Annotated in this window: 49 protein-coding genes (1 of these 49 only partly in view); 22 read left to right on the top strand and 27 right to left on the bottom strand. The window is 63.3% G+C overall.

Annotation, left to right across the window (positions count from 1 at the left end):
* On the top strand, window positions 1–1,262 hold the 3' portion of the coding sequence (gabD, locus tag IAE36_RS17135) for an NADP-dependent succinate-semialdehyde dehydrogenase (RefSeq protein WP_201163852.1). Its footprint begins 181 nt before the window's first position; only the last 1,262 of its 1,443 coding nucleotides appear in the window; the start codon falls outside the window, past its left edge; the stop codon is at window positions 1,260–1,262.
* A 182-nt stretch (window positions 1,263–1,444) separates the two neighbouring features.
* The gene (gabT, locus tag IAE36_RS17130; RefSeq protein WP_028635384.1) at window positions 1,445–2,722 is read left to right on the top strand and encodes a 4-aminobutyrate--2-oxoglutarate transaminase; all 1,278 of its coding nucleotides are present in this window, start codon (window positions 1,445–1,447) and stop codon (window positions 2,720–2,722) included.
* A 258-nt stretch (window positions 2,723–2,980) separates the two neighbouring features.
* Here gabT and IAE36_RS17125 read toward each other — a convergent pair whose 3' ends face one another.
* Window positions 2,981–3,967, bottom strand: a complete 987-nt coding sequence (locus tag IAE36_RS17125) for a GGDEF domain-containing protein (protein ID WP_201213624.1) — start codon at window positions 3,965–3,967, stop codon at window positions 2,981–2,983.
* Window positions 3,968–4,098: 131 nt separating this feature from the next.
* Window positions 4,099–5,283 carry a delta-9 fatty acid desaturase DesA gene (gene desA / locus IAE36_RS17120; RefSeq protein ID WP_028635382.1) on the bottom strand — a complete coding sequence of 395 codons (1,185 nt, stop codon included), beginning with the start codon at window positions 5,281–5,283 and terminating at the stop codon, window positions 4,099–4,101.
* A 184-nt stretch (window positions 5,284–5,467) separates the two neighbouring features.
* On the opposite strand from desA, the gene dibA reads away from it, so the two are divergent.
* Window positions 5,468–7,363 (top strand): phosphodiesterase DibA, encoded by a 1,896-nt coding sequence (gene dibA, locus IAE36_RS17115; protein ID WP_201213622.1) that lies wholly within the window; start codon window positions 5,468–5,470, stop codon window positions 7,361–7,363.
* A 26-nt stretch (window positions 7,364–7,389) separates the two neighbouring features.
* On the opposite strand, the gene IAE36_RS17110 is transcribed toward dibA, so the two are convergent.
* The 9 genes from IAE36_RS17110 to tcyJ all read right to left on the bottom strand — a co-directional run bounded on the left by IAE36_RS17110 (window position 7,390) and on the right by tcyJ (window position 16,251).
* Window positions 7,390–8,034 (bottom strand): methionine ABC transporter permease, encoded by a 645-nt coding sequence (locus tag IAE36_RS17110; protein WP_028635380.1) that lies wholly within the window; start codon window positions 8,032–8,034, stop codon window positions 7,390–7,392.
* Entirely contained in the window at window positions 8,024–9,133 is a 1,110-nt protein-coding gene (locus IAE36_RS17105; protein WP_201213620.1) for a methionine ABC transporter ATP-binding protein, read from the bottom strand. Before IAE36_RS17105 ends, IAE36_RS17110 begins: the two co-directional genes overlap by 11 nt.
* A 1-nt stretch (window position 9,134) precedes the next feature.
* Window positions 9,135–9,935, bottom strand: coding sequence for a MetQ/NlpA family ABC transporter substrate-binding protein (locus IAE36_RS17100; RefSeq protein ID WP_201213618.1), 801 nt, complete (start codon window positions 9,933–9,935; stop codon window positions 9,135–9,137).
* Window positions 9,928–11,319: an LLM class flavin-dependent oxidoreductase gene (locus tag IAE36_RS17095; protein ID WP_201213616.1), complete on the bottom strand. Its 1,392-nt coding sequence runs from the start codon at window positions 11,317–11,319 to the stop codon at window positions 9,928–9,930. Before IAE36_RS17095 ends, IAE36_RS17100 begins: the two co-directional genes overlap by 8 nt.
* On the bottom strand, window positions 11,319–12,500 hold the full coding sequence (locus IAE36_RS17090) for an SfnB family sulfur acquisition oxidoreductase (RefSeq protein WP_201213614.1): 1,182 nt from the start codon (window positions 12,498–12,500) through the stop codon (window positions 11,319–11,321). The genes IAE36_RS17095 and IAE36_RS17090 overlap by 1 nt, the downstream gene beginning before the upstream one ends.
* A 51-nt stretch (window positions 12,501–12,551) precedes the next feature.
* Window positions 12,552–13,793 (bottom strand): SfnB family sulfur acquisition oxidoreductase, encoded by a 1,242-nt coding sequence (locus tag IAE36_RS17085; RefSeq protein WP_201213612.1) that lies wholly within the window; start codon window positions 13,791–13,793, stop codon window positions 12,552–12,554.
* A gap of 237 nt (window positions 13,794–14,030) precedes the next feature.
* Complete coding sequence (gene tcyN / locus IAE36_RS17080) at window positions 14,031–14,789, bottom strand: L-cystine ABC transporter ATP-binding protein TcyN (protein WP_201213611.1); 759 nt, start codon at window positions 14,787–14,789, stop codon at window positions 14,031–14,033.
* Between the two features lie 2 nt (window positions 14,790–14,791).
* Window positions 14,792–15,460: a cystine ABC transporter permease gene (tcyL, locus tag IAE36_RS17075; RefSeq protein WP_028635373.1), complete on the bottom strand. Its 669-nt coding sequence runs from the start codon at window positions 15,458–15,460 to the stop codon at window positions 14,792–14,794.
* Window positions 15,457–16,251 carry a cystine ABC transporter substrate-binding protein gene (gene tcyJ, locus IAE36_RS17070; protein ID WP_201213609.1) on the bottom strand — a complete coding sequence of 265 codons (795 nt, stop codon included), beginning with the start codon at window positions 16,249–16,251 and terminating at the stop codon, window positions 15,457–15,459. Before tcyJ ends, tcyL begins: the two co-directional genes overlap by 4 nt.
* Window positions 16,252–16,511: 260 nt before the next feature.
* Here tcyJ and epsC point away from each other — a divergent pair, with 260 nt between their 5' ends.
* Both epsC and betT read left to right on the top strand, forming a co-directional pair.
* Window positions 16,512–17,444 carry a serine O-acetyltransferase EpsC gene (epsC, locus tag IAE36_RS17065; protein WP_028635371.1) on the top strand — a complete coding sequence of 311 codons (933 nt, stop codon included), beginning with the start codon at window positions 16,512–16,514 and terminating at the stop codon, window positions 17,442–17,444.
* Window positions 17,445–17,720: 276 nt separating this feature from the next.
* Window positions 17,721–19,682, top strand: a complete 1,962-nt coding sequence (betT, locus tag IAE36_RS17060; RefSeq protein ID WP_177331205.1) for a choline transporter BetT — start codon at window positions 17,721–17,723, stop codon at window positions 19,680–19,682.
* A gap of 60 nt (window positions 19,683–19,742) precedes the next feature.
* On the opposite strand, the gene tauD is transcribed toward betT, so the two are convergent.
* From tauD to tauA, 4 genes are read right to left on the bottom strand one after another with little or no spacing between them, the layout of a single operon-like run.
* The gene (gene tauD, locus IAE36_RS17055) at window positions 19,743–20,576 is read right to left on the bottom strand and encodes a taurine dioxygenase (RefSeq protein ID WP_201213607.1); all 834 of its coding nucleotides are present in this window, start codon (window positions 20,574–20,576) and stop codon (window positions 19,743–19,745) included.
* A 37-nt stretch (window positions 20,577–20,613) separates the two neighbouring features.
* Window positions 20,614–21,453 (bottom strand): taurine ABC transporter permease TauC, encoded by an 840-nt coding sequence (tauC, locus tag IAE36_RS17050; protein ID WP_201213605.1) that lies wholly within the window; start codon window positions 21,451–21,453, stop codon window positions 20,614–20,616.
* Window positions 21,450–22,238 carry a taurine ABC transporter ATP-binding subunit gene (gene tauB, locus IAE36_RS17045; protein WP_201213603.1) on the bottom strand — a complete coding sequence of 263 codons (789 nt, stop codon included), beginning with the start codon at window positions 22,236–22,238 and terminating at the stop codon, window positions 21,450–21,452. Before tauB ends, tauC begins: the two co-directional genes overlap by 4 nt.
* 26 nt (window positions 22,239–22,264) lie before the next feature.
* Window positions 22,265–23,236, bottom strand: coding sequence for a taurine ABC transporter substrate-binding protein (gene tauA, locus IAE36_RS17040; RefSeq protein ID WP_201213601.1), 972 nt, complete (start codon window positions 23,234–23,236; stop codon window positions 22,265–22,267).
* Between the two features lie 424 nt (window positions 23,237–23,660).
* Between tauA and IAE36_RS17035 the strand changes: the two genes are divergently transcribed.
* The 8 genes from IAE36_RS17035 to IAE36_RS17000 all read left to right on the top strand — a co-directional run bounded on the left by IAE36_RS17035 (window position 23,661) and on the right by IAE36_RS17000 (window position 30,719).
* Entirely contained in the window at window positions 23,661–24,995 is a 1,335-nt protein-coding gene (locus tag IAE36_RS17035; RefSeq protein WP_201213599.1) for an OprD family porin, read from the top strand.
* Window positions 24,996–25,160: 165 nt separating this feature from the next.
* On the top strand, window positions 25,161–25,799 hold the full coding sequence (locus IAE36_RS17030) for a peroxiredoxin (protein ID WP_028635364.1): 639 nt from the start codon (window positions 25,161–25,163) through the stop codon (window positions 25,797–25,799).
* A 207-nt stretch (window positions 25,800–26,006) separates the two neighbouring features.
* Window positions 26,007–26,600 (top strand): NADPH-dependent FMN reductase, encoded by a 594-nt coding sequence (gene ssuE, locus IAE36_RS17025; RefSeq protein WP_201213597.1) that lies wholly within the window; start codon window positions 26,007–26,009, stop codon window positions 26,598–26,600.
* 82 nt (window positions 26,601–26,682) lie between these two features.
* Window positions 26,683–27,648: a sulfonate ABC transporter substrate-binding protein gene (locus tag IAE36_RS17020; RefSeq protein ID WP_201213595.1), complete on the top strand. Its 966-nt coding sequence runs from the start codon at window positions 26,683–26,685 to the stop codon at window positions 27,646–27,648.
* A gap of 59 nt (window positions 27,649–27,707) precedes the next feature.
* Window positions 27,708–28,856 (top strand): FMNH2-dependent alkanesulfonate monooxygenase, encoded by a 1,149-nt coding sequence (ssuD, locus tag IAE36_RS17015; RefSeq protein WP_028635361.1) that lies wholly within the window; start codon window positions 27,708–27,710, stop codon window positions 28,854–28,856.
* Window positions 28,857–28,865: 9 nt separating this feature from the next.
* The gene (gene ssuC / locus IAE36_RS17010; protein ID WP_201163836.1) at window positions 28,866–29,663 is read left to right on the top strand and encodes an aliphatic sulfonate ABC transporter permease SsuC; all 798 of its coding nucleotides are present in this window, start codon (window positions 28,866–28,868) and stop codon (window positions 29,661–29,663) included.
* A complete protein-coding gene (gene ssuB, locus IAE36_RS17005) occupies window positions 29,660–30,472 on the top strand; it encodes an aliphatic sulfonates ABC transporter ATP-binding protein (RefSeq protein ID WP_028635359.1) in 813 nt (270 codons plus the stop codon). Before ssuC ends, ssuB begins: the two co-directional genes overlap by 4 nt.
* 31 nt (window positions 30,473–30,503) lie before the next feature.
* Window positions 30,504–30,719 (top strand): TOBE domain-containing protein, encoded by a 216-nt coding sequence (locus tag IAE36_RS17000; protein WP_003255829.1) that lies wholly within the window; start codon window positions 30,504–30,506, stop codon window positions 30,717–30,719.
* A 48-nt stretch (window positions 30,720–30,767) separates the two neighbouring features.
* On the opposite strand, the gene IAE36_RS16995 is transcribed toward IAE36_RS17000, so the two are convergent.
* The 5 genes from IAE36_RS16995 to IAE36_RS16975 all read right to left on the bottom strand — a co-directional run bounded on the left by IAE36_RS16995 (window position 30,768) and on the right by IAE36_RS16975 (window position 41,413).
* On the bottom strand, window positions 30,768–36,251 hold the full coding sequence (locus IAE36_RS16995; RefSeq protein ID WP_201213593.1) for a hypothetical protein: 5,484 nt from the start codon (window positions 36,249–36,251) through the stop codon (window positions 30,768–30,770).
* Window positions 36,252–36,332: 81 nt separating this feature from the next.
* Window positions 36,333–36,968 carry a TetR/AcrR family transcriptional regulator gene (locus IAE36_RS16990; RefSeq protein ID WP_201213591.1) on the bottom strand — a complete coding sequence of 212 codons (636 nt, stop codon included), beginning with the start codon at window positions 36,966–36,968 and terminating at the stop codon, window positions 36,333–36,335.
* The gene (gshA, locus tag IAE36_RS16985; protein ID WP_201163832.1) at window positions 36,968–38,545 is read right to left on the bottom strand and encodes a glutamate--cysteine ligase; all 1,578 of its coding nucleotides are present in this window, start codon (window positions 38,543–38,545) and stop codon (window positions 36,968–36,970) included. The genes IAE36_RS16990 and gshA overlap by 1 nt, the downstream gene beginning before the upstream one ends.
* Window positions 38,546–38,699: 154 nt before the next feature.
* Window positions 38,700–39,083: a PaaI family thioesterase gene (locus IAE36_RS16980; RefSeq protein WP_060482956.1), complete on the bottom strand. Its 384-nt coding sequence runs from the start codon at window positions 39,081–39,083 to the stop codon at window positions 38,700–38,702.
* A complete protein-coding gene (locus IAE36_RS16975) occupies window positions 39,083–41,413 on the bottom strand; it encodes a Tex family protein (RefSeq protein ID WP_201213590.1) in 2,331 nt (776 codons plus the stop codon). Before IAE36_RS16975 ends, IAE36_RS16980 begins: the two co-directional genes overlap by 1 nt.
* A 215-nt stretch (window positions 41,414–41,628) precedes the next feature.
* Between IAE36_RS16975 and ompR the strand changes: the two genes are divergently transcribed.
* Window positions 41,629–42,369: an osmolarity response regulator transcription factor OmpR gene (gene ompR / locus IAE36_RS16970; RefSeq protein WP_028635354.1), complete on the top strand. Its 741-nt coding sequence runs from the start codon at window positions 41,629–41,631 to the stop codon at window positions 42,367–42,369.
* A gap of 13 nt (window positions 42,370–42,382) precedes the next feature.
* A complete protein-coding gene (locus IAE36_RS16965; RefSeq protein ID WP_060482954.1) occupies window positions 42,383–43,696 on the top strand; it encodes an ATP-binding protein in 1,314 nt (437 codons plus the stop codon).
* Between the two features lie 278 nt (window positions 43,697–43,974).
* On the opposite strand, the gene rimK is transcribed toward IAE36_RS16965, so the two are convergent.
* Window positions 43,975–44,880 (bottom strand): 30S ribosomal protein S6--L-glutamate ligase, encoded by a 906-nt coding sequence (rimK, locus tag IAE36_RS16960; RefSeq protein ID WP_012316721.1) that lies wholly within the window; start codon window positions 44,878–44,880, stop codon window positions 43,975–43,977.
* Complete coding sequence (gene rimB / locus IAE36_RS16955; protein WP_028635352.1) at window positions 44,877–45,359, bottom strand: retropepsin-like aspartic endopeptidase RimB; 483 nt, start codon at window positions 45,357–45,359, stop codon at window positions 44,877–44,879. The genes rimK and rimB overlap by 4 nt, the downstream gene beginning before the upstream one ends.
* 109 nt (window positions 45,360–45,468) lie before the next feature.
* On the opposite strand from rimB, the gene IAE36_RS16950 reads away from it, so the two are divergent.
* Complete coding sequence (locus tag IAE36_RS16950; protein ID WP_201213588.1) at window positions 45,469–45,870, top strand: RNA-binding S4 domain-containing protein; 402 nt, start codon at window positions 45,469–45,471, stop codon at window positions 45,868–45,870.
* 27 nt (window positions 45,871–45,897) lie between these two features.
* Here IAE36_RS16950 and IAE36_RS16945 read toward each other — a convergent pair whose 3' ends face one another.
* Entirely contained in the window at window positions 45,898–46,692 is a 795-nt protein-coding gene (locus IAE36_RS16945) for a phosphatase PAP2 family protein (RefSeq protein WP_028635350.1), read from the bottom strand.
* 109 nt (window positions 46,693–46,801) lie between these two features.
* On the opposite strand from IAE36_RS16945, the gene hslO reads away from it, so the two are divergent.
* The 3 genes from hslO (at window position 46,802) to IAE36_RS16930 (ending at window position 49,965) form a co-directional block, all read left to right on the top strand.
* Window positions 46,802–47,701: an Hsp33 family molecular chaperone HslO gene (hslO, locus tag IAE36_RS16940; RefSeq protein ID WP_201213586.1), complete on the top strand. Its 900-nt coding sequence runs from the start codon at window positions 46,802–46,804 to the stop codon at window positions 47,699–47,701.
* A 179-nt stretch (window positions 47,702–47,880) separates the two neighbouring features.
* Window positions 47,881–49,422, top strand: a complete 1,542-nt coding sequence (locus tag IAE36_RS16935) for a phosphoenolpyruvate carboxykinase (RefSeq protein ID WP_201213584.1) — start codon at window positions 47,881–47,883, stop codon at window positions 49,420–49,422.
* A gap of 108 nt (window positions 49,423–49,530) precedes the next feature.
* On the top strand, window positions 49,531–49,965 hold the full coding sequence (locus tag IAE36_RS16930; RefSeq protein WP_201213583.1) for an acyl-CoA thioesterase: 435 nt from the start codon (window positions 49,531–49,533) through the stop codon (window positions 49,963–49,965).
* Between the two features lie 54 nt (window positions 49,966–50,019).
* Here IAE36_RS16930 and IAE36_RS16925 read toward each other — a convergent pair whose 3' ends face one another.
* From IAE36_RS16925 to fdhD, 3 genes are all read right to left on the bottom strand, one after another.
* Window positions 50,020–50,511, bottom strand: a complete 492-nt coding sequence (locus tag IAE36_RS16925) for a glycine zipper domain-containing protein (RefSeq protein WP_028635346.1) — start codon at window positions 50,509–50,511, stop codon at window positions 50,020–50,022.
* A gap of 202 nt (window positions 50,512–50,713) precedes the next feature.
* Window positions 50,714–53,059 carry an FdhF/YdeP family oxidoreductase gene (locus IAE36_RS16920; RefSeq protein ID WP_201213582.1) on the bottom strand — a complete coding sequence of 782 codons (2,346 nt, stop codon included), beginning with the start codon at window positions 53,057–53,059 and terminating at the stop codon, window positions 50,714–50,716.
* 5 nt (window positions 53,060–53,064) lie between these two features.
* Entirely contained in the window at window positions 53,065–53,895 is an 831-nt protein-coding gene (gene fdhD / locus IAE36_RS16915; RefSeq protein WP_201213581.1) for a formate dehydrogenase accessory sulfurtransferase FdhD, read from the bottom strand.
* 190 nt (window positions 53,896–54,085) lie between these two features.
* Between fdhD and lysM the strand changes: the two genes are divergently transcribed.
* Window positions 54,086–54,526: a peptidoglycan-binding protein LysM gene (gene lysM, locus IAE36_RS16910; protein ID WP_201213580.1), complete on the top strand. Its 441-nt coding sequence runs from the start codon at window positions 54,086–54,088 to the stop codon at window positions 54,524–54,526.
* A gap of 99 nt (window positions 54,527–54,625) precedes the next feature.
* Here the strand turns inward: lysM and yrfG are convergent, their stop codons facing one another.
* Window positions 54,626–55,288 carry a GMP/IMP nucleotidase gene (yrfG, locus tag IAE36_RS16905; RefSeq protein WP_060482804.1) on the bottom strand — a complete coding sequence of 221 codons (663 nt, stop codon included), beginning with the start codon at window positions 55,286–55,288 and terminating at the stop codon, window positions 54,626–54,628.
* 64 nt (window positions 55,289–55,352) lie between these two features.
* Here yrfG and nudE point away from each other — a divergent pair, with 64 nt between their 5' ends.
* Window positions 55,353–55,919, top strand: coding sequence for an ADP compounds hydrolase NudE (nudE, locus tag IAE36_RS16900; RefSeq protein ID WP_028635341.1), 567 nt, complete (start codon window positions 55,353–55,355; stop codon window positions 55,917–55,919).
* Window positions 55,916–56,734: a 3'(2'),5'-bisphosphate nucleotidase CysQ gene (gene cysQ / locus IAE36_RS16895; RefSeq protein ID WP_201213579.1), complete on the top strand. Its 819-nt coding sequence runs from the start codon at window positions 55,916–55,918 to the stop codon at window positions 56,732–56,734. The genes nudE and cysQ overlap by 4 nt, the downstream gene beginning before the upstream one ends.
* Window positions 56,735–56,820 lie beyond the last annotated feature (86 nt).

Here is a 56,820-nt window from a genome sequence, read left to right as displayed (position 1 = left end):
TGCCGGCCTGGCGTGCACTGACCGCCAAGGAGCGCTCGGCCAAGCTGCGTCGCTGGTTCGAACTGATGATCGAGAACCAGGACGACCTGGCTCGCCTGATGACCACCGAGCAAGGCAAACCCCTGGCCGAAGCCAAGGGCGAAATTGCCTACGCCGCATCGTTCATCGAATGGTTCGCCGAAGAAGCCAAGCGCGTCTATGGCGACACCATCCCGGGCCACCAGCCAGACAAGCGCCTGATCGTCATCAAGCAGCCAATCGGCGTTACCGCCGCCATCACCCCGTGGAACTTCCCGGCTGCCATGATCACCCGTAAAGCCGGCCCGGCCCTGGCTGCTGGCTGCACCATGGTGCTCAAGCCTGCCTCGCAGACCCCTTACTCGGCACTGGCCCTAGTCGAGCTGGCCAACCGTGCCGGCATCCCGGCTGGCGTGCTCAGCGTCGTTACCGGCAGCGCCGGTGAAGTGGGCGGCGAACTGACCGGCAACTCCCTGGTGCGCAAGCTCTCCTTCACCGGCTCGACCGAAATCGGTCGCCAGTTGATGGAAGAGTGCGCCAAGGACATCAAGAAGGTTTCCCTGGAGCTGGGTGGCAACGCCCCGTTCATCGTGTTCGACGACGCCGACCTGGACAAGGCGGTCGAGGGCGCGATCATCTCCAAGTACCGCAACAACGGCCAGACCTGCGTCTGCGCAAACCGCATCTATGTGCAGGACGGCGTGTACGACGCGTTCGCCCAGAAGCTGGCCGCAGCAGTTGCCAAGCTGAAGATCGGTAACGGCCTGGAAGAAGGCACCACCACCGGCCCGCTGATCGATGGCAAGGCCGTGGCCAAGGTTCAGGAACACATCGAAGACGCCGTAGGCAAAGGCGCCAAGGTGCTGTCCGGTGGCAAGCTGATCGAAGGCAACTTCTTCGAGCCGACCATCCTGGTGGATGTGCCGAAAAACGCGGCCGTGGCCAAGGAAGAAACCTTCGGCCCGCTGGCCCCGCTGTTCCGCTTCAAGGACGAGGCCGAAGTCATCGCCATGTCCAACGACACCGAGTTCGGCCTGGCGTCGTACTTCTATGCCCGTGACATGAGCCGTGTGTTCCGTGTCGCAGAAGCGCTGGAGTACGGCATGGTGGGTATCAACACCGGCCTGATCTCGAACGAAGTGGCGCCATTCGGCGGCATCAAGGCTTCGGGCCTGGGCCGCGAAGGCTCCAAGTACGGTATCGAGGACTACCTCGAAATCAAGTACCTGTGCATCAGCATCTGATCGCACGCTAAGGCTTTACCTCTGCCAGCGGGGCGCGAGAGCGACGTCTCGCTGGCCTTTTTTACAGCGCAGTACCTGGTGGCCAGGGCGTTCGCGGCGGTCGATCAACGAATACTGACCGTGGGCACTCCCAGCCACCCCCGAATAAAAGCGCCATTCCAGACCGGCGCAATGAGGGCATTATGAGCAAGACCAACGAATCCTTGATGCAACGTCGTGTCGCCGCAGTTCCGCGTGGTGTCGGCCAGATTCACCCGATCTTCGTTGAATCGGCAAAGAACTCCACCGTTATCGACGTTGAAGGCCGCGAACTGATCGACTTCGCGGGCGGCATCGCCGTACTGAACACCGGCCACCTGCACCCCAAAGTGGTTGCGGCCGTGCAAGAGCAGCTGACCAAGGTCAGCCACACCTGCTTCCAGGTGCTGGCGTACGAGCCCTACGTGGAGCTGTGCGAGAAGATCAACAAGCTGGTACCGGGCGACTTCGACAAGAAGACCCTGCTGGTTTCCACCGGCTCCGAGGCCGTTGAAAACGCCGTCAAGATTGCCCGTGCAGCCACCGGCCGTGCTGGCGTCATCGCCTTCACCGGCGGTTACCACGGCCGTACCATGATGACCCTGGGCCTGACCGGCAAGGTCGTACCGTACTCTGCGGGCATGGGCCTGATGCCAGGGGGCGTGTTCCGTGCGCTGTTCCCGAGCGAACTGCACGGTGTCAGCGTTGACGACGCCATTGCCTCGGTCGAGCGCATCTTCAAGAACGATGCCGAGCCACGCGATATCGCGGCCATCATCCTTGAGCCAGTACAAGGCGAAGGCGGCTTCCTGCCAGCGCCTAAAGAGCTGATGAAGCGCCTGCGTGCCTTGTGCGACCAGCACGGCATTCTGCTGATCGCTGACGAAGTGCAGACTGGCGCTGGCCGTACCGGTACCTTCTTCGCCATGGAGCAAATGGGCGTTGCGCCTGACCTGACCACCTTCGCCAAATCCATCGCTGGCGGCTTCCCGCTGGCAGGTGTGTGCGGCAAGGCCGAGTACATGGATGCAATCGCCCCCGGTGGCCTGGGTGGCACCTACGCCGGCTCGCCGATCGCCTGTGCCGCTGCACTGGCCGTTATCGACGTGTTCGAAGAAGAAAAACTGCTGGACCGCAGCAAAGCCGTTGGCGAGCGCCTCACTGCCGGCCTGCGTGAAATCCAGCAAAAGCACCCGATCATCGGTGACGTACGTGGCCTGGGTTCGATGATTGCTGTGGAAGTGTTCGAGAAGGGTACCCACACCCCGAACGCCGCTGCCGTTGCCCAGGTTGTGGCCAAGGCCCGTGACAAGGGCCTGATCCTGCTGTCGTGCGGCACCTACGGCAACGTCCTGCGTATCCTGGTTCCGCTGACCGCCGAAGACGCACTGCTGGACAAAGGCCTGGCCATCATCGAAGAGTGCTTCGCCGAACTGGCGTGATCTTACGCTGATAGTGGGGCCGCTCGGCGGCCCCTCGCCGGCGAGCCGCTCCTGTGGAACTGCATATAACCTGTTGAGTTAGCAGTCACCTGTGGGAGCGGCTTCAGCCGCGAACACCGGCGAAGCCGGTGCCCTGCACCGCGCTGTCTGCTTCGCGGGTAAACCCGCTCCCACAGTGATTGGGCCAGCTCTCACATTTTGTGCAAGACAGTCCCCTGCGCAGGGACGGCTATGCTGCCTAAGCTATTCAAGCGACTCCTACCCGTGGACGATCTGGTTCTTGCCCTGGCGCTTGGCCTGGTACATCGCGGCATCTGCCCGTGCGTACAGGCTGTCGAGCGTGTCGTCTTCGGCAGTCAAACCGGTCAGGCCCTGGCTGATGGTGACGCCGTACGGGCGCTCTGACTGGCCAAAATTCAGCCGCTGTATCTCCCGCTGAAGCCGTTCGGCAATCTGCTCCGCCACCTTGGCCGTACAGCCAGGGAACACCGCCGCAAATTCCTCGCCACCAATCCGCCCGAACAGGTCGCCCCTGCGCAGCACCGCCTTGCCGCTGTCGGCGATGCGTTGCAGCACCTGGTCTCCTTCCTGGTGGCCATAGCTGTCGTTGATCGCCTTGAAGTCGTCGATATCCAGCAACAGGAAGGTCAGCGGCGCCTCGTCTTCACGGGCCTTGTCGAAGGCCTGTTTGGCGCACTCGAAGAAGTGCCGGCGGTTGCTGCTTTGGGTGAGTACGTCGGTGGTGGCCAGCCGCTGCAGTTCGCCCTCCAGGCGCTTCTTTTCGGTGATATCCTCGGCGATACCCACGATGATCACCCGGTCACTGTCGCGCTGCTGGTTGACGTAGCACTTGTCGCTGAGCCAGCGCACCTCACCTTCGGCATTCAGAATGCGGTACTCCCGGTCTTCCACCGAGCCTTTGAGCAACACCTGGGCAAGGCTGCGTTCGGCGAACTCCAGGTCGTCAGGGTAGATGCTGTCCCGCCATTCATTGAAGTCGGCCATTACCAGGCTAACCGGGCGGCCAAAGATGCGCTCGTAGGCAGGGCTGACGTACAGCACCTGGCGGGTCTCCCAGTCGAATGCCCACAACACTGCGTTCACGCTGTTGAGCAGCGTACTGAACAGCTGCTCGCGCTCGCTCAGGCGCGCGACTTCGCCTTGGGCGTGGAGCAGAGCCAGCAATGTCTTGGCGGCGTCAGGGGGAGGGGTACCGGGCAGAATCGTGTGTATGTTCTTGGCCATGGGCACGCAGCGCGTCTCGACGGGTAAAGGTGCGGCCACCTTCCGGCCGATGTGGGCAGTTCGAGTCGAAACAGGCGGGCGAAGTTCCTGAACGGCACGCCCCAAAAAGGGGCGCGCCGATCAACGGAACATCAGGCGGCAGTAGGCCGCAGGGAGTAGGTCTTCAGTTGCGCGGCGAACTCGCGCAGGGCATGGATGCCGCTGGTTTCCGCTTCGTGCACCCAGTCTTTCATGGCTGCCAGCATGTCATGGCCATTGGCGCTGGTGCGGGCCCATATCTGCTGAAGTGCCAGGCGCTTTTCATAGATGGTCTTGAGCGCCTGGCTGTGGGCCAGCATGGACTCGATACGCACGTGATGGCGGTCTTCCAACAAGCTGGTTTCCCGCGACAGCAGGCGTTTGGCACGGCGGAAGTGGTGGCTGACGGACGCATCCACGCGCGCCAGTTCCTGCTTCACCAGGGGGCCGATGACCAGCTTGCGATACTGGGCCATGATCTGGAAGCGGTTGTTGAGGATGGCCATGGCAGTGTCCATGTCCAGGCTGGCTTTGCCCGCCACCCGGTGGGCGATGGGTGCCACCCGCTGGACCTTGGCCAGGCGCAGCAGGCAGAACAGGCGAATCCACGCCCAACCCATATCGAACTCCCACCGCCGCACCGACAGCTTGGCCGAGTTGGGGTAGGTGTGGTGGTTGTTGTGCAGCTCTTCGCCGCCAATCACGATGCCCCACGGCACCAGGTTGGTGGCGGCGTCGCGGCACTCGAAATTGCGATAGCCCACTGCATGGCCAAGGCCGTTGACCACGCCGGCGGCCCAGAAGGGTATCCACATCATCTGCACCGCCCAGATGGTGATACCCGCGGTGCCGAACAGCAGCAGGTCGATCACCGCCATCAGCGCGATGCCACCGAGTTTGTAGCGCGAATAGACGTTGCGCTCCAGCCAGTCATCCGGGCAGTTCTTGCCGTAGATGCGCAAGGTGTCGGGGTTGCGCGCCTCTTCGCGGTAAAGCTCGGCGCCCTTGCGCAGTACCGTACCCAAACCCTTGTACACCGGGCTGTGCGGGTCGTCCGGGGTTTCGCACTTGGCGTGGTGCTTGCGGTGGACGGCGGTCCATTCGCGGGTGTTCTGCGCCGTGGTCAGCCACAGCCAGAAACGGAAGAAATGCTTGAGCCCGGCGTTGAGCTCCAGTGCCCGGTGCGCCGAGTAGCGATGCAGGTAGACCGTGACGCTGACAATGGTCACATGGGTCATCAACAAAGTGATGCCGACCAGTTGCCAGGCCGACAAGTCGAGCAGGCCGTTGTACCACATAAATGCAAATACCCTCGAAATGCAGGGGGAAGGGCCGATTATCCCTTGGCGGGGAAATAAAACCAGTCGCAGCTGACCACGTGATGTTTCAGGCGATCTTTGCGCGGCGCGCCGTGCAGCGGTCGCACAGCGCAGCAGAACCTTTATAATCCCCCATCCTTTTGCATGGGCAATTCCACCCGACATGTCTGTTTCCGTTCGCGACGCCTTGCGCATGGCTGCGCTGTATGTGGTGCTCTCGATCCTCTGGCTGGTACTGGCCGAGGTGATGCTGCACGGCATGACTGACGATCCCCTGGCCCGTACCGTAGGGCGGCAGATCAACCTGGTGGTCTGGGTACTGCTCAGTGCGTTGCTGATCTATGTGTCACGCGTAAGGTTGCTGAACTTCATCGGCATCGGTGCGCGCTTGCGCGGCGAGGACCGGGAACGCCTGCGCATGGCCGCCGCTGTGTTCGACAGCACCCTCGAAGGGGTATTGGTCACCGACCGCAAAGGCCTGATCGTGCACGTCAACCGCGCCTTCATGCGTATCACCGGTTACCGGCAGGACGAGGTGATCGGCCAGCGCCCGAGCAAGTTCAAGTCGGGGCGCCATGGCCCGGAATTCTACAAGCACATCTATGCCACCCTCTCCGAAAAGGGCGAGTGGAGCGGCGAGATCTGGAACCGGCGCAAGAGCGGCGAAATCTACCCGCAGTGGCAGACCATCTGCGCGATCCGCGACGACGACGGCGAGCTCAGCCATTACGTCGCGGTGTTCAGCGACATCAGCGCGATCAAGCATTCCGAGCAGGAGCTGGCCTACCTGGCCCACCACGACCCGCTCACCGACCTGCCCAACCGCCTGCTGTTCACCGACCGCGTGCAGCAGGCGCTGGTGGCTGCTCAGGCAAAAAAGCGCGGCTGTGCACTGTTGCTGCTGGACCTCGACCACTTCCAGAGCATCAATGATGGCCTGGGCCATACCATCGGCGATCAGTTGCTGAAGCTGGTGGGTGATCGCCTGGGCGAGGTGGTAGTGAGCGGCGTGACCCTGGCGCGCCTGGGCGGTGACGAATTCGGCGTGCTGGCAGAGCATTGCCAGGACCTGGGCCAGGCCGGCAAGCTGGCCCAGGGCATCATCGACCGCATGCGTGAGCCATTCGTGTTCGAGGGCCACCGGCTGTTCATCAGCGTCAGTGCCGGCATCAGCCTGTTCCCCAGTGACGCCCTGAGTGCCGAGCAGTTGCTGCGCAACGCCGACTCGGCCCTGTACAAGGCCAAGAGCAACGGCCGAGCCTGTTATGCGCTGTACACCGAGGAACTGACCGCCCACGCCCAGCAGCGGGTGGAAACGGCAGGGGAGCTGCGGCGGGCGCTGGAGCACGATGAACTGCGGGTGTACTACCAGCCCGTGCACGACCTGGCGACCGGTAGCCAGGTGGGTGTAGAGGCCCTGGTGCGTTGGGAGCACCCGCAGCGGGGGCTGGTGCCACCGGTAGAATTCATCCCCATCGCCGAACGCACCGGGCTGATTGCCGAGATAGATGCCTGGGTACTGCGCAATGCCTGCCGGCAGATGGTGCGCTGGCAGCAGGAAGGCCGCCCGCTGGCCTTTGTGGCAGTGAATATCTCAAGCCGCCTGTTTGGCCAGCGTGAGTTGTACCGGCAGGTAGCCGACGTGTTGCACGACACGGGCCTTTCGCCTGCACTGCTGGAGCTGGAAGTCACCGAAAGCGCCGTGATGGAAGACCCCGAAGTGGCGCTGGAGCAACTGCATCGCCTGCGTGAGCTGGGCGTGGCACTGGCCATCGATGACTTCGGCACCGGCTACTCGTCGCTGCTGCGGCTCAAGCGGATGCCGGTACAGAAACTCAAGATCGACCAAGGCTTTGTCGCTGGCTTGCCGTTCGACGAAGACGATGTGGCCATCGTGCGGGTGATCATTGCCCTGGCGCGCAGCATGGGCATGCAGGTGCATGCCGAAGGCATCGAGCAGCCGGAGCAGGCCAGCCTGCTGCTGCAGGAGCAATGCCAGTTAGGCCAGGGTTACTGGTTCGGACGGCCAGTCGCGGCGCAGGATTTGCGCTGGGGCTGAGTGTGCCGGGTTGGCCCGGCACCTTTTCAACGCTTGTTCAGCCCGCGCGCCAGGCGGTCCCCGCCCAGCTGGATCAGCGCCACCAGCGCCACCAGCATGGCGATCACGGTCAGCATGATCTGGCTGTCGAAGCGCTGGTAGCCATACCGGTAGGCGATGTCCCCCAGCCCTCCGGCGCCGATGGCACCCGCCATGGCCGATGAGTTGATCAGGGTAACCAGGGTGATGGTGAAGCCCCCCACGATGCCCGGCAGCGCTTCGGGCAACAGCACGTGCCAGACGATGTGCCAACGTCGGCAACCCATGGCCTGCGCCGCCTCGACCAGGCCGTGGTCCACTTCCCGCAGGCTCACCTCGGCAATGCGCGCAAAAAACGGCGTGGCAGCGATGGTCAGTGGCACTACTGCGGCCCATACGCCATAGGTGGTACCTACCACCATACGGGTGAAGGGAATAAGCGCAACCATCAGGATCAGGAACGGGATGGACCGGAACAGGTTGACGAACGCCCCCAGCACGCGGTTCAGCGTGGGGGCCGCAAAGATGCCGCCTTTGTCGCTGGTGACCAGCAACACTGCCATCGGCACACCGGCCAGCAGGGCGATCAGCGATGACACACCCACCATCAACAAGGTATCGAGCAAGCCCTGCAGCAAGCGATCAAACCACATAACCAAGCACCTCCACATCTTCGGCCCAGCGACGGGCCCGCTCCAGTAACGGGCCGGTCGCGTGCGGCGAATGCTGCACCGACACGATCAACTGCCCCAGGGCATGCTCACCGATGGCTTGTACCCCGCCTTGCAGCAACCGCACGCTGCCGCCCAACGTGTTGAACAATGCAGTCAGGTCCGGTTCGCCCAACACCGTCAGCTTCAGCACCACGGCGCTGTCCCGGCTTGCCGGGCTGGCTTGCAGGCGGCCCGTCAACGCGTCTGGCAACCTGGGTTGCAACGGTGCCAGCAACGTGCGCGTCACGGCATGGCGTGCCGCACCGAACACCCGCCAGACTTCGCCCTGTTCCACCACCTGGCCGCGGTCCAGCACCACGACCTGGTGGCAGATGTCGCGGATCACCGCCATTTCATGGGTGATCAGGACGATGGTCAGGCCCAGGCGCCGGTTGATGTCGCGCAGCAGCTCAAGAATGGATGCGGTGGTTTCCGGGTCCAGTGCGGAAGTGGCTTCATCGCACAGCAATATGCGTGGGTCGTGCACCAGTGCCCGGGCGATGCCTACCCGCTGCTTCTGGCCCCCCGACAGCTGCGCCGGGTACACCTGGTGCTTTTCCTCAAGGCCTACCAGTTGCAACAGGGCGCGTACCTTGCGCTGGCGCTCGGCCTTGGCCATGCCAGCCACTTTCAGCGGCAACTCCACGTTCTGCCACACCGTCTTGGCCGACATCAGGTTGAAGTGCTGGAAGATCATGCCAATGCTGCGGCGCAGGTTCACCAGTTGGTCCTCGTCGAACCCGCCAATGTCCACCTGGTCCACCAGCACCCGGCCATGGCTGGGCTGCTCAAGGCGGTTGATGGTGCGTAGCAGCGAGGACTTGCCGGCACCGCTGCGGCCGATGATGCCGAAGATTTCACCACGGCGGATGTTCAGGTCGATGCCTTGCAGGGCGGGCTGCGCCTGGCCCGGGTAGGTCTTGCCCAGGCCTATGAAGCGCACGTGGGCGTCATTCACATCCGGGCGCAGGGTCAGCGGCTCGGCTTGCAGCGGCAGGGGCGCCGTACCTGGCACCTTCAGTGCGCTGGTCTGGCTCATGTCACCCCTCCCAACCTGCCTGGTACAGCGTGCCGTGGGCCTTGTCCAACGCTGCCCGCACTGCCGGCGAATGCTGGTAGATGTCGACGAACTTGGCCAGGCGCGGGTCGCCCTTGCTCTGTGGGCGGATCACGAACTGGATCACGTATTCCTTGTTTTCCAGGCCATCGAACAGCAATGCAGACCCGGCATCGAACGTCTTGGCCAGGCGGATGTAGGCGGGGTAGCCCTGCACCAGGTCGGCGTCGTCATAGGCGCGCACCAGCTGCACGGCCTCCACCTGGAGGATTTTCAGTTTCTTCGGGTTGGCGACGATGTCGTCTTCTGTGGCTTTGTAGCCGACCCCGGGTTTCAGGGTGATCAGCCCCGCCTTGGCCAGCAGTTGCAGGCCCCTGCCGCTGTTGATGGGGTCGTTGGCGATGGCCACGCTGGCGCCATCCGGTAGTTCGGCAAAGCTTTTGTACTTTTTCGAGTACAGGCCTACGTTGTTGATGATGCCGGGGGCGTACGGCACCAAGTTGAAACCGGCGGCCGCCTTGGCGTTTTCCAGGAAGGGGATGTGCTGGAAGTAATTGACGTCGATGTCCCCACTGTTGAGGCTGACGTTGGGGGCAATCCAGTCGCTGAACTCCACCAGCTTCACCTCCAGGCCTTGCTTGTGTGCTTCTTCCACCGCAGCCTCCAGCGGGATGGCGAAAGCCGAGGTGGTGCCGATTTTCAGCGGCTCGGCCGCATTGGCGCCGGCTGCAAGGCCCAGGGCAACAGCGATGGCCGCGACGGGCAGGAACAGTTTCTCAAGCATGGTGCAGGGCTCCAGTCGGGGCAGGGTAGGGGGTAAAGCGGTAGGCCGAACCTGGGTGGTCGGCTGGCAGGTGTGGGTGGCTGGCGTCGAACAGTTTTTCCCGCAGGGTGCCGGCGGCATAGGCGGTTTTGTAGCGGCCGCGCTCTTGCAATTGGGGCACGACCAGCTCGATGAAGTCCTCGAAGCTTTCGGGGGTGACGGTGCGGGTGAGGTTGAAGCCGTCCAGGCCGGTGTCGTCGGCCCAGGCGATCAGTTGCTCGGCCACCTGCTGCGGGTCGCCGACCAGGGTTACGTAGCGGCCACCCAAGGCGTGCTGTTGCAGCAGGCGCCTGCGGGTCCAGGCGTCGCTCTGCAACTGACGGGTGGCCGACTGGATGGCGTTGCCCTGGCGGAAGGCAATGGGCTCATCGAGGCCGTACGCGGCAAAATCGATGCCGGTGGACGCGGCAAAGTGCGCCACCCCGGCTTCGGCGCTGGCATGGCGCAGGTACTCGGCATGCCGGGCCTGGGCCTGCTGCTCGGTGGGCGCAACGATCACCGTGATGCCCATGAACACCTTTACGGCGTTTGCTGTACGCCCTGCCGCTACTGCTGCGGCACGCACCTTGTCGACCTGGGTGCGGGTGGCGGCCTTGTCCTGGCCGCTGATGAATACGCATTCTGCATGGTTGCCGGCGAATGCCAGGCCGCGCGGCGAACTGCCCGCCTGGAACAACACAGGCGTGCGCTGGGGCGACGGCTCGCACAGGTGGTAGCCGTCCACGTCGTAGAACGCCCCATGGTGTTGAACCTTGCGCACCTTGTCGGGTTGCGCGTACACGCGCCGTTGGCGGTCGGCAACCACGGCATCGTCCGCCCAGCTGCCTTCCAGCAGCTTGTACAGCACCTGCAGGTATTCATCGGCCTGGTCGTAGCGCCGGTCGTGTTCGGGCTGCTGGGCAAGGCCCATGGCGCGGGCCGCGCTGTCCAGGTAGCCGGTCACGATGTTCCAGCCAACCCGGCCATTGCTCAGATGATCCAGGGTGGAAAGGCGCCGTGCAAACAAGTAGGGCGCCTCGTAGGTCAGGTTGGCAGTCAGGCCGAAACCCAGGTGGCGGGTGACTGCGGCCATGGCGGACACCAGCAGCAGTGGGTCATTGACCGGCAGTTGAATGGATTCCTTCAGCGGCACGTCCAGCGACTGGCCATACACGTCATAGGTGCCGACGATGTCGGCGATGAACAGCCCGTCGAACAGCCCCCGCTCCAGCAGGCGCGCCAGGTCGGTCCAGTACTCGAGGGTCTTGTACTGGGTGGAAGTGTCGCGTGGGTGGGTCCACAGGCCATGGTTGATATGCCCCACGCAGTTCATGTTGAAGGCGTTGAGCAGAATGTGCCTGGCCATCAGATGGTCCCCCTGCGTGGCGGGTTGGCATCGTTGAGGTAGTAGTTGCCGATGGCGTGGTACTTCCAGCGCACCGGGTCGTGCAGGGTATGCACGCGGGCGTTGCGCCAGTGGCGGTCCAGGTTGTGTTCGGCCAGGGTGGCCTGGCTGCCGCCCAGCTCGAACAGGGTGGTGCCGGCTGCCAGTGCAATTTCGGTGCTGATGGCCCGCGCTTCAGCCACGGCGATGGACGCAGCGGCGACGCTGTCGGCAGTGCTGTGCGCTCGGGCCAGGTCCAGGTATTCGCCGGCACGTTCCAGCAAGGCTTCGGCGGCATGCAGGCGTATGGCCAAGTGGCCGAAGCTCTTGAGGGTCAGCGGGTCGTCGCTGGCACGTTCCACACCGGAGTCCACCCAGGGCCGGCTGCGGGTACGCACGAAGTGCAGGGCGTCTTCATAGGCGGCGCGGGCGATGCCGGTATCGATGGCAGCATGAAGAATCTGCGCCAGCGGCCCCACCGGTGTCGGGCGCTCGAACACGCTCTGGAACGGTACCACGTCATCGGCGTTGACCCAGACGTTGTCGAACACCACAGAGCCACTGCCAGTGGTGCGCTGGCCAAACCCGCTCCAGTCGTCTATCACCTGCAGCCCCTGGCTGTCAGCGGGCACGAAGGCCAGGTGCTGCACGCCTTGTTCGTCAACCACCGAGGTTGGAATGCGCTGGGCATAGATGGCGCCAGTCGCATAGAACTTGCGGCCATTGATACGCCAGCCCGCGCCGTCGCGGCTCAGCAGGGTGGTGCGATCATTGGCGGTCTTGGTGCCCAGCTCGGCCAGGGCGTTACCGAAGCGGCGGCCACCCAGCACTTCTGCATAAAGGCGCTGTTGCTGCTCGGGTGTGCCGTTTACCCGCAGCACTTCCAGCGCGTAGAAGTGGTTCTGCGGTATCTGCCCGAGTGAACCGTCGGCCTGGGCAATGCGGGCGATCACCTTGGCCAGGGTGACATTGGATACGCCCGCCCCACCGTACGCCTTGGGCACGCTGATGCCCCACAGCCCCGAGCGGGTGAACAGCTCGAGTTCTGCGTGTGGCAAACGCCGTTCACGGTCGCGCAGTGCGCTGTCGCGGCGCAACTGCTGGGCAAGGTGTTCTGCAACGCCGAGGGCTTCGGCGTCGTTGCTGATGATGCTTGTAGTCATGGTGTTTCTCCGCGGCGTGGGGGCACCCAGTGGCCCCACGCACGCTGCAGATCAGATCCAGGAATGCCGCGCGGGCCGTGTGCCGTTGAGGTGGTAGGCGCCCACCGCGTGGTACTTCCAGCGCACCGGGTCGTGCAGGGTGTGCACGCGTGCATTGCGCCAGTGGCGGTCGAGGTTGAACTCGGCGAGGGTGGCGCGGCTGCCGGCCAGCTCGAACAGTTTTTCGCTGGCCTGCAGGGCAATCTCGGTGGTGAGCACCTTGGCTTCGGCTACCGCAATCGAGGCCCGCGCCGCCGACTCGGCATCCACGGGTTTGGCATTGACCTCGTCAAGCACTCGCGCAGCTTTGCGCAGCAAAGCCTCGGCGGCGTGCAGGTCGAGCTTGAGGCGGCCGATGTCGGCGATTACGTAGGGGTCGTCGCTGGCGCGATCGACCTTGGCCTCGATCCACGGGCGTGATTTTTCACGCACGAAGGTGATGGCGTCGTCGATTGCGGCTTCTGCGATGCCGGCGTCTATCGCTGCCTGAATGAGCTGCGAGGCGGCGCCCTGGATGTTGGGCACATCGCGCTGGCGCCAGTTGTCGATGACCAACTCGGCCTCCACCGGGACCTCGTCCAGCAGCACCGTGCCACTGGCGGTGGTGCGCTGGCCGAACCCGGACCAGTCATCGACGATACGCAGGCCCGGGGTGCCGCGGCGTACGAATGCCAGGCGCTGGCGGCCTTGTTCGTCCAGCGCCTTTACTGCCACCCAGTGGGCGAACAGGGCACCGGTGGAATAGAACTTCTCGCCGCTGATGCGAAAGCCATCGCCTGAGCGGGTAATCCGGGCCTTGAGGGTGAGGGTGTCCTTGGTGCCACGCTCGGGGCCTGCATTACCGATGCGCCAGCCGTCCAGCACGCTGCGAAACAGCGTTGCCTGTTGCGCCTCGGTTGCCGTAAGGCGCAGCAGTTGCAGCATGCCGAACTGGTTCTGCGGGATCTGCCCCAGCGCGGGGTCGGCAGCACTGATCAGGCGGAACACCTCGGCCACGGTCTCGAACGACACGTCTGGGCCGCCATGGGCTTTGGGCACGCTGATGCTGCCCAGGCCACTGCGGGTGAACAGTTCGATTTCGGCCCAGGGCAGTTTGCGTTGCTGGTCGCGACGTGCGGCGTGTTCACGGGCTACTGCGGCAACGTCACGTGCCGCCTGCAAGGCCTCGGCATCGTTGCGCAGTATCTTGGCCGGCAGCAGGGGTGGCGCGCTGTCCAGGTCGCTGCTGGAAGGGATTTGGGCATGTGTGGGCATCAGTGCCGCTCCTTGGCTGCACTCAATGCCCTGGCGTTACGCACTGGGGTGATTGTGATCCTGACCATTCCTGACCTCACAAATAAGTAATGCCGCTACAGCTGATTGCGGCAGATGTGTGCTGGTCCGGTGGTCCGGTATATATACCGTAAGGCTTTATAAAAAGTTTATGAACTAACGCTTTGGAATATGCATAGAAGAGGGCTGCCCGCCCTTTGGCAGGGCGGGCGCGGGGCGTTACTCAGAGGCGGCCGTGCCCAGGAACTTGCGCAAGAACTGCCGGGTGCGCTCTTGCTGCGGGGCCGCGAACAATGCCTTGGCCTCGCCCTGCTCCACGATCACGCCCTTGTCGAAAAACACCACCCGGTTCGCCACGTCCCGGGCAAAGCTCATTTCGTGGGTAACGATGATCATGGTGCGTTTTTCTTCGGCCAGGCTGCGGATGGTCGCCAGCACCTCACCCACCAGTTCCGGGTCCAGTGCCGAGGTAGGTTCGTCGAACAGGATCACCTGCGGCTCCATAGCCAAGGCACGCGCGATGGCGACACGCTGTTGCTGGCCGCCGGACAAGCGCCTGGGGTAGGCGTCTTCCTTGCCGGCCAGGCCAACCTTGGCCAACAGCTGTCGGCCCAGGGCCACGGCCTGCTCGCGGGGTGTCTTCTTGACGATCACCGGCCCTTCGATGACGTTTTCCAGCGCTGTGCGGTGCGGGAACAGGTTGAAGTTCTGGAACACGAACCCGGCCTGCTGGCGCAGCCGGCGGATCGCCCCCTGCTGCGAACCCAGCGGGCGGTTGGCGTCGATGCCGATGTCGCCAATATGGATCTGCCCGGCATCGGGCGTTTCCAGCAGGTTGAGGCAACGCAGGAAGGTGGTCTTGCCCGAGCCGCTGGGGCCGATGATGGCCACCACTTCGCCGGCCTGCACGGTCAGGTCGATGCCGTCGAGCACGGTCTGGCCCTTGAAGCGCTTGGTAAGGCCTTTGACTTCAATCATGCTCAATGCTCCTGGTCATGCTGGTTGACCCGCGCTTCCATGCGGTTCTGGAAGTGCGCCAGGATGCTGCACAGCACCCAGTAGATCACCGCCACTGCCACGTACATGGTGAACACCTCGAAGGTGCGTGCGGTAATCAGCTGAGCCTGACGGAACAGCTCCGGCACCTGGATGGTGGCCGCCAGCGCGGTGTCCTTGACCAGCGAAATGAAGCTGTTGCCCAGCGGCGGCAGCGCTGTGCGCAGCGCCTGCGGCAAAATGGCCCGGCGCATGGCCTGCACGCGGGTCATGCCAATACTGGCCGCCGCTTCCCATTGGCCGCGGTCGATGGAGGAAATCGCGGCGCGCAGAATTTCGCACACATAGGCCGCCATGTTCAGTGACAGGCCGATCAGCGAGGCAGGGATGGGGTCAAGTTCGATGCCGATCTGCGGCATGCCGAAGTAGATCACGAACAGCTGCACCAGCAGCGGTGTGCCTCGGAAGAACGACACGTAGACCCGCGCCAGCCAGTTCACCGGCAGCACCTTGGACAGCCGCATCAATGCCAGGGCAAAGCCCAGCAGCAGGCCAAAGAACATCCCCCCGACGCTGAGCAGGACCGTATAACCCGCGCCCTTCAGCAAGAAGGGCGCGGAGTCGACAACCAGTTGCAGGCTTTCAGCGATCATTGAGTGACATCAGCACCAAAGTATTTTTCGGAGAGCTTAGCCAGGGTGCCATCTGCCTTGAGTTTGTCGATGGCCTTGTTGATGGCTGCCAGCAGCTCCGGTTCACCTTTGCGCAGTGCCACGCCGCTTTCCAGGCGCGAAAACGCCTCACCGGCAAGCTCGGTGTCCTTGGCTTTTTGCGCATACTCCAGCGCGGCCAGGCGGTCGATCAGAATGGCGTCGATGCGGCCGTTGCGCAGGTCGGCGAACTTGCTCGGGTCGTCCTCGTAGGTACGCACTTCAGCCTGGGGCACATCCTGCTTCACCCACTGCTCGTAGTTGGTGCCGAGCCCTACACCCACCTTCTTGCCAGCCAGGTCTTGGGCACTCTTGATGTTCAGCTGGTCGGCCTTCTTCTTCAGGATCAGCGCCTGGATACCAGAGACGGTGTACGGCTCGGAGAAGTCGTACTTCTTTTTGCGCTCGTCAGAAATGGTCACCTGGTTGACCACCACGTCCAGGCGCTTGGACTCCAGTGCCGCCAGAATGCCGTCCCATTTGGTGGGCTGAATCTTGGCCTTTACCCCGAGCTCTTTGGCCAACAGCTCGGACAGCTCCACTTCGAAGCCGGTCAGCTTGCCGTTTTCGTCCTGGAAGCTGAACGGTGGGTAGGTGCCTTCCAGGCCGACGTTGATCACGCCCTTTTCCTGGATGGTCTTGAGTTCCTCCCCGGCAAAAGCGTGGCCGAGCAGGCCGGTACCCAGCACCACAGCCAGGCTTGCGTTGAGTAATGGTTTGACGAATTTCGACATGTCTGAGCCCCGCGCTTGTTGTGGAAGTAGTGGGTGGCGACTATAGGATTGGCGTGTTAGGCCAGGAAATACTAAAAAATTATCTTGTTATTCCGTTTTTTATAACTCGCTTCCCTTATGCCCAGCCTGGCGCAGCATGGAATAAAGCGGTGTTATTTCCAAGTGACTGTTTTGCCGTAGAGTGGTTCGCACACAGGCCGGCCCGGGCCGTTTGCGGGCCTGGCGATAAAACTGGATGGCCGATACGGCAGGAGAAAACCGTGAGCGAACAACCTTCATCTGGGCACTGGCAGTTGCACAGTATCGTGGCCGGGTTGCGTGGCGCCCGTGAGCAATGGCGCAGCCGCAACGGCCGCAGCAGCGGTGAGCAGGGTGGCCGCGAGCTGCCCTCGCGCGAGGCGATGCGGCACGTGCTGGAGCAACTGTGCGGCGCGTTGTTCCCCATGCGCCTCGGGCCTGTGGACTTGCGTGAAGAGAGTGAAGATTTCTACGTGGGCCACACCCTGGATGCCGCCCTGAATGCGTTGCTGGCCCAAGCGCGCCTGGAACTGCGCTATGCCGCCCGGCAAAGCCAGGACGACATGGCCGGCGCGGATGCGCAGGCACTCAGGTTGATCCAGGGTTTCGCCGCAGCGCTGCCGGGCCTGCGCGTGATGCTCGACACCGACGTGCTGGCGGCCTACCACGGTGACCCCGCCGCACGCAGCGTCGATGAGGTGTTGCTGTGCTACCCAGGCATCCTGGCCATCATTCACCACCGCCTCGCTCACCACCTTTACCGTGCTGGCCTGCCCCTGCTGGCGCGGATCAGTTCGGAGCTGGCGCATTCGGCCACCGGCATCGACATCCACCCCGGTGCGCAAATCGGCCCGAGCTTCTTCATCGACCACGGTACCGGTGTGGTAATCGGCGAAACCGCGATCATCGGCGAGCGCGTACGCATCTATCAGGCCGTGACCCTCGGCGCCAAGCGCTTCCCCAGCGATGAGTCCGGCACCTTGCACAAGGGCCTGGCGCGGCACCCGATCGTGGAAGACGACGTGGTCATCTACGCCGGCGCTACCGTGCTGGGGCGCATTACCATCGGCAAGGGGTCGACCATCGGCGGTAATGTGTGGCTGACCCGCAGTGTGCCGGCCGAAAGCAACATCACCCAGGCAAACCTGCAACTGGATTGCCAGGACAAGCAATAGCCCCTTCTGCTGCCCCTTGCGAAGCGCCGCCCTGCGGCGCTCACAACCCCGAACCCAGCTGGGAACCAAACCCACCGGTCAGCGGCCTTATTCGCATCCAACGCCCAATCCATGATTAACTTGAACGCTTGTTCAATTTAAAAACGCTGGTCCCCCGCCGGTGTTCAACAGGAGGATTCCTTTGCTGAACCCGTTCATTTCGAGCCTTCCGTCCTACGACGAGGTGCATGCCCCATGAGTGCGCCGACCCCTTCACTTGCCAACGGCAAGGTCCGCATGAACCCCCCGGTGTTCTATTTTGCGGCAAGCTTCATCCTCATTTTTGGCCTGGTGGTCATCTCCAACCCGCAAACCGCAGGCGACTGGTTGCTGGCGGCGCAGAACTGGGCTGCCAACACCGTCGGCTGGTACTACATGCTGGCGATGACGCTGTATCTGGTCTTCGTGGTGGTCACCGCCTTGTCTGGCTACGGCAAGATCAAGCTCGGTGCCGACCACGACGAGCCCGAATTCAGTTACCTGTCATGGGCCGGCATGCTCTTCGCCGCCGGCATCAGCATCACGCTGTTCTTCTTCTGCGTGTCCGAACCCCTTACCCACATGCTGCAGCCGCCGCAGGGCGAGGCTGGCACGGCCGAGGCCGGGCGCCAGGCCATGCAGATTCTGTTCTTGCACTGGGGCCTGCATGGCTGGGGTGTATTCGCCTTTGTCGGCATGGCGCTGGCGTATTTCGCCTACCGCCACAACCTGCCGCTGGCGTTGCGGTCGGCGCTGTACCCGCTGATTGGCAAGCGTATCAACGGGCCTATCGGCTACGCCGTTGACGGTTTCGGCATCATCGCCACGGTTTTCGGCCTGGGCGCCGACATGGGCTTTGGCGTGCTGCACCTCAATGCCGGCCTGGACTACCTGTTCGGCATCAGCCACAGCCAGTGGGTACAAGTGGTGCTGATCACCCTGATGATGGGCGCTGCCGTTGCAGTGGCAGTTGCAGGCGTAGAGAAGGGCGTGCGGGTGATGAGCGACATCAACCTGTTCCTGGCCTGCGCGCTGTTGCTGTTCGTGCTGTTCGCCGGCCCCACCCAGCACCTGTTCAACACCTTGATCCAGAACCTCGGTGACTACCTGGGCGCCTTGCCACGCAAAAGCTTTGACGTGTATGCCTACGGCGAGAACCGCGACTGGCTGGGTGGCTGGACGGTGTTCTACTGGGCATGGTGGATTGCCTGGGCACCCTTCGTGGGCCTGTTCATTGCCCGTATTTCCCGTGGGCGCACCATCCGCGAGTTCGTGTTCGGTGTGCTGCTGATTCCGCTCGGCTTCACCCTGGCGTGGATGTCGATCTTCGGCAACAGCGCACTGGACCAGGTGATCAACCATGGCATGACGGCACTGGGCCAGGCAGCGTTGGACAACCCGTCCATGAGCCTGTACCTGCTGCTGGAAACCTACCCCTGGAGCAAAGCGGTGATCGCCATGACGGTGTTCATCAGTTTCGTGTTCTTCGTCACCTCGGCCGACTCCGGCACCGTGGTGCTGTCCACCCTGTCTGCCACGGGCGGCAGTACCGACGAAGACGGCCCCAACTGGCTGCGCATCTTCTGGGGCGCCATGACCGCGCTGGTCACCAGCGCCTTGCTGTTCGCCGGCAGCATCGATTCGCTGAAGTCGGCGGTGGTGCTGACGTCGTTGCCGTTCTCGCTTATTCTGCTGTGCATGATGTGGGGGCTGCACAAGGCGTTCTACATGGAGTCGCAGCGGCGGATCGCACAGCTGCACTCCCTGGCACCCTTCGCCCAGACGCGGCGTGGCCGTGGCGGCTGGCGGCAGCGCCTGAACCAGGCGGTGCACTTCCCGTCACGCGATGAGGTGTACCGCTTCATGGATGATGTGGTGCGCCCGGCCATTGCCGATGTGCGTGAAGTGTTCGAGCAGAAGGGCCTTGTGCTGATCACCCAGGACGACCCCAGCCACGACAACGTCAGCCTGAAGGTGGGCCATGGCGAAGAGCAGCCGTTCATCTACCAGGTGCAGATGCGTGGCTACTTCACGCCATCGTTCGCCCTGGGTGGGCTGGGCGCGCAGGACTTGAAGAACCGCCGCTACTACCGGGCGGAAGTGCACCTGAGCGAAGGCAGCCAGGACTACGACCTGGTGGGCTACAGCAAGGAGCAGATCATCAACGACATCCTCGACCAGTACGAACGGCACATGCAGTTCCTGCATCTGGTGCGCTAGAGGCTGCCCTGCAGGCATCACCGCGGCCCATCGCCATGACAGGCCGCGGTGATGCCCCGATCAGAAGGGTGCATCCCCCAAAATGGTGGCCCGATGCATCACCCGCCGGTTTGGCCGGTAATCGTCCACGGCAAAGTGCTGGGTCACGCGGTTGTCCCAGAATGCCACGTCGTTCTCCTGCCAGCGCCAGCGAATGCTGAATTCCGGCCGCGTGGCATGGGCGAACAACAGCCGCAACAGGGCATCGCTTTCCAGTTCGCTCAGCTCGTTGATACGCGTGGTAAACCCCTCGTTGACGAACAACGCCTTGCGCCCGCTTACCGGGTGGGTACGCACCACTGGGTGCGACAGCGGCGGGTTGTTGCGCCGCGTGGCCTCCCAGCGCGCCAGGTCTTCTGGCGTGGTCCCAAAACGCTCCAGCGGGAACGACTTGGTGAAGTCGTGGGTGGCCGTAAGCCCCTCCAGCATCGCCCGCAGCGGCGCCGACAAACCCTCCAGCGCCGCAATGCCGCTGGCCCACAAGGTATCGCCACCGTAGGCCGGCAGCTGCTTGGCACTGAGCACGGCGCCTAGTGCCGGGGTCGGCAAAAAGGTCACGTCGGTGTGCCACACCGCATTGTCCCGCACATCGGTTACGGCGGTATCCAGCACCAGCACCTGCGGTGTCTGCGGCACATTGGGGTAGATCGGGTGAATGTGCAGTTCACCGAACAGCGCGGCAAAGCGTGCCTGCTGCTGCGGGTTGATGGGCTGGTCGCGCAGGAACAACACCTGGTGCTGGAGCAGCGCCTGCTCGATGGCATCGCGGTCCTGGGCGGTGATGTCGCGGCTGATGTCCACGCCACTGATCTGTGCGCCCAGTGCCGGGCTGAGGGGGGTAATGGTCAGGCTCATGTCGGTCTCTCAATCAGGCGCCAGGGTGCCGGCGTGGTCAGTGGGCTTGCCCGTGCCAAGGCACCAGCTTGCGTTGCAGGGCGCGCAGGCTCATTTCCAGCGCGAAGGCGATGAGCGCGATCAGCAGGATGCCCAGTACCACCACATCTGTGACCAGAAACTGCGCGGCAGACTGCACCATGAAGCCCAGGCCGCTGGTGGCGGCGATCAGCTCGGCGGCCACCAGGGTGGACCAGCCCACGCCCAGGCCGATGCGGATGCCGGTGAGGATGTCGGGCAGCGCGCTGGGCAGGATCACGTGACGAACCAGCTGGGCCTTGCTGGCACCCAACGACTGCGCGGCACGTAACCTGGCCGGGTCGACGGTGCGTACGCCGGTGGCGGTGGCGATGGCGATCGGTGCAAAAATGGCCAGGTAGATCAGCAGTACTTTCGAGGCTTCACCGATGCCGCACCAGATCACGATCAGTGGCAGGTAGGCCAGCGGCGGGATGGGCCGGTAGAACTCGATGAGTGGGTCGAGGATGCCCCGCGCCACGCGGTTGTAGCCGATGGCAATGCCCACCGGGATGGCTGTCAGGGTGGCAGCCAGCAGCGCGAAGCCGATACGCCCGAGGCTGGCGGCCAGGTGCTGCCACAGGCTGGCGTCCATGTAGCCCTGGGTCAGCAGGCTCCAGGCCCGGTTCAGAATATCCGCCGGCGAGGGCAGAAACAGCGGCTCTACCCAACCAGCAGCGGTTACCAGCCACCAGGCCAGCAGCAGGCTGCCCAGTGTCAGGGCGCTGATCCAGCGGGTGGGCAGGGGGCGGCGTGCACGCAGGGCGGGCTGCGCCGACGCGTCGTGTTCGCCGTCTGCCAGCAGGTCCAGGATGTTCATGCGTGCTCCTTCAGGGCCTGGCGCTGGGAAAACACCCGCGCCAGCACGTGTTCGCGGGTTTCGATGAAGGCCGGGTCAGACTTGATGGCACGGGCGGATTCGCCGGCTGCATAGCGCTGGCCAAAGTCCAGCTGCAGGCGCTCGACCACCCGCCCCGGGTTGGGCGCCAGCAGTATCAGGTCGCTGGCCAGGAAGACGGCTTCTTCGATGTCGTGGGTAATCAGGAACACGGGTTTGGCAGTGCGTTGCCACACTTGCAGCAACAGCTCCTGCATCTGCTCGCGGGTGAAGGCATCCAGGGCGCCGAACGGCTCGTCCATCAGCAGCACCCGTGGGTCGGCTGCCAGTGCCCTGGCCAGGCCAACCCGCTGTTTCTGGCCGCCGGAGAGCTGCCATATGCTGCGCTCGGCAAAGCCGTGCAGGTCCACCAACGCCAGCATCTCCCGTGCCTTGGCTTGCCGCTGCGCACGCGGCACACCAGCCAGCTCCAGGCCGAAGGCAACATTGGCCAGCACGTTCTGCCAGGGCAGCAGGGCGTCGTCCTGGAACACCACGCCGCGTTCCGCTCCGGGCCCTGCGACCGGCACACCGTCGAGGGTGATGCGGCCGCTACTGGGGCTGACGAAGCCGGCGATCAGGTTCAGCAGCGACGTCTTGCCGCTGCCGGAGGGCCCAAGGGCCACCAGCAGTTGGCGCGGCCCGAGGCTGAGGTTGATGTCGGCCAGTACGGGGGCGGTGGTGCCGGGGTACTGTGCACTGATGTGCTCCAGTTCGAGCAAGGCCATGGCAGGCTCCGTGGTTATCTACGGGTTCAGTTGGGCAAGTACTGGGCGCTGACGTAGGGCGCGTAGTCCGGCAGTACGGCGTCGACCTTGCCCTGCTGCTTGAGGAAGGTGGCCGTGTCGGTCAGCGCCTGGGTGGTCGGGGCGCCCAGCGCCTTGGCCTGGTCAGCGGCCAGGGGGTAGACGTTGCCTTGTAGCAGTACCGGGATGTCGCTGGGCTTGGCACCCGACAGCTTGGCCAGCTTGGCCACGTTGTCGGGGTTGGCCAGCCAGGTTTTGGGGTCGTGGCGGTAGGCGGCGTAGGCATCCAGCGTGACCTTGGCGAAGGCCTTGACCACTTCAGGGTGTTGGGTGGCGTAGTCCTTGCGCACGATCCAGGCGTCGAAGGTCGGGGCGCCTTGCTTGGCCAGCTCGCCAGAGGTGATCAGCACCTTGCCGGTTTCCTTGGCCACACCCAGGGCAGGGTCCCACACATAGGTGGCATCGATATCGCCACGCTTCCAGGCGGCAATGATGGCCGGTGGTGCCAGGTTGAGGATCTGCACCTTGGCAGGGTCGATGTTCCAGCCTTTCAGCGCTGCCAGCAGGCTGTAATGCCCCGTGGAAACAAACGGCACCGCCACCTTCTTGCCTATCAGGTCTTGCGGGGTCTTGATGTTGTCGCGGGCGACCAGGGCTTCACCGGCGCCGATCTGCGTGGCGATCAGGAACGTCTCGATGGGCAGCTTGCGCGTGGCGGCCGCTGCCAACGGGCTTGAGCCCAGGTAGCCGATCTGTACGTCGCCGCTGGCCACCGCAGTGATCACATCGGCCCCGTTATCGAATTTGCGCCAGTCAATGCTGGCCTTGCTGGCTTTTTCGTAGTCGCCGTCAACCTGGGCCACTTTGGCGGGGTCGACAGTGGTCTGATAGGCGATGGTCAGGTCGGCTGCCTGTGCCAGCCAGCTGGCGCCGGCAAGGGTCAGGGCGGTAAGCAGGCGCAGTGGAGTATGCGGATTCATTGGGCGTTCTCGTCGGCAAGGAGGCAGTGATGAGAAGGCTAAATGATCTAAGAAAGACGAAATAAATAACTTTTAGGCATTAGCTTAGGCGGTTGGTGCAGCCGGGTGATCTTTTTCAGCAAATGCGCGCCAACCGCCTGGAAATAACCTATGGTTATTCCCCTGGCGTGACCTACAACAAAACGCAGTAAAGGTTCACACCATATTCCGTAAAAATCTTAAGGTTTCACAAAACAGTCATTTTGGATTTATAGGATTGTCATTATCCTGTAGCCCAGGTGGCGCCTTAGACCAAAGTCGCGAAATGTTTAGAAACGATTGACTAAATGGTCACGCTTTGGGACTAAATCGCCAATCCACGGTGAGCAGGGCACAGACCCCGCCGCCAGCGATACACAAAAATTAGAACGTAGAGGAGCAAAACATGTACAAGTCCAGCCTGGCCATCGCCGTGGCACTGGGGGTTATCGCCCAACAAGCAGGCGCTGCCGGTTTCGTAGACGACAGCAAACTGTCGCTCAGCTCGCGCACCATGTACTTCAACAACGACAACCGTGACGGTGGCGCAGACAACCGTGAGTCGGGTCAGGGCTTCAAGCTCGACTACCTGTCCGGTTTCACCGAGGGTACCGTTGGCTTCGGTGTAGACGTACAGGCCCTGTGGGGTATCCACCTGGACGGTGGCCGCGGCAAGCACCCTGACAACAGCAGCTTCTTCCCTAGCGACTCCGACGGCTCTTCTGCCAGCCAGTGGGCGCGCGTAGGCGGTAACGCCAAGGCACGCTTCTCCAAGACCGAGGTTCACTACGGTAGCGCCCTGGCGCCAAACCTGCCGATCCTGGTGTCCAACGATGGCCGTCTGCTGCCGCAGACCTTCGAGGGTGGCACCATCCAGTCGAAGGAAATCGACAACCTCACCATCAACGCAGGCCAGCTGACCCACGCCATGGGCCGTGCTTCGAGCAACCGTACCGGCCTGTCGGTCAACGGCGCCTTCCGTGACAGCAACAAGTTCCGCTACGGCGGCCTGGACTACAAGCTCACGCCAGACCTGACCCTGCAGTACTACTACTCGAACCTGGAAGACTTCTACAAGCAGCACTTCCTGGGTGCTACCCACGTCTTCAAGATCGCTGACGACCAGTCCTTCAAGACCGACCTGCGCTATTTCAACAGCAGCAGCGACGGCCGCAACGGCGATTCGGGCTACACCTTCAACAACAACGGCGGCTTTGCCAAGAACCCGGGCGAAGTCGACAACAAGACCTGGTCCGCGATGTTCACCTACACCTTGGGTGGCCACTCGCTCATGGTCGGTCACCAGCGCGTCAACGACGACGGTGGCTTCGTATGGCTGAACCAGGGCAGCGTGCGCAAGGACGGCTCGCGCTCCTCGCTGGAAGGCGCCGGCGGTGCAAGCTTCTACCTGTTCACCGACAGCATGATCAACCAGTTCGCCAAGGCGGGTGAAAACACCACCTTCGGTCAGTACTCGTATGACTTCGCGCGCCTGGGCGTACCGGGCCTGAAGGCGTCGGTCTCGTACCTCAAGGGTGAAGACGGCAAGAACGCCAACGGCAACGGCACCTTCAGCGAATGGGAACGTGACGCTCGCGTCGACTACGTGATCCAGGAAGGCACCTTCAAGGGCCTGGGCGCCAGCCTGCGTCACGGCGTATACCGTGGCACCGGCACCAGCTCGCTGGCTGACCAGGACCAGACCCGTCTGATCTTCAACTACACTTACAACTTCCTGTAAGCCGTAGCGCCAGTAGAAAGCCTCGCCGTGTGCGAGGCTTTTTTGTACCTGCAATTCAATAGGCTAAAAAATTATAAATAAATCATTATTTATTCTTTTTATTTTTATTCGAATGCAGGCACATTGAACCCATACCCCACGGCGCCAGCACAGGAGTTGCAGCCCATGAGCCTCAAACTCGGCGATATCGCCCCCGATTTCGAACAGGATTCCAGCGAAGGCAAAATCCAATTTCACCAGTGGCTGGGCAACAGCTGGGGTGTGCTGTTCTCCCACCCCGCCGACTTCACCCCGGTGTGCACCACCGAGCTGGGGCTGACCGCCAAGCTGAAGGACGAATTCGCCAAGCGTGGGGTCAAGGCCATTGCCCTGTCGGTAGACCCGGTGGACTCACACCACCGCTGGATCGACGACATCAACGAAACCCAGAACACCGTGGTCAATTTCCCGATCATCGCTGACGCCGACCGCAAGGTGTCCGACCTGTACGACCTGATCCACCCGAACGCCAGCGATACCCTCACGGTGCGTTCGCTGTTCGTGATCGACCCGAACAAAAAGGTGCGCCTGACCATTACCTACCCGGCCAGCACCGGGCGCAACTTCAACGAGATTCTGCGGGTGATCGACTCGCTGCAACTCACCGACACCCACAAGGTGGCCACGCCAGGGAACTGGCAGGACGGCGATGATGTGGTGATCGTGCCCTCGCTCAAGGACGAGGAAGAAATCAAGCAGCGGTTCCCCAAAGGGTACCGCGCCGTGAAACCGTACCTACGGTTGACCCCCCAGCCCAATCGTTAGTGGATTCGTTGTTGCATCGCGCTTAGCCAAGCAGGGTTTCAGGCCGTTTCGACGGCCTTTTTTTATGCCTGAAGGAATTTGCCCGCCCGCAGAGGAGCCGCCTGCATTGATAAGATTAAAAAGGAATAAACAAATAAATAAATATGATTTATAGATATATAAAGAAGCTGTTACTGTCGTTTCAACAGAACACAAGGAAGCCTTCCAATGCTGGTCGTCTCAATCGGTGGTAGCCCCAGTACCCGTTCACGCTCCGGCGTGCTGCTCGAGCGCTCGCGCCAGTGGCTGCAGGGCCAGGGCGTGGAAGTGGTGAGCTTCCATGTACGTGACTTCCCCGCAGAAGACCTGCTGCATGCGCGCTTTGACAGCCCGCAGGTGCAGCACTTCCAACAGCTGGTGGCCCAGGCCGACGGCCTGATCGTGGCTACCCCGGTGTACAAGGCATCGTTTGCCGGGGCCCTCAAGACACTGCTCGACCTGTTGCCTGAGCGTGCGCTGGAACACAAGATCGTGTTGCCCATCGCCACGGGCGGCAGCATCGCCCACATGCTGGCCGTGGACTACGCATTGAAACCGGTGCTGTCAGCACTCAAGGCGCAAGAGACCCTGCAAGGGATCTTCGCCGACGACAGCCAGATAGCCTACGGCGAAGGCAACAAGCCCGCCGTGCTGGCACCGGCACTGGAAGGCCGCCTGCTGGACTCGCTGGAAACCTTCCATGTGGCGCTGGCCCGCCGGCCGCGCCCCGTGGCGCCCGGCGTACTCAATGAACGCCTGATCAGCGCTCGCTGGAGCATCTGACCGGCTACACCGCTTTACCACCTTACTCGCCCGTCAACGAGGCAAGCAGGTGCAACCCGAACCCATCGCACAGGAGAGCGCCATGCGCACAGTCTTCTTGCGTCGCGGTCTGGTCGCCCTGTTTGCGGCGGCTGTGTCCTTCGGCGCCATTACCCAAGCCCAGGCCGAAAGCCTGCGCATCGGCTATCAGAAATACGGCACCCTGGTGCTGCTCAAGGCCAAAGGCACGCTGGAAAAGCGCCTGGCCGATCAGGGCATTCAGGTGCAGTGGACAGAATTCCCCGGCGGCCCCCAGCTGCTTGAAGGGCTGAACGTCGGTTCGGTCGACTTTGGGGTTACCGGCGAAACCCCGCCAGTGTTTGCCCAGGCAGCAGGTGCCGATTTGCTGTACGTGGCCTACGAGCCCCCTGCGCCGCACAGCGAAGCCATTCTGGTGCCCAAGGGCTCGTCGATTCAGTCCGTAAAAGAACTCAAGGGCAAGAAAGTCGCGCTCAACAAAGGCTCCAACGTGCATTACCTGCTGGTTCGCGCCCTGGAAGATGCCGGCCTCAAGTACACCGACATTCAGCCTGTGTACCTGCCACCCGCTGATGCCCGTGCCGCGTTCGAGCGCGGCAGTGTCGACGCCTGGGTGATCTGGGACCCGTACCAGGCTGCCGCCGAGCAGCAACTGCAAGCCCGTACGCTGCGTGACGGCAAGGGGTTGGTCGACAACCACCAGTTCTACCTGGCCACCCGCAAGTACGCCACCGCGCACCCGGCGGTGATCAACGCCCTGATCGAAGAGGTGCGTGCGGTGGGCGAGTGGTCACAGGCCAACCCGCAGCAGGTTACCGATCAGGTGGCACCGCTGCTCGGCTTGCCCGCCGATATCACCCTTACCTCGGTCAAGCGCCAAGGCTACGGTGCAGCGCCGCTGACGCCGGCCGTGGTGGCTGCGCAGCAAAAGATCGCTGACACCTTCCAGGGGCTCAAGCTGATACCCAAGCCGCTGAGCATCAAGGACGTGATCTGGACGCCCCCGGCCAAGGTCGCCACCGCGCCTTGATCCCTTCGCCTGCGCCGGGGCGCTGCCTCGGCTGAGTCACCCTTCAGGAGACAACTCCAATGAGCCTCAATATTTTCTGGTTTTTGCCCACCCACGGTGACGGCAAGTACCTGGGTACCTCCGATGGTGCCCGTGCGGTTGACCACGGTTACCTGCAACAGATTGCCCAGGCGGCAGACCGCCTTGGTTTTGGCGGTGTACTGATCCCTACCGGGCGGTCCTGCGAGGATTCCTGGCTGGTGGCGGCATCGTTGATTCCAGTCACCCAACGGCTGAAGTTTCTGGTGGCCCTGCGCCCCGGCATCATCTCGCCCACCGTGGCAGCCCGCCAGGCTGCCACCCTCGACCGGCTGTCCAACGGCCGCGCCCTTTTCAACCTGGTGACCGGCGGCGACCCGGACGAACTGGCCGGTGATGGCCTGCATCTCAACCATCAGGAGCGGTACGAGGCGTCCGTGGAGTTCACCCGCATCTGGCGCAAGGTGCTGGAAGGCGAGGTGGTGGACTACGACGGCAAGCACATCCAGGTAAAGGGCGCCAAGCTGCTCTACCCGCCCATCCAGCAGCCGCGCCCACCGCTGTACTTCGGCGGCTCGTCCGAAGCTGCCCAGGACCTGGCGGCGGAGCAGGTGGAGCTGTACCTGACCTGGGGTGAGCCACCCAGCGCCGTTGCCGAGAAAATCGCCCAGGTGCGCGCCAAGGCGGCCGAGCAGGGCCGTGAGGTGCGCTTTGGCATCCGCCTGCACGTGATCGTGCGGGAAACCAACGCAGAAGCCTGGGCCGCAGCCGAAAAGCTTATTTCCCACCTGGATGACGACACCATCGCCCGCGCCCAGGCCTCGCTGGCCCGCTTCGACTCCGTGGGGCAGCAGCGCATGGCCGCACTGCACAACGGCAGCCGCGACAAGCTGGAGGTCAGCCCCAACCTGTGGGCGGGCGTTGGCCTGGTACGCGGCGGGGCCGGCACAGCGCTGGTGGGCGACGGCCCGACCGTAGCGGCGCGGGTCAAGGAATATGCAGCCTTGGGCATCGACACCTTCATCTTCTCTGGCTACCCGCACCTGGAAGAGTCTTATCGAGTGGCCGAACTGCTGTTCCCGCACCTGGACGTGCAACGCCCCGAACAGGCCACGGCAGGCGGTTACGTCAGCCCCTTCGGCGAGATGGTGGCCAACGACATCCTGCCTAAATCCGTCGCGCAGAGCTGAGGGGCCGTCATGAGCCGTGCAACTTCCAACACCCTGACCCAGCGCCTGGCACCATGGGCGCTGCCGGTGCTGCTGCTGGCCGCCTGGCAGCTGGCCGTCAGTGCAGGCTGGCTGTCTACCCGCATATTGCCTGCGCCCAGTGCCGTGCTCAGTGCTGGCGTAGAGCTGGTGCGCAGCGGGGAAATCTGGACCCACCTGGCAATCAGCGGCTGGCGCGCCGGGCTGGGCTTCGTCATCGGTGGCAGCATCGGGCTGGTGCTGGGCTTCATCACCGGCCTGTCAAACTGGGGCGAACGCCTGCTCGACAGCTCGGTGCAGATGATCCGCAACGTGCCGCACCTGGCGCTGATACCACTGGTCATCCTGTGGTTCGGTATCGATGAATCGGCCAAGATTTTCCTGGTGGCGCTGGGCACGCTGTTCCCTATCTACCTGAACACTTACCACGGTATCCGCAACGTCGACCCGGCGCTGGTCGAAATGGCCCGCAGCTATGGTTTGTCTGGGTTCAGCCTGTTCCGCCAGGTGATTCTGCCGGGCGCACTGCCTTCGATTCTGGTGGGCGTGCGCTTTGCCCTGGGCTTCATGTGGCTGACCCTGATCGTTGCCGAAACCATTTCGGCCAATGCCGGCATCGGCTACCTGGCCATGAACGCCCGTGAGTTCCTGCAAACCGATGTGGTGGTGCTGGCCATCGTCCTCTACGCCGTGCTCGGCAAGCTTGCCGACCTGGCCGCCCGTGGCCTGGAGCGTGTGTGGCTGCGCTGGCACCCGGCTTACCAGGTGGCAAGGAAGGAGGCCGCATGACCATTCTTAACGACTCGCCACAACGCCTGCTGCGGGGTATCCCGCTGGCTTCCAGCGGCCTGCGCAAGGCGTTTGGCCCGCGCGAAGTCTTGAAGGGCATCGACCTGCACATCCCGGCCGGCCAGTTTGTCGCCATCGTCGGGCGCAGCGGCTGCGGTAAAAGCACGCTGCTGCGTTTGCTGGCTGGGCTCGACCAGCCCACTGCCGGGCAGCTGCTGGCCGGCGCCGCACCGCTGGAAGAGGCCCGCGAGGAAACCCGCTTGATGTTCCAGGACGCCCGCCTGTTGCCGTGGAAAAAGGTCATCGACAACGTTGGCCTGGGCCTGAAGGGCGACTGGCAGCCCCGCGCCCTGCAGGCACTGGAGGCGGTGGGCCTGGCCGACCGCGCCCATGAATGGCCTGCGGCGTTGTCCGGTGGGCAGAAGCAGCGCGTGGCCCTGGCCCGTGCGCTTATTCACCAGCCGCGCCTGCTGCTGCTCGATGAGCCGCTCGGCGCGCTGGATGCCCTGACCCGCATCGAGATGCAGCAACTGATCGAGCGCCTGTGGCGCCAGCATGGCTTCACGGTGCTGCTGGTGACACATGACGTAAGCGAGGCAGTCGCCGTGGCCGACCGGGTGATTCTGATCGAAGAAGGCGAGGTGGGCCTGGACCTTACCGTCGACCTGCCACGGCCCCGTGCGCGTGGCTCCCATCGCCTGGCCGCGCTGGAAAGCGAGGTCTTGCAACGTGTTCTGTCAGCGCCGGGCACAGCCCCCGAACCTGACCCTGTAGCCCCTTTGCCCACGCAACTGCGCTGGGCGCTCTGAACCCACTGAAGCCCATAGAAGGAATTACCCCATGACCATCAAAGCCATCAACGTTCGTAACCAGTTCAAAGGTACTGTGAAAGAAATCCTGGAAGGCCCGGTACTGTCGGAAATCGACGTGCAGACTGCCTCGGGTATCGTCACTTCGGTGATTACCACCCGCTCGGTGCGTGAGCTGGAACTGCAGGTTGGCAGCGAAGTGATCGCCTTCGTGAAATCCACCGAAGTGTCCATCGCCAAGCTGTAAGCCAAACGGCACCCGGGCTGTCAGGCAGCCCGGGTGATGCGGCATTTGTCAGCCAGCCGGGCGCAGGCTGCCGAACAGTTTGTTGGCCTGGGCCTCAGTCATGGCCGCGCGCCAGGCCCCTTCCCCCAGGTCCCGTTCGCTGGCCAGTTTCAGGTGGCCTGCTTCCAGGCGGGTGAAGCCGCTTGCCGGTTTGTGTCGGAAGTGAAAGTGCGCATACCACAGCGGCTGCCCGCTGGTGCGGTCCACTATGCGGTATTCCTCCAGGTATTCCACCGGGTTGCCTTTGCGGTCCCGTTTCGGGTTCAGCGTGCGCGACCAGCCAAGCTCCACCTCCTGCTGTTCCACCAGGTACTCCAGGTAAGCCACTGTCGGCTTGCTGCTTGCCTTGCTCTGGGCTATGCGCAGTTGCCGGCCCAGTGCATGCATCTCTGCTGCGGCGGTGTCCAGCTGCTGGGTCAGCGCCAGGTGGCTGGCGTTGAACGCAGTACCCGCCTTGCGCCGGATGCTCTCGCCCAGAAATCGCAGCTGCTGGGCGTGGCCTTCGGCGATGTCTTCCAGGTCTACCGGGAGGGTTTGCGGTTTCTGGTACTGGTGCAGCCTGGCCCGTTGCTGATCGATGGCATTCAGGCGGGCGCTGGCGGTTTCAAGCAGCGAGGGTAGGGGTTGCGTGGGCATCCAGGGCTCTTCAGCTACCTGTTGCCATGGGCCTGTCTCGCTTTTGACGTAAACAGTGTGGGCCTGTTCGGAATTGGGCTGGTTGATGCGCATGCGCGTCTGGCCGCGCTCGACGAACGCGTTACCGATCAAGGGGCCTTCCACCGTCTCGAACAAGCGTGGGCGGCTCGCGCCCCGCGGGGGTTGGTCGGTAGAAGGGCGGGGCAAGCTGGCCTTGGCGAGGTTGACGTCGATCTCGTCGATCATTTCCCGCATGAGGTGGCGAAACGACGAGGTTTCTGCAGGCGCCAGCAAGTCCGTGAAGTTGTCTTCCCAGGCAGTCAGGTGGTTCAGGTAGCGCCCGTAGCGGTTTCTGGCGTGGCTGAGGAACGTGCGCTCCTGGGCCCGGGTGAGGCGCGCTTGCGGCAGCTGTACCTGGCTGTACAGGGTGCTGCGCAGGGCCACCCCCTGTTCATGGAAGTGGGTCATGAAGGCGCCCATGCGCGGGTGCTCCACCGCGCTTGCCTTGAACAGGATCATCGACAGGATCGACGCCCTGACCACGCGGGTGTTGGTCAGGTCCAGCACCAGGCCGGTCTGCTGCACGCGGGCCATGTAGGTGCTCAGAGCATTACCTTGCAAGGTGGTGCGCCGTACCTGATGGCTGGCGGCCAGGCGCTCCGCCTCCATCAGCGTCAGCACCATCTCCTTGCTTGCCGCCAGTGAATTCTGGGTCAGGCGCTTGGCGACCGAGGTGTGTGTGGTAGACCCAGGCAGTGCCTGAATGGCGCTGAACGCCAGCTTGACCTGCTGGGTGGCGAGGGTGAAGCGGTCCGACACCAGGTGCATGTCCAGCACCGCCATCTCAAGAATGTTTTCTTCGCACAGGGCCTTGAAGCGTACGTAGTCTGCCCGAGCCAGCGTGGCACGTTGCTCCCGCAGGCGCGCCACGGCCCGCTCGTTGAACGCCACGTTGCCCTGGAGTTCTTCGGCCAGTTGCGTGCGTGCATTGATGTAGGCAGCCCGTTGCCCCTCGGTGGGCTGCCTGCCTTCGCCCACAGCCTCCACCGCCGCACGGTAGGCCGCCTGCTTCTGCGCCAGGCGGGGCCGGCTGCGGATGAGCTCGTCATTGATGTCGTGGGCCAGTTCCAGGCCGGTAAGGCGCCGGGGCTGGGCGCGCATCGCCATGCGCCAGTAGGCGACGCCACGGTTGTACAGCGAGGTAAGTGCACCGCCGCCCCCGCGCAGGCCGCTGTCCACCAATAGGCCACTGAGGCGGCCAGGCGTTTCCCAGACCCCTTGCTCGCTGAGCCGCACAGGCTGACGATAGCTGCGTATGCCCTGGGGTTTAAGCCTCCAGGTCAGGTGAGCAGCATCCCATTCGACTGCGTACCAGGCTGTGTTGCGGGTGATGTAGGTTTGCTGGGTCGCCGTGTGCTCGAATACCCCGGCGCCCTGGGGAAGGCTGCAACGCACCATCGGGCCGCTGGGCACGTCGGTTTCGTAGCCGCTGAAGGCACCGAGGGGTGGGAGGGGTGTTCCGCTCACCGGGCGCAGGGGTTGCAGGCGCTGACGTTGCTGGGCCAGAAGCCGCGCCGTGATGGCAGGCTTGCCAGTGGCCACAACCAGCGGAGCCATGGTCAGCACTGCGTCGCTGATCGACTGCAGCAGGCTGACGAGGTGCGTCAGGCCGTCTTCCAGGTTGCCTTGTTCGAAAGCGGTGACCGCAGCAGTAGCCGCCTGCCAGCCGTCGTAGAGCGCAAGGCCGGTACCCGCGCCGGGCAATATACCGAGTACCAGCCGCAGCCCCATGAAAAAGTAACGGTCAAAAACCTGTGGCGCAGCGAGGGCCAGGTCAGCCTGGCTGCGAGAGGTGGCGCGATGATGGCGTATAAGCGCCCCCATGCCCTGGCGGGACTCGTAGGTTGGCAGGCTCGGCGCAAGCGCGATGCCCACGCCGATGAAACCGTTGAAGCCTGCCTGCAGCGCGGCATTGATGTACTGCTCATGCTCATCCGGGTTGCCGGTCAAGGTCTGCTCGGCCAGGTAGCGGGCCATGGCGCTGTCCAAGGCCATGGTCTGCAGCGCTTTGCATGCCGCACTGCTGTCTGGGTACTGGCTGATGGCCTTGCCGTTGGGAGCCTCCGGCATGTAGAGCAGCACCGGGCCTGCCGTGCCTTGCACCAGCGCAATCCCAGCCAGGCCGACACTGCTGCTCGAGCCATCGCCCGCCACACCTGGCTTCAACTCCAGCGAGTGGTAGGCGAGGGTTCTGTCTGTGCCTATAGTCACCTGTTCGCTGTAGAACGTTTCGAGCATGCGCTGGCCGCTGGCATCCAGGCTGGCGGGGCGACTTAGCAGCAGGAGCTTCAGGCGATGCTCGTATGGGGCACGCAGGGTTTCCTGGCGCCAGGCCACCTGCCAGGGCGTTTCATGTTCGAAGCCCAGATAGGCTTGGGCGATGTGTGTTTCGAAGCGGCCAGCGGCATCCAGTTCGGTAATCAGCACGGCAATGCGCGCTGGCGTAAGCCGTTGTGCCAGATAAGGGTTCGCAGGCTCGAACTTTACCGTGGCATTGCCCAGGCGCAGGCGGCGCTGTTCATCCAGCGCCACCATGATGAAGGCTTCGAGTGGCACATCACTGCGCGCCGTGCTGAACACGGGTACGTCCCGCGCCCCCGCACCACCGGCGGCCGATTGGCCGGTCACCTCTTTGTTCATGGTGACACTGTCAGCGATGTCGAGGGTGATCTGCCCGGCATCCTGCACACCGAATGCAGTGCGCAAATGGTCCCTCAGCAGTTGGCGGGTAAATTGATCGCGTGGTGGCAGGCTCGACGTGAGCAGGCCGGTAGCGGTGCGCAGTGACGCTTGCAGTGTTTCGATCTGGGCAGCCACTGCGGCGATCTGCTGGGCATCGAGGTGGCTCAACCGAGGCAGGTTGTGCTGAAAGTGGCTGCTGCGGTTTTTCTCGGCGAACCGTGCAAAGGCGGTCAACCTGGCGCGATGTTCACTGATGCACAGCCGCTGACGCGCCTGTTCGCGTGAAGTGTCAGCGGGCAGGGAGGCAGCGATGGCGTCAACGCATTGCAGCATGAAGTGCCCATCGACGGGCGGATGCTCGAATGCGAAGGTGGGCGCGTTGCTCAGCCTAGAGTGCAGCGGCACGCCATCGCTGGCGTGGGCGGCCTCCAGCAGCGCATCGGGCCATGCGCCGTCCAGGGTAGCCAGCAGGCTGCGTTCAAGTGCCGGTTCGTCAGCGAACGCCAGCAGCCCGCCACGTTGGCCTGGGCGGTACAGCAGCAGCGTTGGGTCCTGCTCCAGGGCGGGCTCAGCGGGCAGTTCACGCACCGTGATATAACCGCTCAATACCCAGCGCTGGCCGGCGCTGATCACTGCCAGCGCACGCACCTGTACCGGTCTTTGCAGGCTTGGCTCCGGCCTGTTGACAAGGTGTTCCACCCAGCCAAGGTGGGCAGCCGTCAGCTCGCCCAGCGTGTGTTGCAGCCGTGCTTCGGCCAGCAGCGCCTGGCATAGCCCCTCTGCAATCTGCATGCGCCTGGTCTTGTCGCTGGCCTGCTGGTGCAGCACGGCGCTGCTCACGGGCTCAGGCAGGGCGAGCAGGTAGGTGTCCAGCGTAGTTTTCACCAGGTCCTGTGCCGCCTGTTGTTCGCGCAGCTGTGTCACTTTGGCCGAGGTCGGCGCGGTGTCGCCTGCCAGGTATCCCTCCAGCAGCGCCTCCTGCTGTTCGACACGCTGCTGCCGCCAACTGATGGGCAGGTGTTCCTCAAGGCAGGCGAAATGCACCTCTTGCGTGGCCATGGCGGCGTCGTCGGCGCATACCTGGGCGATCCGTGCCGCCAGGTCCTGGGGCAAAGCCTCTGCCACGATGGCGTTTCGCTGGTTCTCCCAGGCTTGCAGGGCTGTCCAGTCCAGTGGGGCCGTGGCACTGGTTTGGCACGACTGCAGCAGGTGATGGTCGATAAGGCCCTGGTGCTGCGCCAGGGTTTCTGCCATCAGTGCGCTGAAACCTTCGCCGTGCAGCGGCGTTATGAGTACATCGTCGCTGCTGCCCAGGGTGATGGGCCACCGCGGGTCCGGCCAGAAGGTGTGGCGGTTCTCGAATACCCAGGTACGCAGGCGCTTCAGGTCGCTGAACAGCACAGTGCTGGTTGTGAGCCCTGGCATGTACAGCAGCCAGCCGGTTGCTTCGGGTTCAGGCTCTACAACCATCGCCGCAACACTGCTCAGCGTTGGCGCGCCAGCGGGTTGCCATTGCAGTTGAGCGAAGCGTGGGTTGGCTTGCCTTGCAGTGAGCCAGGCACTGGTTGCCAGGTTTCCCAGCCCGTAGGCAATGTCCAGGCTGTGCTCGAAATGCTCGCGCAGCAGGGTGCTTGCATGGCTTTGCCGTGAAACGGCAGTACCCGGCATGCGGGCAGCCCAGTAACTGCGGGTGGCCCGCAGCCTGGCGGTGTTTGCCAGCGGCCCCAGGTGGCGTAACCAGTCGGCGGCGGTCATCCGGGCGTGATCACTGCCTTCTGCAAAGCCCCACGTTGTCCAGCTGGCAAACGGGTTGGTGAACGTCGGGTTCGCCAGCAGGCGGGCTGCGAATGAAAGCAAGGTGGTCTGGTTGGCGCCATCACACAGCCCGCAGTGGGTTGGGTCTATCCCCAATTCAGCCTGCAGTGTGTCGAGCAAGGTCTGGCGCAGGCTGGGCGCCTGACCGAACAGGTCTCGCAGCTGCTTGGTGCAGGCGGCCAGGGCCGGCTGTGCAGCGGTGAGCACGTTGCTTTTGCCGGCCAGGTGTTCGGGTACGGCGTTCAGGGCCGAGGCGGGGAGCGTCTTGATGAGGCCCGGCTGGGCGGAGGAGGTGGGCATGGGCGATGGTCCCTATGGGGTGGCATGTGGTGCACCCATTGAAAGCATCGCGACGGTTCAGCCGGTGGTAGATGTATGTGCTCAGCTCGCCTTGCGCGGTGGCAGGAACGGCGGGAGGTAGAGGGACATGTAGGCTTCGAACACACGCATGCCTTCTTCGGCCATGCGTGGGGTGATCTGGTCGTACAACTGCATCGACCGGGCATACACCCGGTCGCTCAGCTCCATGGCCAGGGCGAACACCTCTACATCGTCTGGCAGGCTCGGCAACTGGAAGTGCCGGTCGAACAGGCGGTGCATCAGTTCGCCCAGCTCCATGTCGTGCTGACGGTCGGCCTGTACTACTTCACTGAGCCCATGCTGGGCCAGAATCAACTGACGGGCCGCGGCGTCCTGGTGGTAGATGCCCAGCATGCGCTGTTCGATCAGCCGCGACAGCTGGTGCCAGGTGGTGAATGCGCTGCTGTCGATGGGCGCACTCAGGGCTTCACGGAATGCCCGGTGCACATCGGCGGTAAGCGCTTCGAGCAATGCCGGCACGCTGGCGAAGAAGTGGTACACCGACGAAGGCGGAATCTGCGCACGTTCCGCCACGCTGTAGATCGAGAGTGCAGCAACCCCTTCGCCTGCCAGTAGCTCGCGCGCAGCAGCCAGGATCGCGTCGATCCGGGCCTGGCTGCTGGCGCGGGGCCTGCGTGGGGTGCTGCTGCGGCTCATCAGTTGCTGATCGCCAGGATGCTCGCCTGGTAAGCGCCCACGAACAGGTCGAAGTCACCCACCTCTTGCTGCTCAAGGCGGGACTGCTCTGCCAGCGAGTCGCGGGCCAGGGTTTCGAACGCCTGCTGGCGCTCGACCGGTAGCGGCTGCTCGCGCAGGGTTTCGGCGTGGATGCGGCTTTGCCGCAAGGAAAACGCCACGAAGCTTTCGTCATGCTCGGTCATGCGGGCAAGCACTTGGGCAGACGGCGTGAGGGCCGGGTCTTCGACCTTGGCTTGCTGGGCGTCAAGGGCCTTGGCATGGTCGTCGCCACCGTGCGCCTGGTCCAGCAGGTCGGCCAGTGGGCGAATCTGCCCGATCAGTTCGCTGGCCCAGGTAGCCAGGCTGACCGGCTGGCCATTGTGCTGCAGTTCCAGCCCTGGGCGACGGCCTTCCTTGACCACTTTCAGGAAGTTGCTGGTGCACTGGGTGCATTCGCTGTTGCCCAGCTGCGGGCTGTCATCCAGCGCGCAGAACAGCAGGAAGGCGTCGAGGAAGCGTGCTTCGCTGATGTCGATGCCCACCGGCAGGAACGGGTTGATGTCCAGGCAGCGTACTTCCACGTACTGCACGCCACGCGAAGCCAGCGCCTGGATCGGGCGCTCGCCGGTATAGGTGACGCGTTTTGGGCGAATGTTCGAGTAGTACTCGTTCTCGATCTGCAGAATATTGGTGTTCAACTGCACCCACTCGCCGTCCACGTGGGTACCGACTTCCACATACGGTGGGTAGGGGGTGCCCACTGCCTTGCGCAGGCTGTCGGTGTAGCTGGCCAGGTTGTTGTAGCAAGGCGTGAGGCCCGCCTGGGCATTGCTCTGGTAACCCAGGTCGCTCATGCGCAGGCTGGTGGCGTAGGGCAGGTACAGGGTATCGGCATCCAGTTCTTCGAGCTGGTGCGGGCGGCCGCGCAAGAAGCCTTTGTCCAGGGCCGGGGAGGCGCCGAACAGGTACATCAGCAGCCAGCTGTAACGGCGGAAATTGCGGATCAGCGCGATGTAGGCCGACGACTGATAGTCGCGCTCGCTTTCACTGCTGCCTTCGGCATCGCGCAACAGCGGCCACAGCGCCTCGGGCAGCGAGAAGTTGTAGTGGATACCGGCAATGCACTGCATGGTGCGCCCGTAGCGCAGGGCCAGGCCCTTGCGGTACACGTGCTTGAGCCTGCCGATGTTGGAGGTGCCGTATTCGGCGATCGGGATGTCTTCCTCGGCCGGCAGCGAGCACGGCATCGACGGGCTCCACAAGTACTCTTCGCCCAGTTTGCTGTAGACGAAGCGGTGGGTTTGCTCGAGGTTTTCCAGGACTTCGGCGGGGTCGGGCAGTGCGGGGGTGATGAACTCCAGCAACGACTCGGAATAATCGGTGGTGATCCGCTCGTTGGTGAGGGCCGAGCCCAGCGCCTCCGGGTGCGGGGTCTGGGCCAGGCGACCTTGGTCGGTCACGCGCAGGCATTCGCGCTCAATACCGTGCAGGCACTGCTTGAGCAGGGGAAGATTTGCGCCGAGCAGGCTCAGGCGGCGGTTGAGGAGTTCGCTCAAGATGTATTCCTTCACGCGTCAGTCGCCCCAATATGGGGGTAGAGATAACGGTCTACAAGGGTAGGAAGAAAGGAACTGGCGTTGTCGCCTGGTTTACACGGCCCCAGCAGTGCCAGCGCACTGCTGGAAAATACCGCAGATACTGCTTTGTGAGCTAGATGACGACGAAGGTTCCTTGCGCCTTCGCCACCCGCTTGTCGCCCTGGACTACGTCGGCGTCGACCACCAGGGTGCGCCGCCCGGCGTGCAGCACACGGGCGATGCAGAGCACCTCGCCTTCGCTGACGGCGCGCAGGTAGTTGATCTTGCACTCCAGGGTGACGCTCTGCTGGTCAAAGCCATGGCTGGCCGAGCAGGCCAGGCCCATGGCGATGTCCACCAGGCTGAAAATCGCCCCGCCATGCAGCTTCTGGCCACGGTTGCGCAAGTGTGGCTCCAGCGCCAGGGCTACTTCGGCAACACCCGCTTCCAGGTGTTGCAGGCGGCAGCCCAGCAGCTGGCTGAAGGCGCTTTCGACGTACTCGCGCGGGACGTCCATCACTTCTTCTTCAACTGCTTGGCGTTGGCGAACAGCGCCGCCATGGCGTTGTTGGCCGGGGCAGCGGTTGCCGTTTCGCGCTGGCGCGGGGCCTGCTGCTGGCGGTTGCCGCCATTGCCACGGTTGCCGCCGTTGCCTCGGCCACCTTCAACCTTTTCGCCCGGGGTGTCGCCCATGCGCATGGACAGGCCGACGCGTTTGCGCGGGATATCCACCTCCATGACCTTGACCTTGACCACGTCGCCCGCCTTGACCGCCTCGCGAGGGTCTTTGACGAACTTTTCCGACAGTGCCGAAATATGTACCAGGCCATCCTGGTGCACGCCGATGTCAACGAACGCGCCGAAGTTGGTGACGTTGGTCACAACGCCTTCCAGGATCATGCCCGGCTCCAGGTCCTTGAGGTCTTCGACGCCATCCTGGAAGGTGGCGGTCTTGAACTCGGGGCGCGGGTCGCGGCCGGGTTTGTCGAGCTCTTGCAGAATGTCGGTGACGGTCGGCAGGCCGAAGGTTTCGTCGGTGAACTTCTTCGGGTCCAGGCGCTTGAGGAAGCTGCTGTCACCGATCAGCGAGCGGATGTCACGGTCGGTGCCGGCGGCGATGCGCTGCACCAGCGGGTAGGCCTCCGGGTGCACGGCAGAAGCGTCCAGTGGGTTGTCGCCGTTCATGACGCGCAGGAAGCCTGCGGCCTGTTCGAAGGTTTTCTCACCCAGGCGGCTGACCTTTTTCAGCGCCGCGCGGGTCGCGAATGGGCCGTTGGCATCACGGTGGGCAACGATGTTTTGCGCCAGTGTGGCGTTCAGGCCGGAAATACGCGTCAGCAGGGCCACCGAAGCGGTATTCACATCCACGCCCACGGCGTTCACGCAGTCCTCGACCACGGCGTCCAGACCACGGGCCAGCTTGATTTGGGACACATCGTGCTGGTACTGGCCGACACCGATGGATTTTGGGTCGATTTTGACCAGTTCGGCCAACGGGTCCTGCAGGCGGCGGGCGATGGAGACAGCGCCACGGATCGACACGTCCAGGTCCGGGAATTCCCGCGCGGCCAGTTCCGACGCCGAGTACACCGAAGCACCGGCCTCGGACACCATCACCTTGGTGATCTTCAGTGCCGGGTACTGCTTGACCAGGTCGGCCACCAGCTTGTCGCTCTCGCGGCTGGCGGTGCCGTTGCCGATCGCGACCAGCTCCACCGAGTGCTTGGCGCACAGGGCGGCCATGACAGACAGGGTGCGGTCCCAGTCGTTCTTCGGCGCGTGCGGGTAGACGGTGGCGTAGTCCAGCAGCTTGCCGGTGGCATCCACCACGGCCAGCTTGCAGCCGGTGCGCAGGCCCGGGTCGAAGCCCAGGGTGGCGCGTGGGCCGGCTGGTGCGGCCAGCAGCAGGTCGTGCAGGTTGTGGGCGAAGACATTGATGGCCTCGCCTTCGGCGTTATCGCGCAGTTCGCCGAACAGGTCGGTTTCCAGGTGGGTGTACAGCTTGACCTTCCAGGTCCAGCGCACCACCTCGCCCAGCCACTTGTCTGCCGGGCGGCTGCGGTTCTCGATACCCACGTGTTCGCCAATCATCAGCTCGCACGGGTGCAGGGTGCCTGGCAGTTCTTCGCCAACCTTGAGCGAGGCGCTGAGCACGCCTTCGTTGCGGCCGCGGAAGATGGCCAGGGCACGGTGCGAGGGGGCGTTGCGCAGCAGTTCGTCATGGGCGAAGTAGTCGCGGAACTTGGCGCCTTCCTCTTCCTTGCCGGGTACTACGCGGGCCGTGAGTACGGCCTCGTGCTTGAGGAAGCTGCGCAGCTTGTCGAGCAGCGCGGCGTCTTCGGCAAAACGCTCCATGAGGATGTACTTGGCGCCTTCCAGCGCAGCCTTGGTGTCGGCCACACCCTTGTCGGCACTGACAAAACGGGCGGCCTGGTCTTCCGGCACCAGCGTCGGGTCGTTGAACAGGCTGTCGGCCAGCTCGCCCAGGCCGGCTTCCAGGGCGATCTGGCCCTTGGTGCGGCGCTTCTGCTTGTACGGCAGGTACAGGTCTTCAAGGCGGGTCTTGGTGTCGGCCAGCTTGATCTCGCGGGCCAGCTCCGGGGTCAGCTTGCCCTGCTCCTCGATGCTGCCAAGAATGCTGGCACGGCGCTCGTCGAGTTCGCGCAGGTAGCGCAGGCGCTCTTCCAGGTGGCGCAGCTGGGTGTCGTCCAGGCTGCCGGTCACCTCTTTACGGTAACGGGCGATGAAGGGCACGGTAGAGCCTTCGTCCAACAGGCCCACGGCCGCCTCGACCTGCTGGGGGCGCACGCCCAGTTCCTCGGCGATACGGCTGTTGATGCTGTCCATGTAAACCACCTGACATTCTTGAATACGGGTCGCCGGTGGGCTTTTCGCCCGGCGGCGCTGGATGAAAGCGGCGCATTATACCCATCGCAAACGGCTTGCGGTGATGGCCCGCCGCCAGCGGGAACTGGCGCCCGGGGAAAAATCTGCTAACAATGCTCACGGCACGCGCTACAACGGCTACGCCATAATGCGCGGCGATACCAGAGGAGTTATTCATGACCGGCACGCCAAACACCGCTGAAGGTGAAAAGATTCTTATCGTCGATGACGATCCGGGGCTCAGCAGCCTGCTGGAACGTTTCTTCACCAGCAAGGGCTATCGCGCCCGTGCGGTGCCGAACACCGAACAGATGGACCGCCTGCTGCAACGCGAGGTGTTCAACCTGGTGGTGCTCGACCTCATGCTGCCTGGCGAGGATGGCTTGTCCGCCTGCCGGCGCCTGCGCCAGCAGAACAACCAAATCCCCATCATCATGCTCACCGCCAAGGGTGACGAACTCAGCCGCATCAAGGGGCTGGAGCTGGGGGCAGACGATTACCTGGGCAAGCCGTTCAACCCGGACGAGCTGATGGCGCGGGTCAAGGCCGTGCTGCGCCGCCAGGCGCCTACCGTGCCGGGTGCGCCGGGCAGCGAAGACGAGTCGGTCACCTTCGGTGACTACGAGCTGTCGCTGGCCACCCGCGAGCTCAAGCGCGGCAACGAAGTGCACATGCTCACTACCGGCGAATTCGCCGTGCTCAAGGCGCTGGTGATGCACGCCCGCGAGCCGCTGACCCGCGACAAGCTGATGAACCTGGCCCGTGGCCGCGAGTGGGATGCGCTTGAACGTTCCATCGACGTGCAGATCTCGCGCCTGCGCCGCATGATCGAGCCCGACCCGTCCAAGCCCCGTTACATCCAGACGGTCTGGGGCGTGGGCTATGTATTCGTACCGGATGGCAATGCCGGCAAATGATGTCAGCCACTGAATGAAAACCCCTCTGTGGTTTCCGCAAAGCTTCTTCGCCCGCACGCTGTGGCTGGTCCTGATCGTCGTCCTGTTCTCCAAGGCACTCACCTTGGTCTACCTGTTGATGAACGAGGACGTGCTGGTCGACCGGCAGTACAGCCATGGCGTGGCATTGACACTGCGCGCCTACTGGGCGGCGGATGAAGAAAACCGCGACCAGATCGCCGAAGCGGCAGGCCTTATCCGGGTGACCGGCTCGGGCGTGCCCGAGGGCGAGCAGCACTGGCCGTACAGCGAAATCTACCAGCGGCAGATGCAGGCCGAGCTGGGCGAAGACACCGAGGTGCGTTTGCGCATTCATGCGCCACCGGCGCTGTGGGTCAACGCCCCCAGCCTGGGCCCTGGCTGGTTGAAAGTGCCGCTGTACCCACACCCGCTGCGCGGCCAGAAAATCTGGAACGTATTGGGCTGGTTCCTGGCCATCGGCCTGTTGTCCACGGCGTCGGCCTGGATTTTCGTGCGCCAGCTCAACCAGCCGCTCAAGCGCTTGGTCTTCGCCGCCCGCCAGCTGGGGCAGGGGCGCAGTGTGCGTTTGCCCATCAGCGACACCCCCAGCGAAATGGCCGAGGTGTACAAGGCGTTCAACCAGATGGCAGAGGACGTGGAGCAGGCCGGGCGCGAGCGTGAGTTGATGCTGGCCGGGGTTTCCCACGACCTGCGCACGCCGCTGACACGCTTGCGTTTGTCGCTGTCATTGCTCGACAGCGACAACGACCTGAGTGACGACATGGTCCGGGACATCGAAGACATGGACGCCATTCTCGATCAGTTCCTGGCGTTCATCCGCGACGGCCGCGATGAGCCCCTGGAAGAAATCGACCTGGGCGCGCTTGTGCGTGAGGTGGTGGCGCCGTACAACCAGCCGCAAGAACGCGTGCGTCTGTGCCTGGAGCCCATTCCGCCGTTCCCGGTACGCCGGGTGTCGCTCAAGCGCATGCTGGGCAACTTGATCGGCAACGCCCTGCACCATGCGGGCAAAGGCGTGGAGGTGGCGGCCTATGTATCTGGTGACGAAAGTGCGCCGTATGTGGTGCTGAGCGTGCTGGACCGGGGTACCGGCATCGATGAGTCGGAGCTGGAAACCATCTTCAACCCGTTCATTCGTGGTGACCGGGCGCGCGGTGGCAAAGGCACCGGGCTGGGGCTGGCGATCGTCAAGCGGATCGCGGCGCAGCATGGTGGGAATGTGGAGCTGCGTAATCGGTCCGGTGGTGGGATCGAGGCGCGGGTAAGGCTGCCGCTGGGGTTGCTGTTACCGCGTAATGCTGTTTGAGGCCTTCCGGCCTCGTCGCGGCTGAAGCCGCTCCCACAGGTACTGCACAAACCTGAAGGCTGCGGTAATCCTGTGGGAGCGGCTTCAGCCGCGAAGAGGCCGGTACAGGCTTGCATCAACCTTTACCTTTGGTCCGGGTCTGATTCGGGCCGCCATTCTTCTCCAGGTGCTCGATGATCATGCCGGCCACGTTCTCCCACAGGTACTGCACAAACCTGAAGGCTGCGGTAATCCTGTGGGAGCGGCTTCAGCCGCGAAGAGGCCGGTAAAGGCTTGCATCAACCTTTACCTTTGGTCCGGGTCTGATTCGGGCCGCCATTCTTCTCCAGGTGCTCGATGATCATCCCGGCCACGTTCTTGCCGGTGGTCACTTCAATGCCCTCCAGCCCGGGCGATGAGTTCACCTCCATCACCAGCGGCCCATGGTTGGAACGCAAAATATCCACACCCGCCACGCTCAAGCCCATCACCTTGGCCGCACGAATCGCGGTAATCCGCTCTTCAGGCGTGATTTTGATCAGGCTGGCGACGCCGCCCCGGTGCAGGTTGGAGCGGAACTCGCCTGGCTTGGCCTGACGTTTCATCGAAGCAATCACCTTGTCGCCCACCACGAAGCAGCGAATGTCGGCGCCGCCAGCCTCCTTGATGTATTCCTGAACCATGATGTTCTGTTTCAGGCCCATGAACGCTTCGATCACCGACTCGGCCGCCTGGGTTGTCTCGCACAGCACCACGCCGATGCCCTGGGTGCCCTCCAGCACCTTGATCACCAGCGGCGCGCCGTTGACCATCTGGATCAGGTCGGGGATGTCGTCTGGCGAGTGGGCAAAGCCGGTGATCGGCAGGCCGATGCCGCGCCGTGACAGCAATTGCAGCGACCGCAGCTTGTCCCGCGAGCGGGCGATGGCCACCGACTCGTTCAGTGGGTACACCCCCATCATCTCGAACTGCCGCAGCACGGCACAGCCGTAGAACGTGACCGATGCCCCAATGCGCGGAATGACAGCATCGAACCCTTCCAGTGGCTTGCCGCGGTAGTGGATCTGCGGCTTGTGGCTGGCAATGTTCATATAGGCACGCAGGGTATCGATCACTACCATTTCGTGGCCACGCTGGGTACCGGCTTCGACCAGGCGGCGGGTGGAATACAGACGCGGATTGCGCGACAGCACAGCGATCTTCATGCAGCACCTGTTAATGAAGAGAGGGTGGCCGGAAAGGCCGGTTTGTCCTGCACATATTTAACGCCAGGGTTGACCACAAGTTGGCCGTGGACCAACGCCTTGGACCCTAGCAACAGGCGGTAGCGCATGCTCTTGCGGCAGGCCAGGGTAAATTCCACCGCCCACACCCTGTCACCCAGCGCCAGCGACGTACGGATCACATAGCGCGTCTGGGCATGGCCATTGGAGCTTCTGATGGTTTTTCGGGTCACCAGTGGGGCTTCGCAGCGGCGGTGACGCAACTGCACCACCGTGCCCAGGTGCGCGGTAAATCGGACCCATGGCTCGCCATTGCGTTCGAATGGCTCGATGTCGGTTGCATGCAGGCTGGAGGTGCTTGCACCGGTATCGATCTTGGCGCGCAGCCCCGCCACGCCCAGGTCGGGCAGGGCAACCCATTCGCGCAGGCCGATTACAGTCAGATGATCAAATGTCTTCACAAAACGCACCCTGCGGATGAGGTAGTGAACTGTAAGCACGACGGGGATTTTTTGCATCCGATGGTTACGGTAGTACAGTTCCGTGAAACACAGTATTCGAGGTATGGGGATGGCACAGAAAGTCGAAGATGACGACAAGGTTCGCCTGGACAAATGGCTATGGGCTGCGCGCTTCTACAAGACCCGCGCCCTGGCCAAGGCGGCCATCGAAAGCGGCAAGGTGCACTGCCGTGGCGAGCGATGCAAGCCGGGCAAGGAGCCGCGGGTGGGTGACGAGTTTGTGCTGCGCACCGGGTTCGATGAGCGCACCGTAGTGGTGAAAGCGCTTACGACCGTGCGCCGTGGGGCGCCAGAGGCGCAGACGTTGTATGCCGAAACCGAAGATAGCATCCGCCGCCGTGAGCAGGCGGCCGAATTGCGCAAGGCCGGGGCAGTAGGCGTGACCACCGACGGGCGGCCAACCAAGAAGCAGCGGCGGCAGATTCACCAGCTGCATGGCAATTTTGACTGAAGGGGCCGCCAGGCAGCCCCCTTCACGCTAGCGCACTACCGCCAGCCTGTTGATCAGCGGCAACCTGGCCGCAAACCTGAACAGCGGCGCGGTCCAACGCACCAGCGCCGCAGTGCTGTGGGCGGCCAGCGGTGTGTACAGGCTCCAGCCCAGTGCCAGCACAGCCATCAGCAGGCCACCGATGTAGTCGTCCTGCCCCCAGTGGGCGCCCGCCACCAGGCGTGGCAGCATGAACAGCACTGCCAGGCCCCAGATCACCAGGTATTGCCCAATGCGGCGGCTGAACACGCTCATGAACAGCGCCCAGATCAGCAGCACCGAGGCGTGATCGCCCGGGAAGCTCTTGCTGGAACGGTCTTTCAGTTCCCAGGAGGATTCCAGGTTGGGGTAGTAGTCACTCAGGTGCACAGCGCTGTCGAACATCATCGACGGGCTGTTGTGCTGCCAGCCGGCAGCGTCCACCCACTTGGAAAACAGCGCACGAATCACCACTAAGAGCAGTAGCGTGACCAGAAAACCAAAAAACGCCTGGCGAACCTGCACGGCCTTGAACACCCAGTTGCCACGAATCAGCGCCGCCAGCAGGATCAGGCCCACGACGATGTCGAACGGGCGCAAGCTGCCAACGGTCCAGATGTAACGCCATGTAGTGTTCTCGGCCAGCGGCGCGTTCAGGGTATGGAACAGCCATTCGTCGAATGCCAGGCACAGGCTCTGGCCAACAGGCCACAACCAGAAACACAGTAGTGCGATGGGCAGTAGCGTGCACGCTACCAAGGGTCCCCAGGACCACCTCGCTTGGAACAGTGGTCGATTGTCCATAAGATACCTCTATCTCCTAATAGGGAAATGAGCGCCCGAAGGCGCCCCACGGCGGGATTTGTAATTCTCCGCAATCATTTTGTCATCATTTTCAGATAGCCAGACACCCATGAGCGATTTGCCAGATACCGATTTCACCCAACGTTTCATCTTCGACGAGCGCGACGTGCGCGGCGAGTGGGTGTCTCTCGATGACAGCTACGCCGCCGTGCTGGCGCGTCACCCATACCCCGCGCCCGTGCAGGCGTTGCTGGGCGAGCTGATGGCCGCCACTGCCTTGCTGGTCGGCGCGCTCAAGTTCGATGGCCTGCTCATTCTGCAGGCGCGTTCTGCCGGCCCCATCCCCTTGTTGATGGTGGAGTGCTCTGGCGAGCGCGACATCCGCGGCATGGCCCGTTACGAAGCCGAACAGATCGCCGCCGAGGCCACCCTGGCCCAGCTGATGCCCGACGGGCACCTGACCCTGACCATCGACCCGGTCAAGGGCCAGCGTTACCAAGGTACCGTGGACCTCGACGGGGCCAACCTGTCGGAGTGTTTCACCAATTACTTTGTTCAGTCCCAGCAGCTGAACACGCGGTTCTGGCTGAATACCGAAGGCGGCAAGGCCCGGGGCCTGCTGCTGCAGCAACTGCCACGTGATCGCCAGCCCGATGACGAAGAGCGTGAAGAAAGCTGGCAGCATGTGGTCGCCCTGGCCAGCACGCTGAAAGCCGACGAGTGGGCGCTGGATAACGAAACCCTGCTGCACCGCCTGTACCACGAAGATGCCGTGCGCCTGTTCGATGTGCAGCCGCTGCGCTTCAACTGCAGCTGCTCGCGCGAACGTTCCGGCAATGCGCTGGTCAGCCTTGGCGAAGAAGATGCCAAGGCGCTGGTGGAAGAATGTGGCGGTACGGTGGAGATCGATTGCCAGTTCTGCAACCAGCGCTATTTCTTCGATGCCAACGATGTCGCACAGCTCTTTGCGGGTGGCGGCACGGACGTGGCCTCAGAAACTCGTCACTGAAACGTTTCACTACAGGAGAATCTCCTGTCGAATTGCGCAAAAGCTCGGTTCTGACAGGAGGGGCCTACTTTTTTTGGGCGTTTCTGGCATAATCCGGCCACTTTTTTCGCTGTAGTAGTTTTTTCGAGACGACTACAAAACGTTTGGAGCACTCGGCCTCGGGCCGGATGGGGTATCTCATGACGCAAGCCAACAACACCGTGTACACCGACCTGAGCGTCGATGAGCTGGTAAAAGAAGCGCTGCAACGCGGTGAAGGCGTACTAGCCGATACTGGTGCACTGGTCGTGGAGACGGGCCACCGTACCGGCCGTTCCCCGGCTGACCGTTTCATCGTCGAAGAACCTTCCACCCAGGACGACATCGCCTGGGGCCCGATCAACCGCAAGTTCCCGGCTGACAAGTTCGATGCCCTGTGGGACCGCGTCGAGGCGTTCAACAACGCCCAGGATCACTTCGTTTCCTACGTTCACGTAGGTGCGGCAGCCGACCACTACCTGCCGGTGAAGATGACCACCCAGACTGCCTGGCAGAACCTGTTTGGCCGTTGCCTGTTCATCAACCCGGAGCAGTACAACCCTGCTGGCCGTGATGAGTGGCAAGTGCTGAACGTTGCCAACTTCGAGTGCGTGCCCGAGCGTGACGGCACCAACTCCGACGGTTGCGTGATCCTCAACTTCGCCCAGAAGAAAGTACTGATCGCCGGCATGCGTTACGCCGGTGAAATGAAGAAAGCCATGTTCTCGGTGCAGAACTTCCTGCTGCCGGCTGCCGACGTGCTGCCAATGCACTGCGCTGCCAACATCGGTGAAAACGGCGACGTCACCCTGTTCTTCGGCCTGTCCGGCACCGGCAAGACTACCCTGTCTGCCGACGAAAGCCGTTACCTGATTGGTGATGACGAGCACGGTTGGGGTGAGGGCGTGGTGTTCAACATCGAAGGCGGTTGCTATGCCAAGTGCATCGACCTGTCGGAGAAGAACGAGCCGGTTATCTGGAAGGCCATCAAGCACGGCGCCGTGCTGGAAAACGTGGTAATCGACGACAACAAGCATGCCGATTACACCAACGTCAGCCTGACCCAGAACAGCCGCGCTGCCTACCCGCTGGAGCACGTTGCCAAGCGCTCCGAGGCCAACCTGGGCGGCGAGCCCAACGCGGTGATCTTCCTCACCTGCGACCTGACCGGTGTTCTGCCGCCGGTGTCGATCCTGAACAACGAGCAGGCGGCCTACCACTTCCTGTCCGGCTACACCGCGCTGGTTGGCTCCACTGAAATGGGTTCGGGCGGCGGCATCAAGTCGACCTTCTCCACCTGCTTCGGCGCGCCGTTCTTCCCGCGCCCGGCTGGCGAGTATGCCGAGCTGCTGATCAAGCGCATCAAGGGCTTCAACTCCAAAGTATACCTGGTGAACACCGGCTGGACCGGCGGTGGCTACGGCGTGGGCAACCGCTTCAACATTCCGACCACCCGTGCGGTGATCGCTGCCATCCAGAGCGGTGCGCTGGTGGGTGCCGAAACCGAGCACCTGGGCATCATCAACCTGGACGTGCCCAAGGCTGTTCCGGGCGTCGACACCGAGCTGCTGAACCCGCGTAACACCTGGGCGGACAAAGCAGCCTACGACGAGGCCGCTAAAGGCCTGGCCAAGCTGTTCATCGAAAACTTCAAGAAGTTTGAAGTATCCGACGCCATCAAGGCTGCTGGCCCTCAGCTGTAAGCTGACCTGGGCAGTACCGCACTATCAGGGGCCGCTTTGCGGCCCTGATTTTTACCCCGGATTTCTGTTTCACTGTCTGCATCCCTTGCCAAGACATGAGCCAGCCCGATGATCCAACCCCCTCCGCGCACCGCCTTCACCCATTTCCACCCTGTGCTCACCCGCCCCCAGGACAGTGACGTTAACGGTCACATTGCCGGTGCAACCGTGCATGGCTATTTCGAAACCGCCATTCAGGCGTTCCTGGTGGAGCAAGCCGAGCTCGACTTGCGGGACGGTGAACTGGCCGCTTTCGTGGTCAGCGCTTCGGCAGACTTCTACGCCTTGCCAGCATTTCCGGATGTGCTGGAGGTGGGCTTGGGCGTGGCGCGCCTGGCTGGCAGTACGGTGGAGTATCGCCTGGCGCTGTACCGCCCTGGCGAAGCCCAGGCCTGCGCTGCAGGCACCGTGGTGCAGGTGTTCATCGAACGCGCCAGCGGCCAGCCCGTTGCATTGCCGCAGCCGCTGCACACGCTGTTGTCGGCGCTGATGGTACAGCCTTGACGAAAAAGCCCCGCCATGAGGGCGGGGCTTCTGCAGTGCGGCCTGGCTGAGCCATCAAGGGTGGCGATGACGGCCATGCTTGCGGTGGCCGTAATGCGGGCCTGGGCCCGGGCCGCGGTCCCAGTGACGGCGGTCGTCGTAGTCGCGACGGTACCGGCGATGGTCACGGCGGTCGTCCTGGTCGGCCTTGTTACCCATGTAGTTACCCAGGGCGCCGCCGGCACCGCCGCCCGCGGCTGCACCGATGTAGCTACCGGTGGTACCGCCCACCGAGCGGCCAACCACGTTGCCGCCCGCTGCACCCAGTGCGCCGCCAATGGCCGCCTCACCGCGCTGGCGCTTGTCGGCACCTACCGCGCTGCCTGCCGCACCGCCCAGGCCCGCGCCGATGGCCCCACCGGTGCTACCACCGATGGACTGGCCAACGACTGAGCCCAGTACCCCACCCAATGCGCCGCCAATGCCGGCCTCGGTGGTGCCGCCTGCCATGGCAACGCCGCTGAGCAAGCTGAAAGACAACAACAGAATCGAGGAGTACTTCTTCATCAAGAGAGCCTCAGAGTTAGGACGAGGCGAATTTGCGGGTAACCTGCGTGGCTGGCAACGTAAATCCGACGAGCTGCACGAGTTGTACACAATTCTGTAAGTTGTTGAATTGGCTATGAAACTTAAACTGTTTTTGGCGGTCATAGACCTTTATGACAAAGCCCTGAACCTCACCGGAACAGGGCTTTTTCGTTGATGGCCGTCACACAATGCGGCCGTTGTCCTCGGCCCGTTCCAGCTTGATGGCGATGAACTTCGACGTGGGCGTATGGCTGCCATCGCCAATGCTCTCCAGCGGTACCAACGGGTTTACCTCGGGGTAATACGCCGCTGCCTGCCCTGCCGGTATGTCGAACGCCAGCAGGGTGAACCCGCGCACACGGCGCACATGCTCATCGCCCCACAACGACACGATGTCCACCTTCTGCCCCGGCTGGAAGCCCAGGCGGATGATGTCCGCTTCGTTGGCAAACAGCACGTCGCGCTGGCCACGCACGCCCCGGTAGCGGTCATCCAGGCCATAGATGGTGGTGTTGTACTGATCATGCGAGCGCATCGACTGCATGATCAGGTCCGGCACTTGGCCGCTGGCCCGTACGCGCTCATCCAGCAGGGTATCTGGCAGCAGGTTGGCCTTGAAGTTGGCGCGGCCGGTGGCGGTTTTCCAGTCGCGGGTGGCCGCACTGTTGCCCAGGTAAAAGCCGCCCGGGTGGCGCATGCGCTGGTTGAAGCCGGTGAAGCCCGGGATGGTGTCAGCGATCAGGTCGCGAATACGGTCGTAGTCAGCCACCAGCCAGTGCCAGTCCACCGGGCGCTTGCCCAAGGTGGCGGCCGCGATGCCGGCGATAACGGCAGGTTCTGAACGCATCTGCGAAGACAGGGGTTTGAGCTGCCCATTCGAGCCGTGCACCATGCTGAACGAGTCTTCCACCGTGACGGCCTGTGGCCCGTCGGCCGGCAGGTCGATATCGGTGCGGCCCAGGCACGGCAGAATCAGCGCCTGCTTGCCATGCACCAGGTGGCTGCGGTTGAGCTTGGTGCTGATGTGCACGGTCAACTCGCAGTTGCGCAGCGCCTTGGCGGTGCGTTCGGTATCCGGGGTTGCCTGGGCAAAGTTGCCGCCCAGGCCGATGAACACCCGGGCACGCCCGTCCAGCATGGCGTGGATGGCCTCGACGGTGTTATGGCCATTGTGGCGAGGCACCGGAAAGCCAAACCGCTTTTCGAGGGCATCGAGCAGCGCCACCGGTGGGCGCTCGTTGATGCCCATGGTGCGGTCGCCCTGCACGTTGCTGTGGCCACGCACCGGGCACAGGCCTGCGCCCGGGGCACCGATGTTGCCGCGCAGCATCTGCAGGTTGACGAGTTCCTGGATGGTGGGCACCGAATGGCGGTGCTGGGTGATGCCCATGGCCCAGCACATGATCACCCGCTTGCTGCGGCAGTACATACGGGCCGCCAGCTCGATGTCGTGCAGTGGCAGCCCGGCCTGGGCCTGGATGTGCTCCCACGGGGTGGCATCGACCACGGCCAGGTAATCCTCAACGCCATGCCCGTGCTGCGCAATGAACGCATGGTCCAGCACGGCGGGTTCACCGTTGGCTTTGGCCTCGCGTTCCCACTGCAGCACGAACTTGGCCATGCCGCGCAGCATCGCCATGTCGCCGCCCAGCGCCGGGCGGAAGAATGCCGTGTTGGTAGGCCGGTCACTGTTGGTGAGCATTTCCAGCGGGTTTTGCGGGTGCTGGAAGCGTTCCAGGCCGCGCTCTTTCAGGGGGTTGATGCACACCACCTGGGCGCCGCGCTTTACCGCATCGCGCAGCGGGTCGAGCATGCGCGGGTGGTTGGTGCCGGGGTTCTGGCCCCACACAAAGATGGCGTCGGCGTGTTCGAAATCGTCGAAGGTCACGGTGCCCTTGCCCACACCCACGCTTTGCCCCAAGGCTACGCCGCTGGCCTCGTGGCACATGTTCGAGCAGTCGGGGAAGTTGTTGGTGCCGTACGCCCGCACAAACAGTTGGTACAGGTAGGCCGCCTCGTTGCTGGCCCGGCCGGAGGTGTAGAACTCGGCCTGGTCGGGGGTGGCCAGCTTGTTCAGCTCACGGGCGATCAAGGCGAAGGCAGCGTCCCAGCTGATGGGCTGGTAGCGGTCGCTGTCGGCGTCGTACGCCATCGGTTCGGTCAGGCGGCCTTGGTACTCCAGCCAGTAATCGCTTTGCTGCAGCAGCGAAGTAACGCTGTAGCGGGCGAAGAAGGCGGCGTCGACACGGCGCTTGGTGGCTTCCCAGTTCACCGCCTTGGCGCCGTTTTCGCAGAACTTCACCATGCCGCTTTCCGGGGAGTCCCCCCAGGCGCAGCCCGGGCAGTCGAAGCCGCCGTTCTGGTTGGTCTTGAGCAGTGCGCGAATGTTCTTCAGCGCGTTGTCACTGCCAACCCAGGCCTTGGCCACGCTGCGCAGCGCTCCCCAGCCACCGGCGGGGCCGTGGTAGGGCTTGTAGCGTGGAGGGGAGGCTGGGGCGTTGTCCGGTAGATGCTGGTACGAGCTCACGACTTTTACGACTCCGCCGCGGGGCTATACACCCGCGGTGCACTGTGTTTGGGCAGGTGGATAAGGTTGAGGTTGTGCTTGCGCGCCCATTGCAGGGCAAGGCCGGTGGGGGCGGACAGGCTGACCAGGGTCTGGATGCCAGCGCGCAGGACCTTCTGGATCAGTTCAAGGCTGCAGCGGCTGGTGACGATGGCCAGGCCACCCTGGCTGTCGATGCCTTGGCGCAGCAGGGCGCCGATCAGTTTGTCGAGGGCGTTGTGCCGGCCAATGTCCTCACGGCCCATCAACAGTTCGCCGTGCCGGTCCATGAACAGCGCCGCGTGCACCGCCCCGCTGTGCTGGCCCAATGGCTGAAACACATCGATGCGCTTGCGCAGGTTCACCAGCCAAGCAGCTGGTGGCAGCGGGGCGCCAGGCAGTTTGGTCAGTTCTGGCAGCGCCTGCTCCAGCGCCTCGACACCGCACAGGCCGCAACCGCTGGTACCGGCCAACTGGCGGCGTTGGTTTTTCAGGTTCCAGAAGGCGCGGCTGGAAATTTCCAGGTCGGCGTACAACGATGCGCCGCTGCCCGACAACTTGACGTCATAGATTTCTGCCGTGCTTTCAACAATGCCGCTGCCCACGCTGAAACCGACGGCAAAGTCTTCCAGGTCGGTGGGGCTTACCAGCATCACCGCCTGGTTCAGGCCGTTGTAGACAATGGCCAGGGCCACTTCTTCAGCCAGGGGGGTGGTGTCACGCTGGCCGTCGTCCAGCTGGACGTAATCGTAGGTGTTGCTGGCGGCGGGCATGGCCAAGGCTGATGAGGCCGCGCAGAACGGGGGCTTGCTGGTCATCGGGGCTTGCTCTTGATCGACGCAATCGGCGGCATTCTGAGGCCACAAGCCTAGGCTTGCAGGCTGGCGCCGTCTAATTGCTAGGGTCTATGTAGTGATAGACCGCGTCGATTGGTCGCAGTGCAGCGACAAGTTGAGTCTTGACCTAGACTCCGGTGTCCAACGGGTTCACGTCAACAAGGAGAGCGTCATGAGTCTATTCAGCTTTGTGAAGGAAGCAGGCGAGAAGTTGATCGATCTGCTGACCCCCGGCAATGCCAATGCCGAGGAGCAGTTGAAGAAGCACGTGGAAAGTGTCGGCCTGGGCAACCCCAATATCACTGCCACAGTGGAGGGCGACAAGGTCATCCTGAAGGGCGAGGTGGCCAGCCAGGAAGAGAAAGAAAAGATCATCCTGGCGACAGGCAACATCGATGGGGTGGCCAGCGTTGAAGATCAGATCACGGTTACCGGGCCTGCGGCACAGGCTGCGCGTTTTGTGACGGTGGAGAAGGGCGACACGTTGAGTGCCATTTCCAAGAAGGTGTATGGCGACCCCAACAAGTATCAGAAGATCTTTGAGGCCAACAAGCCCATGCTGTCGCACCCGGACAAGATTTACCCAGGGCAGGTGCTGCGTATTCCTGACTGATCAGCGGTGCAGTTTCGCGAGTGAACTCGCTCCCACAGGAATAGCATTTGCCGGCATTTCCAAAAACCTGGGGGAGCGGGTTTACCTGCGACGAGGCCCTTAAAGGCCAGCCAACAATTCCCGGTAGTCTTCCACCGCGGCGAACTCCGCCGTATCACGTGGTTGTGCCTGGCTGTCGGGTTGGCGCACCGCCAGCAGGTGGGCGACACCAAACTCCCGTGCGCTGCGCAGAATCGGCAGGGTGTCATCGATAAACAGGCTACGCCCTGGCTCGAAGCCGATATCCGCCTGCAACGCATCCCAGAACTGCGGGTTCTCTTTCGGGAAACCGTAATCGTGGGAGCTGATCAGCCGTTCAAAATACGGCGCCAGCTCCACCCGCTCCAGCTTCAGCGACAGCGAATCCCGGTGCGCGTTGGTGATCATCACCACCCGCTTGCCCGCCTGGCGGATGGCTGCCAGGAAGGTGTCGGCGTCGGGGCGCAGGGCAATCAGGTGGGCGATTTCCTGCTTCAGCTCGCGGATCGGCAACCGCAGTTCGCGGCTCCAGAAGTCCAGGCAGTACCAGTTCAGCGTGCCGGCATTGCGCTCGAACAGCGGCTCCAGCTCCATTTGCGCCATGGCCCGGCTTACCCCGTGCAGTTCGGCGTAGCGCTGGGGCAGGTGGTCCAGCCAGAAGCGGTTGTCGTAGTGCAGGTCGAGCAGGGTGCCATCCATGTCCAGCAGGACGGTGTCGATGGCGGACCAGGGAAGAACAGGCATGGGAAACTCTCGTTCAGTCGGCAAGCCACGGTATAGTAACCCGTTCACGCCAAGGAGCCGCCCCATGCGCCAGAAACCCACCGTACTCAGCCGCGAAATCGTCGCCAGCAGCCGCCTGTTTCGTGTCGAAGCCGTGCAGCTGCGCTTCAGCAACGGCAACGAGCGTACCTACGAGCGCCTGGTGGGCCGTGGCAATGGTTATGGTGCGGTGATGATCGTGGCCATGCTGGATGCCGAGCACGCCGTGTTGGTAGAGGAGTACTGCGGCGGTACCGATGAATATGAGCTGTCGCTGCCCAAGGGCCTGATCGAGCCGGGTGAAGACGTGCTGGCAGCCGCCGACCGTGAGCTAAAGGAAGAGGCCGGCTACGGTGCCCGCCAGTTGGAGCACCTGACCGAACTGTCGCTGTCGCCGGGCTACATGAGCCAGAAGATCCAGGTGGTGCTGGCCACCGACCTGTACGAAGAGCGCCTGGAGGGCGACGAGCCGGAGCCGATGGGGGTGGACAAGGTCAACCTGCGCGAGCTTGCGGCCCTGGCCATGCACCCGCAGTTCAGCGAGGGGCGCGCGCTGGCCGCGTTGTACCTGGCCCGCGACCTGCTCATCCAGCGGGGGCTGCTGTCGCTATGAACGACCTGCAACTGATGCATGAGGTGGTGAAGCTGGCACGGGTGGCGGGCGAAGCCATTCTGCCGTTCTGGCGCGCGGGCGTTGAAGTGACCAACAAGGCAGACGACTCACCGGTGACCGCCGCCGACCTGGCGGCGCATCGGGTGATTGCCGATGGCCTGCTGGCGCTGGCGCCGGCTATTGCGGTGCTGTCCGAAGAAGACTGCGACATTGCCCTGGCCGAACGCCAGGGCTGGAGCCGCTGGTGGCTGGTGGACCCTTTGGATGGCACCAAGGAATTCATTGCCGGCAGTGAAGAATTTACCGTCAACATCGCCTTGGTCGAACAGGGCGAGGTGGTGTTTGGCGTGGTGTTGATGCCCACCAGTGGGCGCTGCTATTTTGGTGGTCGCGCCCTGGGCGCATGGCGTGCCGAGCCGGGGCAGGCGGCTGCGCCGATCCAGGTGCGCACGGCCCCGCCTGAGGGTGAGCGGTTTACAGTGGTGGCCAGCCGACGGCACTCCAGCCCGCAGCAGGAAGCGCTGCTGGCCGGGCTGGGGGCAGCAGTGGGCGCGCTTGAGCTGGCCAATGTGGGCAGTTCGCTGAAGTTCTGCCTGCTGGCCGAGGGCAGCGCCGACTGTTACCCGCGCCTGGCGCCGACGTCGCAGTGGGACACTGCAGCGGCGCAGGGTGTGGTGGAAGGTGCCGGTGGCGAGGTGCTTGGGGTGGATGGCCTGCCGTTCCGCTACCCGGCGCGGGAGTCGCTGCTGAACCCGCACTTCGTCGCGTTGCCGGCCAAGGCAGTTTGGCGCGAAGACTTCCTTCGGTTGATCTAATTCCTCCCTCACAGGCCTGTATTTAGCAGGGACCTGTGGGAGCAACTGTCTTCCACAAAGTCTGAATGCTGGCGCAATCCACCTTG

The sequence above is a fragment of the Pseudomonas sp. S36 genome (genome assembly GCF_016647875.1).
GTDB lineage: Bacteria > Pseudomonadota > Gammaproteobacteria > Pseudomonadales > Pseudomonadaceae > Aquipseudomonas > Aquipseudomonas parafulva.
This window is presented reverse-complemented; position numbering and strand designations above follow the sequence as displayed.

Excerpts from the sequence above, each read along its gene's own strand:
- gabT (WP_028635384.1), top strand. The coding sequence starts at position 1,445 with ATGAGCAAGACCAACGAATCCTTGATGCAACGTCGTGTCGCCGCAGTT.
- IAE36_RS17125 (WP_201213624.1), bottom strand. The coding sequence starts at position 3,967 with ATGGCCAAGAACATACACACGATTCTGCCCGGTACCCCTCCCCCTGAC.
- desA (WP_028635382.1), bottom strand. The coding sequence starts at position 5,283 with ATGTGGTACAACGGCCTGCTCGACTTGTCGGCCTGGCAACTGGTCGGC.
- dibA (WP_201213622.1), top strand. The coding sequence starts at position 5,468 with ATGTCTGTTTCCGTTCGCGACGCCTTGCGCATGGCTGCGCTGTATGTG.
- IAE36_RS17110 (WP_028635380.1), bottom strand. The coding sequence starts at position 8,034 with ATGTGGTTTGATCGCTTGCTGCAGGGCTTGCTCGATACCTTGTTGATG.
- IAE36_RS17105 (WP_201213620.1), bottom strand. The coding sequence starts at position 9,133 with ATGAGCCAGACCAGCGCACTGAAGGTGCCAGGTACGGCGCCCCTGCCG.
- IAE36_RS17100 (WP_201213618.1), bottom strand. The coding sequence starts at position 9,935 with ATGCTTGAGAAACTGTTCCTGCCCGTCGCGGCCATCGCTGTTGCCCTG.
- IAE36_RS17095 (WP_201213616.1), bottom strand. The coding sequence starts at position 11,319 with ATGGCCAGGCACATTCTGCTCAACGCCTTCAACATGAACTGCGTGGGG.
- IAE36_RS17090 (WP_201213614.1), bottom strand. The coding sequence starts at position 12,500 with ATGACTACAAGCATCATCAGCAACGACGCCGAAGCCCTCGGCGTTGCA.
- IAE36_RS17085 (WP_201213612.1), bottom strand. The coding sequence starts at position 13,793 with ATGCCCACACATGCCCAAATCCCTTCCAGCAGCGACCTGGACAGCGCG.
- tcyN (WP_201213611.1), bottom strand. The coding sequence starts at position 14,789 with ATGATTGAAGTCAAAGGCCTTACCAAGCGCTTCAAGGGCCAGACCGTG.
- tcyL (WP_028635373.1), bottom strand. The coding sequence starts at position 15,460 with ATGATCGCTGAAAGCCTGCAACTGGTTGTCGACTCCGCGCCCTTCTTG.
- tcyJ (WP_201213609.1), bottom strand. The coding sequence starts at position 16,251 with ATGTCGAAATTCGTCAAACCATTACTCAACGCAAGCCTGGCTGTGGTG.
- betT (WP_177331205.1), top strand. The coding sequence starts at position 17,721 with ATGAACCCCCCGGTGTTCTATTTTGCGGCAAGCTTCATCCTCATTTTT.
- tauD (WP_201213607.1), bottom strand. The coding sequence starts at position 20,576 with ATGAGCCTGACCATTACCCCCCTCAGCCCGGCACTGGGCGCACAGATC.
- tauC (WP_201213605.1), bottom strand. The coding sequence starts at position 21,453 with ATGAACATCCTGGACCTGCTGGCAGACGGCGAACACGACGCGTCGGCG.
- tauB (WP_201213603.1), bottom strand. The coding sequence starts at position 22,238 with ATGGCCTTGCTCGAACTGGAGCACATCAGTGCACAGTACCCCGGCACC.
- tauA (WP_201213601.1), bottom strand. The coding sequence starts at position 23,236 with ATGAATCCGCATACTCCACTGCGCCTGCTTACCGCCCTGACCCTTGCC.
- IAE36_RS17035 (WP_201213599.1), top strand. The coding sequence starts at position 23,661 with ATGTACAAGTCCAGCCTGGCCATCGCCGTGGCACTGGGGGTTATCGCC.
- IAE36_RS17030 (WP_028635364.1), top strand. The coding sequence starts at position 25,161 with ATGAGCCTCAAACTCGGCGATATCGCCCCCGATTTCGAACAGGATTCC.
- ssuE (WP_201213597.1), top strand. The coding sequence starts at position 26,007 with ATGCTGGTCGTCTCAATCGGTGGTAGCCCCAGTACCCGTTCACGCTCC.
- IAE36_RS17020 (WP_201213595.1), top strand. The coding sequence starts at position 26,683 with ATGCGCACAGTCTTCTTGCGTCGCGGTCTGGTCGCCCTGTTTGCGGCG.
- ssuD (WP_028635361.1), top strand. The coding sequence starts at position 27,708 with ATGAGCCTCAATATTTTCTGGTTTTTGCCCACCCACGGTGACGGCAAG.
- ssuC (WP_201163836.1), top strand. The coding sequence starts at position 28,866 with ATGAGCCGTGCAACTTCCAACACCCTGACCCAGCGCCTGGCACCATGG.
- ssuB (WP_028635359.1), top strand. The coding sequence starts at position 29,660 with ATGACCATTCTTAACGACTCGCCACAACGCCTGCTGCGGGGTATCCCG.
- IAE36_RS17000 (WP_003255829.1), top strand. The coding sequence starts at position 30,504 with ATGACCATCAAAGCCATCAACGTTCGTAACCAGTTCAAAGGTACTGTG.
- IAE36_RS16995 (WP_201213593.1), bottom strand. The coding sequence starts at position 36,251 with ATGCCCACCTCCTCCGCCCAGCCGGGCCTCATCAAGACGCTCCCCGCC.
- IAE36_RS16990 (WP_201213591.1), bottom strand. The coding sequence starts at position 36,968 with ATGAGCCGCAGCAGCACCCCACGCAGGCCCCGCGCCAGCAGCCAGGCC.
- IAE36_RS16980 (WP_060482956.1), bottom strand. The coding sequence starts at position 39,083 with ATGGACGTCCCGCGCGAGTACGTCGAAAGCGCCTTCAGCCAGCTGCTG.
- IAE36_RS16975 (WP_201213590.1), bottom strand. The coding sequence starts at position 41,413 with ATGGACAGCATCAACAGCCGTATCGCCGAGGAACTGGGCGTGCGCCCC.
- ompR (WP_028635354.1), top strand. The coding sequence starts at position 41,629 with ATGACCGGCACGCCAAACACCGCTGAAGGTGAAAAGATTCTTATCGTC.
- IAE36_RS16965 (WP_060482954.1), top strand. The coding sequence starts at position 42,383 with ATGAAAACCCCTCTGTGGTTTCCGCAAAGCTTCTTCGCCCGCACGCTG.
- rimK (WP_012316721.1), bottom strand. The coding sequence starts at position 44,880 with ATGAAGATCGCTGTGCTGTCGCGCAATCCGCGTCTGTATTCCACCCGC.
- IAE36_RS16950 (WP_201213588.1), top strand. The coding sequence starts at position 45,469 with ATGGCACAGAAAGTCGAAGATGACGACAAGGTTCGCCTGGACAAATGG.
- IAE36_RS16945 (WP_028635350.1), bottom strand. The coding sequence starts at position 46,692 with ATGGACAATCGACCACTGTTCCAAGCGAGGTGGTCCTGGGGACCCTTG.
- hslO (WP_201213586.1), top strand. The coding sequence starts at position 46,802 with ATGAGCGATTTGCCAGATACCGATTTCACCCAACGTTTCATCTTCGAC.
- IAE36_RS16935 (WP_201213584.1), top strand. The coding sequence starts at position 47,881 with ATGACGCAAGCCAACAACACCGTGTACACCGACCTGAGCGTCGATGAG.
- IAE36_RS16930 (WP_201213583.1), top strand. The coding sequence starts at position 49,531 with ATGATCCAACCCCCTCCGCGCACCGCCTTCACCCATTTCCACCCTGTG.
- IAE36_RS16925 (WP_028635346.1), bottom strand. The coding sequence starts at position 50,511 with ATGAAGAAGTACTCCTCGATTCTGTTGTTGTCTTTCAGCTTGCTCAGC.
- fdhD (WP_201213581.1), bottom strand. The coding sequence starts at position 53,895 with ATGACCAGCAAGCCCCCGTTCTGCGCGGCCTCATCAGCCTTGGCCATG.
- lysM (WP_201213580.1), top strand. The coding sequence starts at position 54,086 with ATGAGTCTATTCAGCTTTGTGAAGGAAGCAGGCGAGAAGTTGATCGAT.
- yrfG (WP_060482804.1), bottom strand. The coding sequence starts at position 55,288 with ATGCCTGTTCTTCCCTGGTCCGCCATCGACACCGTCCTGCTGGACATG.
- nudE (WP_028635341.1), top strand. The coding sequence starts at position 55,353 with ATGCGCCAGAAACCCACCGTACTCAGCCGCGAAATCGTCGCCAGCAGC.
- cysQ (WP_201213579.1), top strand. The coding sequence starts at position 55,916 with ATGAACGACCTGCAACTGATGCATGAGGTGGTGAAGCTGGCACGGGTG.